The sequence below is a fragment of the Bradyrhizobium rifense genome (assembly GCF_008123425.1).
Taxonomy (GTDB): Bacteria; Pseudomonadota; Alphaproteobacteria; order Rhizobiales; family Xanthobacteraceae; genus Bradyrhizobium; species Bradyrhizobium rifense.
Window position 1 is genome coordinate 56668 of the sequence record NZ_VSSS01000058.1, and the last position, 43968, is coordinate 100635.

Annotated in this window: 42 protein-coding genes (1 of these 42 only partly in view); 22 read left to right on the top strand and 20 right to left on the bottom strand. The window is 63.5% G+C overall.

The features are described 5' to 3' along the window. Nucleotides 1-285 carry the 5' portion of a phasin gene (locus FXB40_RS34470; protein ID WP_092228872.1) on the bottom strand. 57 nt of this gene lie to the left of the window's left edge, so 285 of the gene's 342 nt are visible here — the first part of the coding sequence; the start codon lies at nt 283-285; its stop codon lies off the left edge, out of view. 147 nt (nt 286-432) lie between these two features. Beyond that, complete coding sequence (locus tag FXB40_RS34475; protein ID WP_027531907.1) at nt 433-618, bottom strand: hypothetical protein; 186 nt, start codon at nt 616-618, stop codon at nt 433-435. A 703-nt stretch (nt 619-1321) separates the two neighbouring features. Here FXB40_RS34475 and FXB40_RS34480 point away from each other — a divergent pair. Then, nucleotides 1322-1678 carry a hypothetical protein gene (locus FXB40_RS34480; protein ID WP_148776740.1) on the top strand — a complete coding sequence of 119 codons (357 nt, stop codon included), beginning with the start codon at nt 1322-1324 and terminating at the stop codon, nt 1676-1678. Nucleotides 1679-1725: 47 nt separating this feature from the next. Here the strand turns inward: FXB40_RS34480 and FXB40_RS34485 are convergent, their stop codons facing one another. Together FXB40_RS34485 and FXB40_RS34490 are read right to left on the bottom strand one after the other, a co-directional pair. After that, a complete protein-coding gene (locus tag FXB40_RS34485; RefSeq protein ID WP_148776741.1) occupies nt 1726-2289 on the bottom strand; it encodes a hypothetical protein in 564 nt (187 codons plus the stop codon). 38 nt (nt 2290-2327) lie between these two features. After that, nucleotides 2328-2861 carry a GcrA family cell cycle regulator gene (locus FXB40_RS34490; RefSeq protein ID WP_148776742.1) on the bottom strand — a complete coding sequence of 178 codons (534 nt, stop codon included), beginning with the start codon at nt 2859-2861 and terminating at the stop codon, nt 2328-2330. A 163-nt stretch (nt 2862-3024) separates the two neighbouring features. Between FXB40_RS34490 and FXB40_RS34495 the strand changes: the two genes are divergently transcribed. Both FXB40_RS34495 and FXB40_RS34500 read left to right on the top strand, forming a co-directional pair. After that, complete coding sequence (locus FXB40_RS34495) at nt 3025-3633, top strand: S24 family peptidase (protein ID WP_148776743.1); 609 nt, start codon at nt 3025-3027, stop codon at nt 3631-3633. Nucleotides 3634-3734: 101 nt separating this feature from the next. Continuing rightward, a complete protein-coding gene (locus FXB40_RS34500) occupies nt 3735-4010 on the top strand; it encodes a hypothetical protein (protein WP_148776744.1) in 276 nt (91 codons plus the stop codon). 39 nt (nt 4011-4049) lie between these two features. On the opposite strand, the gene FXB40_RS34505 is transcribed toward FXB40_RS34500, so the two are convergent. Beyond that, nucleotides 4050-5024, bottom strand: a complete 975-nt coding sequence (locus FXB40_RS34505; RefSeq protein ID WP_148776745.1) for a quinone oxidoreductase family protein — start codon at nt 5022-5024, stop codon at nt 4050-4052. A 227-nt stretch (nt 5025-5251) separates the two neighbouring features. On the opposite strand from FXB40_RS34505, the gene FXB40_RS34510 reads away from it, so the two are divergent. The 3 genes from FXB40_RS34510 to FXB40_RS34520 all read left to right on the top strand — a co-directional run bounded on the left by FXB40_RS34510 (nt 5252) and on the right by FXB40_RS34520 (nt 7933). Then, a complete protein-coding gene (locus tag FXB40_RS34510) occupies nt 5252-5452 on the top strand; it encodes a hypothetical protein (RefSeq protein ID WP_057749711.1) in 201 nt (66 codons plus the stop codon). A 147-nt stretch (nt 5453-5599) separates the two neighbouring features. Continuing rightward, a complete protein-coding gene (locus tag FXB40_RS34515; RefSeq protein ID WP_148776746.1) occupies nt 5600-6547 on the top strand; it encodes an AAA family ATPase in 948 nt (315 codons plus the stop codon). Between the two features lie 6 nt (nt 6548-6553). After that, nucleotides 6554-7933 (top strand): vWA domain-containing protein, encoded by a 1380-nt coding sequence (locus FXB40_RS34520; RefSeq protein ID WP_148776747.1) that lies wholly within the window; start codon nt 6554-6556, stop codon nt 7931-7933. Nucleotides 7934-7954: 21 nt separating this feature from the next. Here FXB40_RS34520 and FXB40_RS34525 read toward each other — a convergent pair whose 3' ends face one another. After that, on the bottom strand, nt 7955-8137 hold the full coding sequence (locus FXB40_RS34525) for a hypothetical protein (RefSeq protein ID WP_148776748.1): 183 nt from the start codon (nt 8135-8137) through the stop codon (nt 7955-7957). Nucleotides 8138-8490: 353 nt separating this feature from the next. On the opposite strand from FXB40_RS34525, the gene FXB40_RS34530 reads away from it, so the two are divergent. After that, nucleotides 8491-8712 carry a hypothetical protein gene (locus FXB40_RS34530; RefSeq protein WP_148776749.1) on the top strand — a complete coding sequence of 74 codons (222 nt, stop codon included), beginning with the start codon at nt 8491-8493 and terminating at the stop codon, nt 8710-8712. Between the two features lie 8 nt (nt 8713-8720). On the opposite strand, the gene FXB40_RS34535 is transcribed toward FXB40_RS34530, so the two are convergent. The 3 genes from FXB40_RS34535 to FXB40_RS34545 are packed head-to-tail and all read right to left on the bottom strand — an operon-like array spanning nt 8721 to nt 12668. After that, the gene (locus FXB40_RS34535; RefSeq protein ID WP_148776750.1) at nt 8721-10112 is read right to left on the bottom strand and encodes an NCS2 family permease; all 1392 of its coding nucleotides are present in this window, start codon (nt 10110-10112) and stop codon (nt 8721-8723) included. A gap of 13 nt (nt 10113-10125) precedes the next feature. After that, entirely contained in the window at nt 10126-11991 is a 1866-nt protein-coding gene (locus tag FXB40_RS34540; RefSeq protein WP_187437344.1) for an adenine deaminase, read from the bottom strand. An 8-nt stretch (nt 11992-11999) separates the two neighbouring features. After that, the gene (locus FXB40_RS34545; protein ID WP_148776752.1) at nt 12000-12668 is read right to left on the bottom strand and encodes a TetR/AcrR family transcriptional regulator; all 669 of its coding nucleotides are present in this window, start codon (nt 12666-12668) and stop codon (nt 12000-12002) included. Between the two features lie 233 nt (nt 12669-12901). Here FXB40_RS34545 and FXB40_RS34550 point away from each other — a divergent pair, with 233 nt between their 5' ends. After that, on the top strand, nt 12902-13915 hold the full coding sequence (locus tag FXB40_RS34550) for a formamidase (protein WP_148776753.1): 1014 nt from the start codon (nt 12902-12904) through the stop codon (nt 13913-13915). Between the two features lie 152 nt (nt 13916-14067). After that, entirely contained in the window at nt 14068-15387 is a 1320-nt protein-coding gene (locus FXB40_RS34555; RefSeq protein WP_148776754.1) for a dicarboxylate/amino acid:cation symporter, read from the top strand. An 11-nt stretch (nt 15388-15398) separates the two neighbouring features. On the opposite strand, the gene FXB40_RS34560 is transcribed toward FXB40_RS34555, so the two are convergent. From FXB40_RS34560 to FXB40_RS34580, 5 genes are all read right to left on the bottom strand, one after another. Further along, on the bottom strand, nt 15399-15830 hold the full coding sequence (locus FXB40_RS34560) for a hypothetical protein (protein WP_148776755.1): 432 nt from the start codon (nt 15828-15830) through the stop codon (nt 15399-15401). Then, entirely contained in the window at nt 15827-17386 is a 1560-nt protein-coding gene (locus tag FXB40_RS34565; RefSeq protein WP_148776756.1) for a tetratricopeptide repeat-containing sulfotransferase family protein, read from the bottom strand. Before FXB40_RS34565 ends, FXB40_RS34560 begins: the two co-directional genes overlap by 4 nt. A gap of 96 nt (nt 17387-17482) precedes the next feature. Beyond that, entirely contained in the window at nt 17483-19552 is a 2070-nt protein-coding gene (locus FXB40_RS34570; protein WP_148776757.1) for an alkaline phosphatase family protein, read from the bottom strand. Nucleotides 19553-19820: 268 nt separating this feature from the next. Further along, nucleotides 19821-21194: a hypothetical protein gene (locus FXB40_RS34575; RefSeq protein WP_148776758.1), complete on the bottom strand. Its 1374-nt coding sequence runs from the start codon at nt 21192-21194 to the stop codon at nt 19821-19823. A gap of 95 nt (nt 21195-21289) precedes the next feature. Beyond that, nucleotides 21290-22549, bottom strand: coding sequence for an allantoate amidohydrolase (locus tag FXB40_RS34580; RefSeq protein WP_187437348.1), 1260 nt, complete (start codon nt 22547-22549; stop codon nt 21290-21292). Between the two features lie 404 nt (nt 22550-22953). Between FXB40_RS34580 and FXB40_RS34585 the strand changes: the two genes are divergently transcribed. The 6 genes from FXB40_RS34585 to FXB40_RS34610 are packed head-to-tail and all read left to right on the top strand — an operon-like array spanning nt 22954 to nt 28824. Next, nucleotides 22954-24066: a BMP family ABC transporter substrate-binding protein gene (locus FXB40_RS34585; protein ID WP_148776760.1), complete on the top strand. Its 1113-nt coding sequence runs from the start codon at nt 22954-22956 to the stop codon at nt 24064-24066. Continuing rightward, nucleotides 24063-25175 carry an ABC transporter permease gene (locus FXB40_RS34590; RefSeq protein ID WP_148776761.1) on the top strand — a complete coding sequence of 371 codons (1113 nt, stop codon included), beginning with the start codon at nt 24063-24065 and terminating at the stop codon, nt 25173-25175. The genes FXB40_RS34585 and FXB40_RS34590 overlap by 4 nt, the downstream gene beginning before the upstream one ends. Then, on the top strand, nt 25175-26101 hold the full coding sequence (locus tag FXB40_RS34595) for an ABC transporter permease (protein WP_148776762.1): 927 nt from the start codon (nt 25175-25177) through the stop codon (nt 26099-26101). The genes FXB40_RS34590 and FXB40_RS34595 overlap by 1 nt, the downstream gene beginning before the upstream one ends. 11 nt (nt 26102-26112) lie before the next feature. Next, complete coding sequence (gene biuH, locus FXB40_RS34600; protein ID WP_148776763.1) at nt 26113-26796, top strand: biuret amidohydrolase; 684 nt, start codon at nt 26113-26115, stop codon at nt 26794-26796. Then, on the top strand, nt 26793-28325 hold the full coding sequence (locus FXB40_RS34605) for an ABC transporter ATP-binding protein (protein ID WP_148776764.1): 1533 nt from the start codon (nt 26793-26795) through the stop codon (nt 28323-28325). Before biuH ends, FXB40_RS34605 begins: the two co-directional genes overlap by 4 nt. 13 nt (nt 28326-28338) lie before the next feature. Next, nucleotides 28339-28824, top strand: a complete 486-nt coding sequence (locus tag FXB40_RS34610; protein ID WP_148776765.1) for a nucleoside deaminase — start codon at nt 28339-28341, stop codon at nt 28822-28824. Nucleotides 28825-29022: 198 nt separating this feature from the next. On the opposite strand, the gene FXB40_RS34615 is transcribed toward FXB40_RS34610, so the two are convergent. Continuing rightward, on the bottom strand, nt 29023-30153 hold the full coding sequence (locus FXB40_RS34615; protein WP_148776766.1) for a hypothetical protein: 1131 nt from the start codon (nt 30151-30153) through the stop codon (nt 29023-29025). A 571-nt stretch (nt 30154-30724) separates the two neighbouring features. Here FXB40_RS34615 and FXB40_RS34620 point away from each other — a divergent pair. The 4 genes from FXB40_RS34620 to FXB40_RS34635 all read left to right on the top strand — a co-directional run bounded on the left by FXB40_RS34620 (nt 30725) and on the right by FXB40_RS34635 (nt 35431). Further along, nucleotides 30725-32296, top strand: a complete 1572-nt coding sequence (locus FXB40_RS34620) for an ABC transporter ATP-binding protein (RefSeq protein WP_148776767.1) — start codon at nt 30725-30727, stop codon at nt 32294-32296. Continuing rightward, complete coding sequence (locus FXB40_RS34625) at nt 32280-33371, top strand: ABC transporter permease (RefSeq protein ID WP_148776768.1); 1092 nt, start codon at nt 32280-32282, stop codon at nt 33369-33371. Before FXB40_RS34620 ends, FXB40_RS34625 begins: the two co-directional genes overlap by 17 nt. Then, nucleotides 33358-34275 carry an ABC transporter permease gene (locus FXB40_RS34630; RefSeq protein WP_148776769.1) on the top strand — a complete coding sequence of 306 codons (918 nt, stop codon included), beginning with the start codon at nt 33358-33360 and terminating at the stop codon, nt 34273-34275. The genes FXB40_RS34625 and FXB40_RS34630 overlap by 14 nt, the downstream gene beginning before the upstream one ends. Before the next feature lie 79 nt (nt 34276-34354). Next, nucleotides 34355-35431 carry a BMP family ABC transporter substrate-binding protein gene (locus FXB40_RS34635; RefSeq protein WP_187437345.1) on the top strand — a complete coding sequence of 359 codons (1077 nt, stop codon included), beginning with the start codon at nt 34355-34357 and terminating at the stop codon, nt 35429-35431. Between the two features lie 100 nt (nt 35432-35531). On the opposite strand, the gene FXB40_RS34640 is transcribed toward FXB40_RS34635, so the two are convergent. After that, nucleotides 35532-36881, bottom strand: a complete 1350-nt coding sequence (locus FXB40_RS34640; protein WP_148776771.1) for an 8-oxoguanine deaminase — start codon at nt 36879-36881, stop codon at nt 35532-35534. A 152-nt stretch (nt 36882-37033) separates the two neighbouring features. Between FXB40_RS34640 and FXB40_RS34645 the strand changes: the two genes are divergently transcribed. Further along, the gene (locus tag FXB40_RS34645; RefSeq protein ID WP_148776772.1) at nt 37034-37861 is read left to right on the top strand and encodes an FAD binding domain-containing protein; all 828 of its coding nucleotides are present in this window, start codon (nt 37034-37036) and stop codon (nt 37859-37861) included. After that, complete coding sequence (locus FXB40_RS34650) at nt 37858-40584, top strand: molybdopterin-dependent oxidoreductase (protein ID WP_148776773.1); 2727 nt, start codon at nt 37858-37860, stop codon at nt 40582-40584. Before FXB40_RS34645 ends, FXB40_RS34650 begins: the two co-directional genes overlap by 4 nt. On the opposite strand, the gene uraD is transcribed toward FXB40_RS34650, so the two are convergent. The 4 genes from uraD to FXB40_RS34670 all read right to left on the bottom strand — a co-directional run bounded on the left by uraD (nt 40581) and on the right by FXB40_RS34670 (nt 43194). Then, the gene (gene uraD / locus FXB40_RS34655) at nt 40581-41468 is read right to left on the bottom strand and encodes a 2-oxo-4-hydroxy-4-carboxy-5-ureidoimidazoline decarboxylase (RefSeq protein WP_148776774.1); all 888 of its coding nucleotides are present in this window, start codon (nt 41466-41468) and stop codon (nt 40581-40583) included. The two genes, FXB40_RS34650 and uraD, sit on opposite strands and share 4 nt — an antisense overlap. A gap of 7 nt (nt 41469-41475) precedes the next feature. Next, complete coding sequence (gene puuE, locus FXB40_RS34660) at nt 41476-42405, bottom strand: allantoinase PuuE (protein ID WP_148776775.1); 930 nt, start codon at nt 42403-42405, stop codon at nt 41476-41478. Further along, complete coding sequence (locus FXB40_RS34665) at nt 42406-42819, bottom strand: DUF3830 family protein (protein WP_027531871.1); 414 nt, start codon at nt 42817-42819, stop codon at nt 42406-42408. A gap of 90 nt (nt 42820-42909) precedes the next feature. Next, nucleotides 42910-43194, bottom strand: coding sequence for a hypothetical protein (locus FXB40_RS34670; protein WP_148776776.1), 285 nt, complete (start codon nt 43192-43194; stop codon nt 42910-42912). 245 nt (nt 43195-43439) lie between these two features. Between FXB40_RS34670 and FXB40_RS48290 the strand changes: the two genes are divergently transcribed. After that, the gene (locus tag FXB40_RS48290) at nt 43440-43658 is read left to right on the top strand and encodes a hypothetical protein (RefSeq protein WP_187437346.1); all 219 of its coding nucleotides are present in this window, start codon (nt 43440-43442) and stop codon (nt 43656-43658) included. Nucleotides 43659-43968 lie beyond the last annotated feature (310 nt).

Here is a 43968-nt window from a genome sequence, read left to right on the forward strand (position 1 = left end):
GCCGGCATTGGTGAACTGGCTGCGCAGGAACTCGGACTGGATTCGCATCGCTTCCTGAAGGTCGGTTGCGTGAACCAGCTTGCGAGCGTGTTCGAACGCCGCCTTCATGTTCTGCTCGGTGAAGGCGAGCGCCTGCTTGGACACGTCCGCGCCAGCCCCCGGGACCGACGTCATCGACTTGGTGGCGGCATCAAAAAACATGCCGAATGCCTTCTCAGCCTGGTCGATGGTTTTCTCAGCCAGGTCGCGCAGTTCGGCCGGAACTTCGAGCTTCGGTTCGATCATGGTCGCACTCCTCCCTCTTTTTCCCAACTCATTACCACATTTGTCGCATTGCCTTCCAGCGGCCAAACGCCGGCGACGAACGCCACCTGGCGGTCCGCTTTCCGGTCTGAAAGGTGGACAAAGCGTAATGTCGGCCCGTGGCCGGGCTCAAGACAGCGGGTGTTCGGGGATGGTCTCGTCAGTGACGAGGTCTTCGACGAGCTTGATGACCTCAAAGCGCTGCCGGGGAGCGAGCTTGAGGAAGGCGCGCAGCAGGCGGAGACTTTCGACGGTCCCGTTCGCGGGTGCGCCGAGCTTAAGATGCAGTTCAGCCGCGAAATTGAGGTTCTTCATCTCGCACCTATCACAGGACTCAGCCCCTCGATGTTGGGCGTCGGGAGCCCGGTCGAGAACCGTACGCCTTCACCGAACGCCATGGCGACGACAAACTCTAGGTCGGGGCACCTCAGCAGGTTGGCATGCCGAGCTGCAAATCTGGAGAGACTCGGCCCGACCCGAGAAGTTGCAACTATGGCAAGGAACAACCCGTCGAGCAAGCCAAACCGTAAGACTAGCGATGCTTCGTCGGCATCGTGCCACGGCAATTCCGGATATCAGGAATACGCGCCGCCGTCACCCACCTGCGTCAAGAAGCAGCAACCAGTCACCACACGGCCCCGATCGCTGTCAATTAGACCTGCGTTTCACCGTGTTTCCCGTGTGAACGGAGATTGGCAGCCGCGAATTAACGCTCTTCAGCGCATACACGTAATCGTTGAGTCCGATTTCGGCGGTTGCATCGTCCACGAAATGAACGTCGATCTCGCAGCCGGTCTCCAACGTCCCGATACGGGCCCCATCCGGCGAGTCCCCTTTGATCTCCTGGCTTGGACTCGCCGCCCCACGTCAGGGTTCATTGCTCCCGATATTCCTCGCTCCGTGAACCGTTGTTCAAGATCGTACGACCAAGCGGTTGCGAAACGGCCACGCAGATCACGGGCGCCATGGCTGACGGACTGTTTGATTCGGGCGCGCATCAGCACCAAAGGACGACGGCATGCTTTCTTGCTGCGATCTCATCAAGGGCGCCGCGGTTGCGCTTCTTGCACTCTCGGCACATGGCGCATGGGCGCAGGAGACCAAAATGAACCTCTTCAAGATCGTTACCATCAAGGACGAGATCGTCATCGGGCTATCGCCCGAGGAGCTGCAGGCGCTCGGCGGCAAGGACGCGAGCGCGGTCGCGCACGCACTGGCGCAGAAGGGCGACCTCACCGTCTGGCAGTACAACGTGCATCGCGGACAGAACGGTGAGATGCAGCAGGCGCCAACTGCCAAGATCGGGCTGCTGGCCAACGCCTCGCTCCGCGTCGAGCCCTACACCACGCCCTACCAGATCATGCCGCATCCGTGAGGAGCGACGGAAGAATGCCGGCGGCGGAAAGCCGCCGGCAGCCACATTCAGCGGCGCCGTGCCGACGCGTCGGTGGCAAAGCCGTAGACCAGCGCCAGCCGGTCGAGGCATTCGCGACAACGCCGCGCAAAATAGTCATTCCATCGCTGGGTGCGGACGGCACGTCGCTGCCCGATCTGGTCCATCGTCAAACCAAGCACCAGCACGTCATGCACCAGCGCGGCGCCGTCGGTGCCGAGCTCGCGCTCGACCCGGTTCAGCCGTAATACGGCCTGACGCTGGCTCTCGGTGACAGGCTCGCGGGAGCGCGCGCCGTCGACATATTCGCGGGTCGGATCCATGGCCTGAGGGCCCCGCTCCGCCCGCTCCCAGTCGCTCTGGTAGGCGCGGCCACCCCGATATTGCGCCTCGTCGATCTGGTGGTGCGCGTGCAGCCGGCCGAGCGGATCGTTGCGGATCGACCGCATCGCTACGATCTTCTCGTCCAGATCGAGCGCCAGGGGATTGTCGACCTCGACCTCCGCCAATTCTGCATTCAACGGTAGGTCGCGCGATCGGCGGTCATGAAGTCCGGTCAATTTGTAGGACATGTTGCGTCTGGCACGTGCCACTCGGAAACTCCTTGCAAACTGAATTGAGAAGACACTGGTCAGGCGATGGAGACCAGCCTCAGCATGACGGCACCGGCGGTGCGGCCGGACACTGCCCCGGGACCGCGGGTCAGATGCGCATGCGGCGCGCAATAGCTCGAGCCGGGCTGACGCGGGTGACCGCAGAAGCTGATCTCCTCCCCCTCCCTGTCACCGCCATAGGGATAGCGGCAATCGCCGCGATCGAGCTCACGCAGCGTGATCAGTCGCGGCCGGACACCGATGCAGCGCAATTTGACCGGATTGGCCGGCCTTAATGCCGATGGCGGCGGCAGGTTCAGGCCGGGTATTGCAACACGCCGCGGCGCGAGCGAACCGGGATCGCCCGGCAAGGACGGCACGATCGATGGACTCGTCATCCGGTCGGGCGCGGCAAGCCCGAGCCGCTTGGCGCGACCGACCACCGCATTGCGCGTGTAAGCCGTTCCAAACCTTGCGTTAATCTCCCGTCCGATCTCCGCATATGACAGTCCCTTGAAAAAATAGTCGCGAAGCGCGTCGGAATGCTCCGACGACCAATGGCCCGGTTCCATGCTGCTGTCCTGTGATGCGCCCCGATCGCACGATCCGGAGGCGGAACACACATTCCGTTATTCCGAATACGAAGTCAAGCAATAATTCTGATATTCATAATTGCATCAATTCCGAATTTCGGATTACAAGAGGCAGAGCCTATGGGCAATCGAGGGAATCACCATGTTGGACGCTGCGATGATCGAACGGGGCCTGGAGAAGACGGGCAAGAGCAAGGGCGGGCTGGCCGCGGCGATGGGCGTGCGCCCGGGCGCGGTGTCGGAAATCCTCGGCGGCGAACGCCTTGTGAAGGCCTCCGAAATTATTCCGATCATGCAATATCTCGAGCTGAACCTCGCGCCGATCATGGGCCGGGTCGGCGCTGGCGCCGTGATCGAGCCGGATTTCGAGCAGGTCCCTCCAGAGGGGCTCGGCGATATCGCGCTGCCCTTCCCGATCATGGAAGAGACCGTCGCCTTTGAGATCCTGGGCGATTCGATGCTGCCCAAATACGAAAGCGGCGACGTGATCGTGGTCTACAAGGACCAGCGCCACCCGCTGTCGAGCTTCTACGGCGAAGAAGCCGTGGTCCGGCTCAAGACCGGCGAGCGCTATTTGAAAACCATCGAGCGGGGCAAATCCCCCTCCGTCGTCAATCTCAACAGCTTCAACGCCAAGCCGATCGTCGGCGTCAAGCTCGACTGGGTCGGAGAGATCTGCCTCTCCATGCCCAAGGGCCAACTGGAACGATTGCGCGCCAAATCGGCCCGTCCTCGCAAGAAGGGACGATAAAGTCGCGATTTCCGATTTTTGGAAATCAAACTTGACTTAATTCCGTTTTTCGGAAATACTATGCCGCGCACCCAGCCCTGGGTGCGCGGCAGGATCGTTTCATGCAGTATTTCGTCGTGATGATCGATTACGGGCGGCGCGGCCGCGAGGCGATCGTTGACCCCGAGATCACAAGGCGCGAGGTAATTTCCCGCGTCACCTCCGGCGAATACCAGAACATCTCGTTCATCCACGAAATCGCAGAGAATTCGGTCGAGGACGTGACTGAGGCCATCCTGGCCGAGGCCGCCCTTCCCCAGATCCCGCCCGAAGATGTCGACCTCCAGGCGATCCGCCACGATCACGCCCGCGACCTGCGCAAGCACGAGAAAGCGTGACGCGGGCCTAAGCCGCCTGCACCACGGTCGAGTTGCAGATCACACCGTCAGAACGGTCGATCCTGTGGTCTTGCGCGCGGCGAGGTCGGCATGGGCCTTGGCAGCGTCCTTCAGCGCATAGGTCTGGTGCACTTCGATCTTGACCGCACCGGACTTGACGACGTCGAACAACTCGTTCGCCATCGCGACCAGGCTCTCGCGCTTGGCGGCGTAGGTGAACAGCGTCGGCCGGGTGACGTAGAGCGAACCCTTCTGGGCGAGCAGGCCGAGATTGAGCGGCTCGACCGCACCGGAGGACGCACCGAACAGCGCGGCAACGCCGAGCGGCGCGAGGCAGTCCAGCGACTTCAGGAACGTGTCCTTGCCGACGGAATCATAGACCACCGGCACCTTCTTGCCGCCGGTGATCTCGTCGACGCGCTTCACGAAATCCTCGCGCGTGTAGATGATGACGTGGTCGCAGCCATGCGCCTTGGCGAGTTTTGCCTTCTCGTCGCTGCTGACCGTGCCGATCACGGTCGCGCCGAGATGTTTTGCCCACTGGCTCAGGATCAGGCCGACGCCGCCGGCCGCTGCATGCAGCAGAATGGTGTCGCCGGCCTTCACGCGATAGGTCTGCCGGATCAGGTACTGCGTGGTCAGCCCCTTCAGCATCATTGCAGCCGCGGTCTTGTCGTCGACGCCGTCGGGCAGCTTCAACAGCCGGTCGGCGGGGATCAGCCGCGCCTCGGAATAGGCGCCGAGCGGCGATGCGCCATAGGCGACGCGATCGCCCGGCTTCAGATCGGTGACGCCTGGCCCGACCTCTTCGACAACGCCCGCGGCCTCGCTACCGAGCCCGCTCGGCAATGGCGCGGGATACACGCCGGAGCGATTGTAGATGTCGACGAAGTTGAGACCGACGGCAGTATGTCGGATGCGCGCCTCACCCTGCCCTGGCTTGCCGACATTGACCTCCTCCCAGACCAGGACTTCCGGACCGCCGGTCTTGTGAAAACGAATGGCATGGGTCATGGGCGTTGCTCCCTTATCGTTGCGTTGATGGTCCGAGAAAAAGCGGATCGGCCGGAGAAATAGGCATTTGGTCCGCCCGTTACAGTACAGAGACGTAACAAGAATGTCACAGCGAACGACAAACGCTCGCCGTTCCGTCTCTGTTCGGAAGAGTTGATGATGGCATCGACGCAACCGGCAGTAGCCTTTGCGCGGGGTTTGGTGGTCGCCTGCGAAGGAGAGCCGAGATGCCAGCTTATGTACAGCATCATCAGGATATCGAAATCGCGCCTGTGATTTGCCCGACATGCATGGGGTTCCTGCCGATGTATGTGCGCGAGGTCGAGCCGCACTGGAGCCTTGCCAAGATCGACTTCGTCTACGAATGCGCCGATTGCGGCGCCGAGGTCAGGCAGACCATCCGCAAGCCCGAGCTGCTTCGGCACTGACCGCACGATAAGACGCCCCGTAAGTATTTGCGCTGAACGGAAAAAGCGGCCGTCAGCGCGGATCAGGCCCGTCCCAAACGAGGCTTGTTCTTTGCCGGGAACGCAGGCAGAACAAGCCTCAAGCAAGACCTTTGGGAGCGCCCCTTCGTGGCTGAACAGAAGGCCTCGACCTCGATCGAGGCAGTGGAGAGCGGCCTCGCCGCGCAGGGCTATATCGCGAGCCGGCAGATCGCGACCGCAGTCTATTTGTCGCAACAGATCGAGAAGCCGATCCTGGTCGAGGGCCCCGCAGGCGTCGGCAAGACCGAGCTTGCCAAGGCGATTGCCGCCTGGCGCGGCCTGAAGATGATCCGACTGCAGTGCTACGAAGGCCTCGACGAGGCCAAGGCGCTCTATGAGTGGAAATACGCCAAGCAGCTACTCTACACGCAAATCCTCAAGGATAAGCTCGGCGAAGTCCTGGGCGGCGCGCAGACGCTGCACGCTGCGCTCGAACAGCTTCATGATTTCGGCGACGTGTTCTTCTCCAAGGAATTCGTCGAGCCGCGTCCCCTTCTCCAGGCCCTGGAGCAGCCGGGCGGCTGCGTGCTCCTGATCGACGAGATCGACAAGTCGGATGCCGAATTCGAATCGCTGCTGCTGGAAATCCTCTCGGACTTCCAAGTCACGATCCCCGAGCTCGGCACGGTCTCGGCGATCACGCCACCGACCGTGATCCTCACCTCCAACAGCGAACGCGATCTCGGTGACGCCCTGAAGCGGCGCTGCCTGCATCTGCATATCGGCTTCCCCGAGCAGCGGCTGGAGGAGCGCATCGTCGAGAGCCGTGTCCCCAGCATCTCGCAGACCCTGCGCCGGCAGATGGTTGGCTTCATCCACGAGATCCGCTCGCTGGATTTGAAGAAGCTGCCCTCGGTCAGCGAGACGATCGACTGGGCGCGCGTGCTCGTGCTACTGCAAGCCACGGAGCTCGACACCGAGATCGTCAAGGATACGCTCAACGTGCTCCTGAAATACGAGGCCGACATCGAGGCGGCTCACCCCCAGATCACGACTTTCATTGCCAAGGCAGCACGATCCAACGTCTTCGGTTGACGCCCGATGCGCGAGAACCTCCATCGTTTCTTTCGGGCGGCGCGCGGCGCCGGCGTCCATGTCTCGCCCGCCGAAAGCATCGATGCGATGCGCGCGGTCGCGCAGGTCGGTCTCACCGACCGCGCCATCCTGCGCGACGCGCTGCTTCTGACGCTCGCCAAGTCGCAGGACGAGAAGCTCGCGCTCGGCGACTGCTTTGATCTGTTCTTCAGCCAGCCCGAGCCGCGCCAAGACCAGCCTGGGGCCGAGAACGATGACGGCGCCTCAGACAACTCTGATCAGTCGTCCTCCTCAAGCCCGGCCGGCGAAGCAGGCGAAGGTCAGCCCCCCGAAGGATTGGGCCCGCTTGCGCAGATGCTGCTGTCGCAGGATCGCAATGCAATCTCAGCTGCGATTGCCAGCGCCTCCGGCGCGGCCTCCTTGTCCGACATCCGCTACTCCACCCAGCGCGGCATCGTCTCCAGCCGCATCCTCGACGCCATGGGCCTTCAACGCCTGCGCGACGATCTCGACGAACTCACCACGACCAATCCGTCGCTGGCTGAGCGTCTCCGCGGCGCGCTAGACGCTTTGCGCGAAGCAGTCCGCGACACCGTCTCGCAAGGCCTTGCGCTCTATGCCCGCGAGGAAGCCGAAAACCTCCGCAACGAAATCCTGCGCAATGCGCCGCTGGCCCGCATCGAGCGGCGCCAGGTCGCGGAGATGCGCGCTCTCATCCGCCAGATCGCGCGCCGCCTGCGCGAGCGCTATTCGAAGCCGCGCAAGCGCCAGCGCCGCGGTCATCTCGATGTGCGCCGCACGCTGCGCCGCAACGCTGCCTGGGGCGGCATCCCCTTTCTCACCGCATGGAAGCGCAAGCATCGCGACCGGCCAAGGATCGTGGCGATCTGCGACGTCTCAGGCTCAGTGGCGCAGGTCTCTGACTTCTTCCTGCTCCTGATCCACTCCCTGCATGAGGTCGTGGACGACGTCCACTCCTTCGCATTCTCGTCACATCTGATCGAGGTCAGCGAGATTCTGGAAAAGAAGTCGCCTGAAGAGGCAATGGCCGAGATCATGTCCAAGGTCGGCTTCGGCTCGTCCGACTACGGCTCTTCGCTGGTCGATTTCGAAAAAGACTTCATGAGCACGTTGACGCCGCAGACCACGGTGATCGTGCTCGGCGATGCCCGCAGCAACAATCTCGACCCACGTGCGGACATTCTGCGCCGAATCTCCGAGCGCTCGAAGCGACTGGTCTGGCTCAACCCCGAAGGACGGCTCGCCTGGGGCTTTGGCGATTCCGAGATGCCGCGCTATGCGACCTTTTGCAGCGTCGTGCGACAATGCGCCACTGCGCAGCAGCTCGAGCGCGCGGTCTCCGATATCGTTGCGACTTACCAGTAAGTCCTCAGCTCACGGCCAACGTCAGCTTCGCGCAAGCTCCATGTAAGCGACATTGCACTCACGAAAGTGATAGGCAATTTCGTCGAGCGCGCGCTGTTCCCATTCCTGGGCTTGCGTAAGCCAGAAAACCCGACGCTCAAAATCGAGCGCGGCACGCTCACGGCACAGGGATTCCTGACTGCGAATTTCCACCAGCCTGTTCATGCACTCACACTCCTTGTCGTGTGAAGCCATTTCCCGCGAATCAGCGTAGCAGAATCACGAACCCAGCGTCTCACCATTTCTGTGCATATCGCGACGCAGAATGAGACAGCAACGCTTCCCGTGCACTGCAGCCGTCGCAGCGCAACATCAAGTGAAGATCATCAATTAGTGATCAAATGATCGGGACGATAATCGTGTCCGAACGATCTTAACTATTGTGGCGCAACAGACTGCGGCAATTCGTGAAGAGAAGTTCTAAACATCTTACCGAATTCCCGACTCATTGTCGTCGCATGGTCTTCATGCAGCGCCGCTAACAGGGGCGCGCGAACGTGACTATCGCTTGAGGCAATATGAACGACGATTTCGACTTCGAACTTTCTCCGGATCAATGGGCAGCCCTGCGCACGCTTCGTAACCCCGTGGTGAACAATCGCCTCTCGAAGGCCTATCTCGTCGACAGCCTCGTTAAGCTTGGTCTCGTTGTCATTGATGATGGCGTGCCCGCAATGACTCCCATGGGACGCAAGGTGCTGGTGCGCGGATCGTGCCGATTGCTGGACCTCGCAGCTTAACGTACGCGTCAAAAGATCTGTGCGGTCACGATCGCGTATGCGACGAATACGACCCCAAGTCCCCACACCATCGCCGGAATCTGTGACCGCCGGCCGACTGCCACTTCGAGAGCGATGTAGCTCAGCGTCCCCAGCGCCATTCCGTTGATGAGGTTGTTGGTCAGCACGGTGACCAGCAGCGTCAGCACGATCGGAACCGCGTTGGCGAGATCGGTCATGTCGATGCGGGCCAGTCCTTGCATCATGAGCACGCCGACGAGCACCAGTGCAGGCGCGGTCGCTTGCGCTGGGATGATGACGAAGATCGGCCAGAAGAACAGCGCAAGGAAGAAGAGTCCTGCGACGGTCAACGAGGTCAGGCCAGTGCGACCGCCGGCCTGCACGCCGGTGATGGATTCGATATAGGCCGTCACGACGGAGGTTCCGAGCAGCGGCCCGATGATGGAAGCCGTCGCATCGGTCGCAAATGCGGCAGTGGCATTCGGGATTGAGCCGTCTGGCTTGCGCAAATTGGCGGCCCCCGTCACGCCGATCAGCGTGCCCAGCGTCGAGAAGAATTCGGCGCACAGGAAATAGAACAGCAGCGGCAGCGCGACGACGAAATGGCTGAAGAGATAGCCGATGTCGAGCGCCATGAAGGTGCTGGTCGGCCAGCGCGGCCACGCCATGATGGCTGATGGCACTGATGTTACCATCTTGCCGTTGGCGCCTGGGACGAAGAATCCGATCAGCGTGAGCACCGCGATCGACAGGATCAGCGCCGCCGGCACCCGGCGCACCACCAGCACCGGCGTGAGCAGGAGACCGAACAGCGTCAGCAGCACCGGCGGGCTGCGCAAGGAGCCCATGGCGATATAGGTTGACGGATTCTGGACCACGAATCCGGCGCCCCGTAGCGCAATGAAGACGATGAGGGTACCGACCGCCGCCTGGATGCCGATCTTCAGCGCTTCCGGCACGTCCTTCGCGACTTTCTCGCGCAGCTTCGACAGGCTGAGGATCAGGAACAGCACGCCGGTGAAGGCGACCATGGCGAGTGCGCCCTGCCAGGGCATCCCCATCTGCTTGACGATGACATAGGTGAAGATGACGTTCGAGCCCATCGCTGGCGCCACCGCCAGCGGCAGATTGGCCCACAGCCCCATCATCACCGAGCCGACGATCGCGGCGAGCGCCGTAGCGCTGACGAGATCGGCACGGTCCATCCCGGCGTTGGACATGATCGCAGGGTTGACGGCGATGATATAGGCCATCGCCGCGAACGTCGTCGCGCCAGCCATCACCTCGCGGCCGACGCTCGTGCCACGCTCGGTGAGGCCAAAAGTACGATCAAGCAGCCCCGAGGCTGTGGGTGGTGCCGGCTCGGCGGGCGCGGCTTGCGGCTTCGTCATCTCGTTCATTCCAGTCCTCCCCTTACCAGACCACCGGGTGCGCTTCGCCGGTCTGCACATTGATGAAGCCGAGCGGCGCCTGCTCGCACGGCGCCACCAGCACCCAGCTCCAGGGCGCACAGGTCAGCGTCGCAAACATGAGCCTCTCCGGGAATCCCGGATACCAGCGCGGCCGGAACGTCGGCTCGTACATCCAGTCGACCTTGCGACCTTCCGCATAAAGCGCCTGCATCTCGGCATCGAGCGCCTGCGCCGAACGACAGCTCATCAGCCCGCCGACCTCGAAACGCACGGTGGCAACGAGCTCGCCCTCGCGCACCAGCGCCCAGCCGCCCTGAAGCTCGATCAGCGCGTTGACCGCCTTTGCCATCGCCGCGTCGGAGGAGCCGACCACCCAGATGTTGTGCTTGTCGTGCGCCACCGAGCAGGCAACAGCCGTCTCCGGCGTGCGCGGACCACAGCCGCGCCAAAACATCTTTGCGACGCGGCCATCGCCGGAAAAGCGATCGACGATGGCGAATTTGGTGATGGCCTCGCTCTCGTCGCGCTGCACGGCACCGTCACGCACCGGCAGCTCGAGAGTGTAGAATTCGGGATGCCAATGGAAGGGACGGATCACCGCCGCCTTCATCGTGGTACGGCCAAGCTCGGCCGGCAGTTCGAAATCCTGAGGCGTGATCGAGCGCTTGATGTTGACCGTCTTGGTTGCCCAATCCGGCCACTGGATTTCAGGCACCTGACCAAGATAGCGCTTGCCCTCGGAGACCTGCGCGCCATCGGCCCACACTTCGGCGATCGTGAGCTTGGTGACATCCGAGAGCAGCACGACATCGCCGAAACGCCCTGGAGCCAGACTCCCGACGAACGGCGTGATGCGCATATGCCGCGCCGGGTTGATGGTGAGGCACTGGATTGCGATTTCAGGCGCAAGACCGGCCTCGATCGCGACCCGCGCATTGTGATCACTGGCGCCGAGCTCGAGCGTGTGGCTGGCACTGCGGTCATCCGTCGTGAACGCGATCTGCGACCAGTCCTGTAGCCCCTTCGCGATCAGCCATTTCACGATCTCATCCATCGCGTAGACACGTAGCTCGACGAACAGGCCGCGGGTGAGCTTGTCCCAGGTCTCCTCCGGCGTCTGCACTTCGTGGTCGGAGGCGAGCCCCGCCGCGGCAAAGGCGTTGATGGAGGGCAGATCCCGCAGGCCGGAGGCATGGCCTTCAACGACACCGCGCGCTGCGAACGTCGCCTCGATCATGCCCCAGAGCCGCTTGTAGGAGGGATTGTCGGGATTCCACACCGCCGGCCAATCCATGACCTCGTCGAGCCCGGTGACCATCAGGCTCTCGGCCATGAAACCCGCCTGCTCGTCGTGGCCATACCAGCCGCCACCCCATTCATAGGCCGTCGGCGGCACCGCCGATCCCGGCTGCGGAAAGATCTTGAGCGGCGAGCCGCGGCGGCGCGCCTCGAACCAGAACTCGAGATTGCGGGCTCCGTTGACGTTGGAGAACTCGTGGCTCGCCTCGCAGGTCCAGGTATTGCCATGCGGCAGCACCAGCGCCGCCTCCCATTCCGGCGTCAGATGCGAGCTTTCGATGTGCTTGTGCACCTCGCCGAAGCCGGGGACCGCCGCAAGATCCGGCCGGTGCACCCGCTCGCGGACCTCGCCGGGATAGCTACCGGCCGGCCCGACCCAGGCGATGCGCCGTCCCTTGAAGACGATTTCCTGATCCTCGCTCCAGGTGCGACTGTGCACGTCGAGCAACCTGCCGACCCGCAAGGAGCGATCGGCCGGACGCCGGCCGAGCGCCGTCAGCACCAGGTCCTGGCGGGTGCGGACTTCGTCGGGCGCGTTGATCAGAAGGTCGTCGGGGATCGCATTCATGGCCTGCCTCACTCTACGCCGGTGCTTTCGCGCGCCGTGGTTCGCTTGCGCGGCGATTTGCCAGCCTTGCCGTTGCGCGCCGCAGCGGCATCGCGCTGACGGACATCATTCAAAAGGGTCGTGAGCGCCCACTCGACCGTGTCGGCGATCTCGGCACTGGACATGCCAAAGTCCTCGCGCATCGCGTTCCAGGCCAGCACGTTGTTGAGATAGGACGCAAGCGCTTCGGCCTGGCGGACCTCCTTCGCGGGGAGATGCCGCGCCAACGGCGCCATCGCCTTGCGATGCTGGTCGATCAGGTGGCGCCGGAAGCCGGCGCGCACCCGGCGGCCCGCCCGCGTCATCGCAATGGCACGCGCCAGATGCGGATGACGGTCGAACCGCTTGCACAGCTTGCGGAAAATATCCGGCAGTTCGTCGGGCGAAGTGAAGGGAATGTAGCTGAAGACGTTGTCCTCGATCCACTCGCCGGCCGCCGCAAACAGCTCAGCGCGGGTCTTGAAGTGCCGATAGATGGTTCGCTCGGCCACCTTTGCGCGCTTGGCGACCGCGGCCATGGAAATGTCGTCGGCCGCCTCGTCCTCCAGCGTCTCGACAAAAGCCGTAACGATGCGCTGCCGCGTCATCTCGGCATATTCGTCGCGAAGGTTGGCGATATGTCGCTTTGCTGTACTCATGTCATAAGTCTGACATCAGACAAATTGGAGGGTCAAGCCGAGAGTTGAGGCAGGCCGCGCCGCAACAATGGGCGTCGGCATGATCTAGGGGCCGGCGGCCCATGCGAGCGCGACTATTGCCTGCCGCCTGAAAAATGGACTTTTGTGCGCCGCCAAAATCGGATTTGCTCTGCCGAGAACTGCGCGCAACGGCGTCGCGCGGACGGCAAGGGAGCCGACGGAGGGAGCAGATCATGAACGGGCTTGGCGGGCTGAACAAATCGCCTGAGGGCGTAGTCATCGGACTGGTTCAATTGCAGTTGCCGACCGTCGTGACCAAAGCCGATCTCGCCAGGCAGACCGAACGTATCGTCTGGATGGTCGGCAAGGCGCGCCGCAATCTCTCCACCATGGATCTGGTGGTGTTCCCCGAATACTCGCTGCACGGCCTCTCGATGGACACCAATCCCGAGATCATGTGCCGGCTCGACGGGCCCGAGGTCGCGGCATTCAAGAAGGCCTGCATCGACAACAGTATCTGGGGCTGCTTCTCCATCATGGAGTTCAACCCGCATGGTAACCCCTACAATTCCGGCCTGATCATCGACGACCACGGCGAGATCAAGCTCTATTACCGCAAGCTTCATCCCTGGATTCCGGTCGAGCCGTGGGAGCCGGGCGATATCGGCATTCCCGTGATCGAAGGCCCGAACGGCGCCAAGATTGCGCTGATCATCTGCCATGACGGCATGTTCCCGGAGATGGCGCGCGAATGCGCCTACAAGGGCGCGGAAATCATGATCCGCACCGCCGGCTACACTGCGCCGATCCGCGATTCCTGGCGCTTCACCAACCAGGCCAATTCGTTCCAGAACCTGATGGTCACCGCGAATGTCTGCATGTGCGGCTCGGATGGCTCGTTCGATTCGATGGGCGAAGGCATGATCGTCAATTTCGACGGCACCGTGCTGGCGCACGGCACTACCGGTCGCGCCGATGAGATCATCACCGCCGAGGTTCGGCCCGACCTCGTGCGCGAAGCCCGCATCAACTGGGGCGTCGAGAACAACATCTACCAGCTCTGGCACCGCGGCTATGTCGCGGTGAAGGGCGGTGCGATGGACTGCCCCTACACCTTCATGCAGGACATGGTTGCGGGCACCTACCGGCTGCCATGGGAAGACCAGGTCAAAATCACCGACGGCACCTCCTGCGGTTTCCCAGCACCGAGCCGCATGTTCGGCAGGACCGCGAAGGCGGCGGAGTGAAAGCCTCAGACCCCGGACACGGCGCAATAATCGGCGCCGTATCGGGAATACCAGGCCGGAAGACCAGACGTTTTCCTGGATAATCCGCGACAATCTGGCACGTTAGTTGCTCCTTCTTGGGGCCAAACGTCGTCAGAATCGGGGGATTTGTCATGTCGACCATTGCCGCGGCCCCGGCCGCAGAGCCCAAACCGCTTTACGCCTCGCTGTTCGTCCAGGTCCTGGCGGCGCTGATCCTGGGCATCATCCTCGGCGTAGCCACGCCGGACTTCGCCATCAGCCTCAAGATCCTCAGCGACGCCTTCCTGAAGCTGATCTCGATGATCGTGGCGCCCATCGTGTTCTGCGTCGTCGTGCACGGCATTGCCGGCGCCGGTGACCTCAAGAAGGTCGGTCGGGTCGGCGTCAAGGCGCTGCTCTATTTCGAGGTGATGACCACCGTGGCGCTCGTGGTCGGGCTCATCCTGGCCTACATCTTCGGCCCCGGCCATGGCATGAACATCGATCCCTCCACGCTCGATGCCAAGGCACTCAACACCTACGCCGACAACGCCCACAAGCTGCAAGGCGGCGGCATCGGCTCCTTCCTGCTTAACGTGATTCCCAGCACCTCGTTCGACGCATTGTCGCGCAACGACGTGCTCCAGGTGCTGTTCTTCGCGGTCCTGTTCGGCGTCGGCCTCGCACTGGTCGGCGGCGAGAAGGGCAAGCTCGTCACCTCGATCATCGACGCGGCCTCCACCGTGCTGTTCCGCGTCATGGGACTTATTGTTCGGGTTGCTCCACTTGGCGTGCTCGGCGCGGTCGCCTACACCGTCGGAAAATACGGCGTCGGCTCGCTGAAGCAGCTCGTTTCGCTGGTCATGCTGTTCTACGTCTCGGTCGGCATCTTCGTCCTCGGCGTGCTCGGCAGCGTGATGGCGCTCGCTGGAATCAACATCCTCAAGTTCCTCTCCTACCTGCGCGAAGAGCTGACCATCGTGCTCGCGACCGCGTCCTCCGATGCGGTGCTGCCCCAGATCATGAAGAAGCTGGAGCGAATGGGTGTGAAGGATTCCGTGGTCGGACTTGTCATCCCGACCGGCTATTCCTTCAACCTCGACGCCTTCTCGATCTATCTGACGCTCGCCGTCGTCTTCATCGCGCAGGCCACCAACACGCCGCTGTCCTTCGGCGATCTTCTGCTGGTGCTGGGTGTCTCCCTGATCACGTCAAAGGGCGCGCACGGCGTACCGGGCTCGGCGATCGTGATCCTCGCCGCGACGCTGAACGCGGTGCCGAGCATTCCGGCGATCGGCCTCGTGCTGGTGTTGTCGGTCGACTGGTTCATCGGCATGGCTCGCGCAGTCGGCAACCTCATCGGCAACTGCGTGGCGACAGTCGTCGTGGCCGCCTGGGAAGGCGACCTCGACCGCGCCAAGGCAACCAAGGTGCTCGGCGGCGGCGAGCTGGTGGACGTGACCGAGGGCTAGGCCACCGCGCTCTAGCGCAGGTGCCCACGCTCAAAATGCCTGCGCTCCGCGGCCGTTAGCGGAGGCCTGGCCGCACTTGCCGGCGTCACCGCAGCAACCACGGCGACGCTGGGTTGCTGCGACACTAGCACCAGTACGTCGACGCCGTCGGCTGTGACCTGCATCGCGTAATCATGGCCGCTGAGGAGGCGAGCCACCACGCGCCGCAGTGGTCCATCAAAGACACCCGTCGTCTGCGCGTCGAGCGCATCGATGGTGCGATAACGCAGATTGAAGTGCTCCTGCAGCGCCGCCAGCACGTCATGGAGCGAAGCGTCGTGGACTTCGAGATGCACGGCCTCCGGCCGACCTCCGACCTTCACTTCGGCCGACGCAGCTTGACCGAAGGCCAGGAGAACGGCAGACGCGGTCACGAGAAGCAGCGATGGTCGCAGCATAATCATGCCAGCTCCGCCTCCGGAATCTCGTGCGCCAGGCGTTCGCGCAGCGGTCTCAGCCGATCGGCATGGTGACGCCATTTGCCGACCGAGGACGCGTAGATCGGGCGGCGGACCTGAACGGCGCTGGCGGTTGCCGATGGCACCGGGCTGTCGTGAAAGCGCATCACCCCATCTTCCCAGGGCAGCCCGAGAAAGCGGATGATGTCCCGGCTTGCCGCAGCCTGATCCCGCACGATGTCCTCGTAGTTGATTTCCATGAGCACGTCCGGCGGCAATACCGCGCGCCAGTGCTGTGACAGACGGCGGTACGCCAGATAATAATCCGCAAGCTCGGTCTGGTGATATGAGAACGAGAACTTACCGCGGAAGTGCGCCTTGTAGATCGCCCAGCACGAATCGATCGGATGGCGCTGCACGAGGATGATCTTCGCCGACGGCAGCGCCGCGTGAATGAGGCCGCAATAGAGGTAGTTTTCGAGCGTCTTGTCGATGAACCGAACATTGTCCGGCACGCGAAGCGCTGCCGCCGAATCCAGATAGCGCTTGCCGATGCCTTCGAGGTCGCGGCCGCCCGGACGTTCTGCCATGGCGTGGCGCAACTCGGTTGCGAACGCGCCGGTCTCGCCGACCGAATGCATAGCCGAGTGGCTCGCAATGATTCGCTCCACCAGCGTCGTCCCGGTGCGCGGCAGGCCGGTGACGAAGACAGGCGCGGCGTCGGCGTAGCCGCTCGGCGCAGCTTCGATCCAGCGTCGCGTGTGCGCCTGGATGATGGCATCGATCTCGCCAATTTCGGTGGCCGGGTCGCGAGCAAGCGATCGGCGCTGCAAGTTGCAGCCAGCCTCGACATGGTCGAAGGCCCGCCCCCAGAACTCGACGTCCTCGTATTCCTTGCCGAGCGCAAAACGGAGCATGATTTCGCTCGAGGCGGACAAGCCTCCCTCACCGATCAGCGCTTCCATCTCGTCGATATGGTTGCAATCGGGGCTCTGGATACGCAGGTCCGACCGCAAATAGTGCGCAAGACCGTAATGGCGGTCGCAGGCAATGGCCGCATCACAATGCGCTTCGGCATCGCCGAGTGCGCCGATCATCCGCTCGGCAGCAGCCAGGTTGAAAAGATATTGCGGCACGTCCGGCCGCCCGAGGACTGCGCGACGAAAGAGCTCTCGCGCCCGCTGCTGTAGCCCGAGCAGACCGAACATCGCCCCGACCGCATCGAGCGCATCCGGCGCATCGTCGAGATACTGTGCCGCGACGTCCGTCGCCGCACAGGCCTGACGTGTCTCACCGGTCATGAACAGGCATTTCGCCCGCAACACCAGCGCAATCGGGTTTGTCGGCGCGAGCGCGACGGAGCGATCGGCGCTGACGGCCGCTGCATCCTGCCGGCCTCGCAGCAGCGCGGTTTCTGTCAGCAACGCCCAGGCACGCCACTCGGACGGATCCTGTCCGAGAATGCCAGCGCAGATCTGCTCGGCGGTACCCAGGTCGCCTCCGGCAAACGCTTCACGCGCCGCGTCGATCGAAGCGGCGCTCCCCGGGAGCGTAACATTCACGCGGATTGCTCCAACGCTACGGCGATTGATATGGGAATTGGCCCGACGGCTGGTGAGAGCCGCCGGGTCATGCGAGTGAGGACGATCCGTTTCCGATCAGTCTTCGTCGTGATCGTCGTCGTGACGGTCGGCGAAGTTGAAATTGCCGAAGAGATCGCCGATCGCCGGCCGATTGACGGGAACGTAGGGGTTCTCGTCGGAGGCCACCGGATTGGGCAGCGTGTCGCGTGTCTTGGGCCCAAGCGGCTTGAGATGCCAATTGCGCTCGATGAACTTGGTGATCGAGACGTGATCGCCGTATTCATGCGACATGTGTCCGCCGCGCGAATATTTCGACACGACCAGCAACGGAATCCGCGTGCCGTCGCCGAAGAAGTCGACCGGCTGGATATAGCCGGAATCGTAGTAGCCGCCGCCCTCGTCCATGGTGATGACAATGGCGGTCGACTTCCACAGCTCCTTGTTGGACTTCACCTTGTCGACGATGTTCTTGGTGAAGGCCTCGAAAATATCCACACGGGACGACGACGGATGGCCGTCGTTGAAAGTGCTCGGCTTGACGAAGGACACGGCCGGAAGATTGCCGTCGACGATGGCGTCGTAGAGATCGAGCGTATCCTTCATGTGCGCATTGCGCTGCGCCGCATGGGTCATGACCGAGGAAGAGAACAGGAACGGATTACAGATGTTGCAATAGAGATAGGCGACCGGGTCCAGCGCGCCGAAATTGGTGCCTTCTCCGGGCGCGGTCTTGAAGTCATTCCAGCGTTCGCCGAAATACGCCCAGGAAACATCGGCCTGGGTCAGCGCGTCGCCGATATGCCGTTGCTTGATGACAGGCGGCAAGGTGAACGGACCGTTGTTGATCGGATCGGTGGCGCCGCTGCCGATATAGGCCGGAACGTAGTTGTTCAGGAGATAATAGGCGTTCGGCGCACAACGCGGCGACACATGGATGGCGTTGAGGTAGGTGACGACCGGGCCGACGCCCGGCTGGCTCGGATCGGAGCAGTTCGAATAGCTGCCACCGCCGTAGCCGTCATTGAGATACCAGTTGTTCGTGCCAGGCGCCGGATTCGGGTTCTCGACCTCGTTGACATATTGCGGCGGATTGGAACCGGGGACCAGCACGTGGTCGGGCTTCGCGGGATCGCCCTTGTCGTCGGCATAATAGAGTGCATCGGCGTAGCCGATCATCATGTGATTGGCGAAAGTGCCGCCCATCACGCTCTGATGGAAATTGTCGTTCAGCGTGTACTTGCGCGCAAGCTCGGTCAGATAAGGGGCGTCGCCCTTGGCGACGTTGTAGAAGCCGAGCGCGATAGCACCTTCCTTGAGTGCGTGCGGGGTCGGATTGCCGTTGCTCCCAGAGGAGACGCTCGATTCGACAAAGGTGAAGAGATCGGCCTGGCAGCCGCTCGGATTGTGGTGTGTGGCCTTGGCGACGTCGCAGTCAAGCTCCTGCCACATCTGGTAGAATCGGTGCACCGGGCTGCCGCCATAGGTCTTGTAGAGGCTGGTCGGGGTTTCGCCGGCCTGCGCCAGGGTCACCAGCGGATAGGGACCGTTCGGCAGACTGTCGAAATCAAGGATGCGCGCGTCCGGCGAATTGCCGGGCAGTCCCGTGGCGCCCGTCGTCAGCAGCGGCAGATCCTGCTGGCGGAGGCCGTAATCCCCCTGCGCCGCGAGTTGCAGCGTGGCGAGACACCCGGGCCCATTGAGAGCGGCTTGATCAACGGAGGTGTAGCAGGATTGCGGCGCATAGGAGGTTCCCGGCGCCTGCACCTTGTTGGTCGTGTTGTTGTAGGGGGCCTTCTGGCCCGGGCTGATGGAGTAGGTGTTGTTGACCACGGCGGAGGACTGCGCCGACCTGGCGTAGTTCGGGCCGGGCAAGCCGTCCTTGGTGATGATGCCCTTGGAGAGGAGATTGTCGACGCGTTCGTCCGGGCGGCGCGGTTCATAGGTCGCGAAGACGTGGTCGAAGGTCCGGTTCTCTCCGAGGATGACGATCACATGTTTGATCGGCGATTCGGTTCGATCGCCGTTTCTGTTGCTGCCGCCGAGAGCGTTGGCGTCCATCGCGTGGACGTCATATCCCATCAGCGCCAGAATCGCAGCAGTGACCACGGTGCGATCGCGTAGACGTCTTGTCGTTTTCGAAAGCATTGCGCGCCCCTCCTTATCGTCGCTTGAATGCAGCGAATTGTTTCAGTGCGTGTCAGGCTAAGGGGCGCACTTGTCAGACGTGCTGCGCAGGCGTGTCAGTTCTGTTACGCAATTGTGACGGCGTGCAGAGACCGATTGTCGCAACCTGCGCCGAGCGACGGCGGCACTTGTGAGTTGCGGATCAATGGCTTGAGGGTTCGTCGCCGCCAGATTCAGGCACCTTCGTACGGCTTGGCGTCCAAGCATCGCCCGAAGACGGATCTGTGGGTTAGTCAGTCCAGCGGAGGAGTGGCGTACCGAACGCTCTTCTCCAGACAGACAGAAAGCGAGGAAACCAGGAATGAGCCACTGCGCCCTTGTAGGCCCAGGTGCGATATTTCAGGCCTGATTCCGAGATCAGCTCCTGATATCCGCCATGGACCTCGGTCGCAGTGCGAATGTCCTTCAATATGCCCTGCGCATAGGCGCGATAGGTCTCACTCCCCGCGAATTCATCGTAGTCCAGCATGCGGTCCGCGAACTCGACATTGAACGTCGGCCAGGAGGAACGTCCCTGATAGGCCGGCGCCGCGATCTTGTGGATCATCTTGTTCCGCGGATTATCAGCGGACACCAGGAAGTGGAATGTGCTGGGGATGCGGAAGCGCGGCTCGGCAATGATCAGATCCGTCGTGGCCGCAAACAACGCGCGCTCGCTGGCATCGCTCATATCCCAGAAGCCGCGATGCACGCTGACGAAATCCAGCGCGACCAGGGACGCCGGCGTGCCGGCCGGTCCATCCAGCGAATGCCTGATATAGCCGTCCTTGCCGAACAGACAAAGCAGGTCCTGCTTGTACTGCCCCAGGTCGCGCCCGAGCCGCCGCTTCAGCTCGTTCTCGTCGACCACACCGAGCTGCACGCCCCACACGAAGGTCGTGTAGACGCAGGCATTGGTGACAAAACGCCGGCGCTCGGCGCGGGTATCCGTTGCCGCAGAGCGCGGCCCGCTGGCATCGCACAGCAAATATCTGGCGCCGTCAGCCTCGAACGGCTCGAGCTCGCTTGCGAGCTTCAGGATCGCGCGCTTCAGATCGCCGCCGTATTCGGCCAGCAACAGACGACCGGCATGCGCGCATTGCGACATCGCCAGATAGGACGACGCCCGCTCCTCGGCGGAGAGCATCTGCTGGAGGCCGGCGAGAATGCCGAGCAGCGTATCCGAAGGACGCGAGAAATAGTTCACGCCGAGATACCGGCCGCGTCCTGCGGGAACGATGGTCGTCGTGACGACGTCGGCGCGAACCGCCTCAAGCAACAGGCGTACGCTCTTTTCGAGCAGGCGCGCCCGGCGCACCGCGTCCTGCGCATCCATGATAGTCTCGGGGTCGAGAACGTCGGGATAGAACCAGGCGAAGTCACGCGGGTAATAGGCGGAGGCGTGCGGCGCGCCCGTGACGAGGAACGCCTCGGTCACCGAAAAGGCGCTGTCCATCGAGTGGCGGTAAAGGTCCTCGATAGCCGACAAGGAATGATGCGACTGTCTCAGGAAACGGTCACCGAGGAAATTGACCGCCTGAAGCGCATTCGCGACAAAGGTCGCGGCCCTGCCCTGGTAAAACCGGTTCTCTCGATGGGATGGAAAGGAAATGTCGCTGTTCATCTGTGTCGGTCGGCTGATGTCTGGTGATCCCGGTGCCGGGCCGGCGTTATTTTAGCCCTGCCTGATTCGTATCTCTACCCGGTGACTTGCGGGGCTTAGCCCTCCCGCGGCCTGAAGTTCTCGATGACCCGCAGCAACACCCGCGCGCCGGCGTCGGCGTCCGCCAGCTCGACATGCTCGTCCGGATGATGGCTGATGCCGCCGCGGCAGCGGACGAAGATCATGCCGACGTCGGCAATGTCGATGATCGCCATGCCGTCGTGCCCAGCTCCGCTCGGCAGCTCGAAGACGGAAAAGCCTTCCGCGGCGATTGCGTGCGCGATCTGGTCCTTCAGCCAGGGCGCGCAAGGCGCGGTGCGGTTCTCATGGGTGACGTCGAGCTGAAGCGCCAGTTGCCGTCGCTTTGCGATCGCCTCGATCTGCCTGACGACGTCGGCGACCGCGCGCTTGCGATGCATATCGGTCGGCGCGCGCATGTCGATGGTGAAGGATACTTCGCCCGGAATGACATTGGTCGCGCCGGGCCTCGCCTGGATATAGCCGACGGTGCCAACCAGGCCGCCCTCGTCGGTCCGGCAAAACTGCTCGATCGCGCCAATGCATTCGGCAGCACCACTGAGCGCGTCACGGCGCAGCGCCATCGGCACGGTGCCGGCGTGACCAGCCATGCCGGTGAGCCGCGCCGCCAGCCGCGTCGCGCCCGCAATCGCGGTGACGACGCCGACGGGGAGACCCTGCGCTTCCAGCACCGGTCCCTGCTCGATGTGCAATTCAAGATAGGCCAGCAGCTCGCGCCGCGCGCGCGCCGCCGCGCCGATGTGGTCGGGATCGAGGCCAAATTTGACGAGCGCATCGCGCATCGACACGCCGTCGCGGTCGCGTGTGTTCAAGACGCTCTCGTCGAAAGTGCCGGCGAGGGCGCGGCTGCCAAGCAGGGTCGAGGCGAAGCGCACGCCCTCCTCGTCGGCAAAGCCGACCACCTCGATCGCAAACGGCAGGCGCTTGCCGCGGCGGTTGAGCTCGGCGACGCAGGCGATCGCCGTGATCACGCCGAGTGGTCCGTCCCATTTGCCGGCGTCACGCACCGTGTCGTAATGCGAGCCGAGCATCAGGCAGGGGGCCCCCGGCCGCTCGCCTTCGTAGCGGCCGCAGACATTGCCGATCGCATCGAGATGCGCGCTCATGCCGGCCTCGCGCAGCCAGCCAAGGATGAGGTCCGAGGCGGTGCGCAGTTCCTTGGTGAGATAAATACGGGTGAGCTTGCCGTCTTCTTCCGAGATCGCCGCGAGCTCGTTGATCCGACGCACGATCTCCTCGCCGAGCGATGCATGTTGAGCGGCAGTCACGGCAACCATCTCGGTCAAGCTTTCCATCCTGGAGACCGCGCGGGCGGTCGCAATCCCAATCGATACAAGTTCGGTGCCAGCGAATTCAGGCGGCCGGCGCCGCTCCAAATCAGCGCGTGGTTAGCATGAATGCGGGTGGTCGGCCGACCACCGCAGTCCCATTATGCACACGTGAAAGCGGGTTAAGACTGCTTAACTACCTTGCATACAATCGGACAATACTGCTCATAATTTAATCTGCCGATTTCCTAATCAAGATTCCAACGGTAGATATATTTTATATTTTTCAATAGCTTATTACGAAATGCCCGTTCTACAGCCTCTGGCACGAAGCTTGCGACATCCTATCCCGGCTCCGCCAGACCGGCGCAGCCGCGAGATTAGGGCGGTCCAGCCGCCAAGGGGAGCAAGCAATGGATTTTGGCAGGATTTCACGACGTCATTTGTTGCAGGGCGGTGCCGCCCTCACCCTCGGCGCGGCGGCCGGCGCCCGCCCGGCCTTCGCGGCCGACACGACCATCGGCTTCATCTATGTCGGCTCGCGCGATGACTACGGCTACAACCAGGCACACGCGCAGGGCGCGGCGGCGCTGAAGAAGATTCCCGGACTGAAGGTCGTCGAGGAAGAGAAGGTGCCGGAGACCGACGCGGTCGAGAAGACGATCGAGTCCATGATCAATCTCGACGGTGCCACCCTGCTCTTCCCGACCTCGTTCGGTTACTACAATCCGCACATGATCAAGATGGCCACCAAGTACCCGAAGCTGCGCTTCGAGCACTGCGGCGGCCTCTGGAGCGACAAGGATCCGAAGAATGCCGGCAGCTATTTCGGCTATATCGACGAGGCCCAGTACATCTCGGGCATCGTCGCCGGCCTGACCTCGAAGAGCGGCAAGCTCGGCTTCGTCGCAGCCAAGCCGATCCCTCAAGTGCTGCGCAACATCAACGCCTTCGCGCTTGGCGCCAGGTCCGTCAATCCGAAGGCCACCACGCAGGTGATCTTCACCGGAGACTGGTCGATGCCGGTCAAGGAGGCCGAAGCCACCAACAGCCTGATCGACCAGGGCGTGGACGTGCTCACCTGTCACGTCGATGGCCCCAAGACCATGGTCGAGAACGCCGCGCGGCGCGGGGCCTTCGTCTGCGGTTATCACACCAACCAGTCCGCACTGGCGCCCAAGGCGTACCTCACCGGCGCCGAGTGGAACTGGGAAGCGCTCTATCCGAAGTTCGTCAAGATGATCGCCGCCGGCGAAGGCATCCCGAATTTCTACCGCGGCGGCCTGAAGGAAGAGATCGTCAAGGTCTCGGCCTATGGCGAATCCGTCTCGGCCGAAGCGCGCAAGGCGGCAGACGAGGCCAAGGCCAAATTCCTGTCCTCGGACGGATTTGCCATCTTCAAGGGCGGCCTGGTCGACAACAAGGGCAAGACCGTCATCGCGGCCGGCACTGACCGCGGCCAGAAGGATCCCGAACTCGAGAAGATGGACTATCTCGTGGAGGGCGTGATCGGAGCGACTTCGTGACATCGGAAGCAGCGGATTCTGCCGAGGCGGTCGGGACAGTTGCCCCGGCCGCCGACCCCGGCTTTCTCCAACGCCACGGCGGCACGATCGAATATGTCCTGATCCCGGGCGCGGCGCTCGCCGGCGCGCTCGTGGTGTTCGGCATCTTCGTCATGCTGTTCGGCAAGAACCCGCTCGACCTCTATTTCTACATGTACTACGGCGCCTTCGGCACCTGGTTCTCCTGGCAGAATACGCTGACGCGTGCTGCGCCCCTCATCCTCACTGCGCTCTGTACGGCGCTGCCGGCGCAACTCGGCATGGTCATCATCGGCGGCGAAGGCGCATTGCTGATCGGCGCGCTGTCGGCGACGAGCGCCGCGCTGTTGCTTCAGGGCATGCCGCCGCTCGTCGTACAGATCGCCATGGTCGTCGCCGGCGTCATCGGCGGAGGCTTGTGGATCATGCTGGCAGGCGCATTGCGGCAGTATCGCGGCGTCAACGAGACGATATCGAGCCTGCTGCTCGTCTACATCGCGCTCGCGATCCTCAATCACCTCGTTGAAGGCATGATGCGGGATCCCGCGAGCCTCAACAAGCCGTCGACCCGCGAGATCGGCGCCGCCAACATGATCGGCTCCATCCCCGGCACCGACGTGCATTGGGGCCTCGTCTTCGGCCTGATCGCCGCGATCGCCGCCTACATCCTGATCTATCACACCGTGTTCGGCTTCGCCGCGCGCGTAGCCGGCGGCAACATCCGCGCCGCCAAGATCGTCGGCCTCGGCGTCAGCAAGCTGATCCTGTCCATCTGCTTCCTCGCCGGCGGCGCCGCGGGTCTTGCCGGCATGGTCGAGGTTGCCGCAGTGCAAGGCCGCACCAATGCCAATCTCGCTGCGGGCTATGGCTTCACCGGCATTCTGGTCGCCTTCCTGGCGCGGCAAAATCCGCTTGCGATCATTCCTGTCGCGATCCTGCTCGGCGGCATCAGCGCCAGCGGCGGCCTGCTACAGCGCCGCCTCGGCCTGCCTGACGCATCAGTGCTGGTGCTGCAGGGCATCATCTTCGTCTTCGTGCTCGCCAGCGATGCGCTCTACGGCCGCATCGGCTTCCTGAAAGGCAAGTCCTGATGGCAGACGGATCGATCGGACTCTGGACCGTCCCGCTCGCCGTGCTCGGCGGCGCCATTCGCGTCTCCACGCCCTTCCTGTTCGTGAGCCTGGGCGAATGCATCACCGAGCGGTCCGGCCGCATCAATCTCGGCCTCGAAGGCACGCTGGTGATGGGCGCGATGAGCGCCTACGGCATCTCCTATCTCTCGGGATCGCCGTGGCTGGGCGTGCTCGCCGCCGGCATCACCGGCGCGCTTCTCGGCGCGCTGCACGCCGGTATCTGCTCACTCCCGCGCGTCAATGACGTCGCGGTCGGCATCGCCCTGATGCTGTTCGGCACCGGCCTCGCTTTCTATCTCGGCAAGCCGCTGATCGAGCCCACCGCACCGCGTTTGCCCGCGATCGATTTCGGCTGGTGGAGCGACATCCCGCAGCTCCGCGCGGCGCTGCGCGTCAACGTGTTGTTCCTGATCGGCGTCGCGCTGGCGCCGATCCTTTACTGGGCCTTCCGCACCACGCGCTGGGGCTTGCTCATCCGCACCGCCGGCGAGAGCTCAGACGCTGCGCGCGCGATGGGCCACTCCGTGCTTCTGATCCGCCTGCGTGCGACCATGGTTGGCGGCTTCCTCGCCGGCATCGGCGGCTCGTTCCTGTCGCTGTTCTATCCCGGCAGCTGGAACGAGGGCCTCTCCTCCGGCCAGGGCATCACGGCGGTGGCGCTCGTGATCTTTGCGCGCTGGGATCCTCTGCTCTGCCTGTGGGCCTCGCTCGCCTTCGGCGGCGCGGCGGCGCTCGGACCGGCGCTGCAATCGGTCGGCGTCACCTCCGGCTATCACCTCTTCAACGCCGCGCCCTACATCCTGACGCTGGCGATCATGATTATCACCTGCTCGCCGAAACGCACGCTGACCGGAGCCCCGGCCGAATTGTCGATCACCCGTTAGAGAGCGAAATCATGCCCGAGCGCACTATCAAGTCCGAGCCCTACGCCTGGCCCTACAATGGCGATCTCCGCCCGCAAAACACCGCGCTCATCATCATCGACATGCAGACCGATTTCTGCGGCATCGGCGGCTATGTCGACAAGATGGGCTATGATCTGTCGCTGACACGGGCGCCGATCGAGCCAATCAAGAGACTGCTCGCAGCGATGCGGAGCCAAGGCTTTCACATCATCCACACCCGCGAAGGCCACCGCCCCGATCTTTCCGATCTTCCGGCAAACAAGCGCTGGCGCTCGCGCCAGATTGGCGCCGGCATCGGCGATCCCGGCCCGTGCGGCCGCATCCTGGTGCGCGGTGAGCCCGGTTGGGACATCATCGAGGAGCTTAGCCCCCTGCCGGGCGAGCCGATCATCGACAAGCCCGGCAAGGGCTCGTTCTGCGCCACCGATCTCGAATTGATCCTGCGCGTGCGCGGCATCGAGAACATCGTGCTGACCGGCATCACCACTGATGTCTGCGTCCACACGACCATGCGCGAGGCCAACGACCGCGGCTTCGAATGCGTGCTGCTGCACGATTGCTGTGGCGCGACCGACAAGAGCAACCACGACCATGCGCTGAAGATGATCAAGATGCAGGGCGGGGTGTTCGGCGCCGTCTCGACCTCGGATGCCTTCATCGGAGCGATTTCGTGATCATCGGCGAACCACCTCCGCCCTCCGGCGCCTTCGGCGTCGATGCCATCGCCATGACCATGCGCTTCGGCGATTTCCTGGCGCTGGACAATGTCGAGCTGAAGGTGCGGCCCGGCTCGTTCCATGCGTTGCTCGGCGAGAACGGCGCCGGCAAGTCGACCCTCGTCAAATGCATCATGGGCTATTACCACGCGACCGAAGGCGACATCCTCGTCGGCGGCCGCGAGCAGGCGATCGCCAATCCGAAGGACGCGCATGCGCTCGGTCTCGGCATGGTCTACCAGCATTTTACGCTGGTGCCGGCCATGACAGTTGCCGAAAACCTCGTGCTGGCACGCGATGACGTGCCGGCCGTGGTGAACTGGCCGAAGGAGATGAAGGAGCTCGAAACGTTCCTCGCTCGCATGCCCTTCAAGGTGCCGCTCGGTGCAAAGGTCTCCGACATCTCGGCCGGCGAACGGCAGAAATGCGAGATCCTGAAGCAGCTCTATCTCAAGCGCCACTTCCTGATCCTGGATGAGCCGACCTCGGTGCTGACGCCGGCCGAAGCCGACGAGGTGCTCGGCATGCTCCGCGACATGGTCGTCAAGGGCGAGCTGACGATCCTGATGATCACGCACAAGTTCCGCGAGGTCATGGCCTTCGCCGACGAGGTTACGATCCTGCGCCGCGGCAAGCTCGCCGGTGCCGGCAAGGTCGCCGAGCTGACGCCGGACGCGATGGCACGCACCATGATCGGCGCCGAGGAGTTGACCGTGCAGCCGCCGCGCACCGGCGAAGCCGGACAGGCGCGGTTGGAGCTGGAAAAGATCCGTGCGCTCGACGATGCCGGCGCCATCGCCGTGCATGACGTCTCTCTCACCGTGCGTGCCGGCGAGATCGTCGGCATCGCAGGCGTCTCCGGCAACGGCCAGCGCCAGCTAGTCGAAGTCCTGGCCGGCCAGCGCGAAGCGGAGGATGGCGAAATCCGCGTCGCCGGCGATCCCTATCACGCCAGCCGCGAAGAGATGCGGCGCCACAAAATGTCGCTCCTGCCCGAGGAGCCGCTGAAGAACGCCTGCGTCGGCGGCATGAGCGTCGCCGACAACATCGCTTTCCGCGAGTTCGACCGCGCCCCCTTCGCCAGCGGTGGCTGGTGGCTCAACCGCGGCGCCTTCCGCGACGACGCGAAGAAGAAGATTGGGCAGTACAAGATCAAGACCCGCACCCCGGATACGCCGATCTCGGCGCTCTCGGGCGGTAACGTCCAACGCGCCGTGCTCGCCCGCGAGCTCGGCAGCGAGGTCGAGGTGCTGATCGCGGCCAACCCCTGCTTCGGCCTCGACTTCGCGGCCGTGGCGCAGATCCACGCCGAGATCATGGCCGCGCGCAATCGCGGCGCCGCGGTGCTGCTGGTCAGCGAGGATCTCGACGAATTGCTCGAACTATCCGACCGGCTGGTGGTGATGTTCCACGGCGAATTCGTGTATGAAGCACGGACCAGCGAAGCCGATCTCACCGAGGTCGGCCGGCATATGGCGGGGCACTAAGCGCGGAGGTGCGATGGACGGCGTATCCGAACGCGACAAACACTTTTTGCGCCTGTCCTTCGCGGTCGCCCGCCGCTCCCTCACGCACGGCAACCACCCCTTCGGCTGCATCGTCGTCGATGCCGACGGCAAGGTGCTGATCGAGACCGAGAACGGCTACATGCCGGACCACGACGGCACCGCGCATGCCGAGCGCCTCGCCGCGACGGAAGCGTGCCGCACGCTCAGCCGCGAGGTGCTGGCGACCGCGACACTCTATTCCTCCGCCGAACCCTGCGCGATGTGCGCCGGTGCGATTTACTGGGCCGGCATCGGCCGCGTGGTTTATGGCCTCAGCGAGCACCGCCTGCGCGGCGTCACCGGCAATCATCCGGAGAACCCGACGCTCGACCTGCCCTGCCGCGAGGTGTTTGCGAGCGGCCTACGGCCGACGGAGGTGGTGGGGCCATTGCTCGAAGATGAAGCCGCAGCGCTGCACGACGGCGTGTGGACGAAGTAGGCGCCGCCACAAACTCGGAATCGGTGGGCAAAGGCGCGTCGGCGCCGTGCCCACCATTGCCGGTGTCGTGCACGATGGAATGGTGGGCACGCTCCGCTTTGCCCACCCTAAGGCACCTACGCTTCCGATTCACAAACGCCGATGGCGCCGCGCGGGACATGCGCGGCGCCATCGTTATAGCTTGGAGACCTCAGTCGATCAGAACTTCACGGTGATGCCAGAGTAAAGCGAGGACTCCGTGCAGGCTCCGCTCGGCCGGGTCACACCGCCTACAGTGGCGGAACACGCGATCGACGGGGCGTTGTGATCGAGACCGAACTTGTTCTGCCAGTAACGGTAAGCCACCCACACGTCGACGAAGTGAGAATACTTCGGACCCCAGATCGCCTTGGAAGCATCCATGGTCAAACGGATCGGCTCGGAGTTGAATTCCACCTTGGTGTTGTAAACGTTGTTAGCCGGATTGTACGGCAATCCCTCGGTGTCCGTCCCCTTGCGGCCATACCATGCCATGCGACCGCTGATCGAGAAATATTGCATGTTCTCTGGCAGGAAGCCCAAGTCCATGTAGTAGTTGGTTTCGATTGCCCACGTCGGCTTGTAGCTCGTGTTTCCGTTCGCGAGACAGGTCACGCCTGGATTGTTCGGATCCCATCCGGCGCCGCACTGGCTGAAGGAATTGTGGTTGTAGAACTCCCAGTAGACCAGCGGCGAGACGTTGAAATATCCCTTGTAGGGCAGGTCGAAGGCAAATTCCAAACCGGCGACCACATCGCGCTTAGCCGCACCGAAATATCGGTTCTCGGTATTGGCATCCATACCCGCTTCGAAAGAGATGTTGTGCAGCGGGCCCACACTAAAGGCCTTGGTGTCAAAGAGCTGATTCCAGCCAAGGGTCGACCGGAACAGTCCATAGATTTCGCTCGCGCCCGCGCACTTTGCCGATACCGTAGCAAAGCCATTCAAGGGGTCTTGGATCACTCCCGTTGATGTACACGGCCCCGCCGGATCGTTCTGGTCGGATTTGAACAGCGAAATAGTGAAGAAGTTTGTACCGTAGGCCCACGCATCGAAGTGGGTGAACGAGTAGACCTGCTTTGCAGTCTTGGCGTTCACCGTGCCGTCCGGCTTGAGCGACCACGCTCCAGGCTGGGCCGCCGTGAAGATGTAGGAGAACGACACGCGGTCGTCGATCACCAGGAAGAACGGAAGGTCAGGTGCCTTCTTGGCGGCCTTGACCGGCAGATCCGCAGCCTGAGCCGAGCCACCGGTGGCGAGCGAAGCAAGTGACAGCGCCGCGGCTGCAACTGCTTTGAAACGAAACGACATCCTGAATACCCCCAAGCTTGGACACGTAAAAATGAACGTCCCTTGGTGCGACACTTGCGCCGAAGTCCCGGGGTGAGAAGCCTCAACTTTTTTCAAGGCATGCCGCATGTTTCGGCAGCGCGATGCGCTTTGCTGCGGAATTTTGAGGGCTTTGGTGCCGCACCATCAGCGGCCATCGACAACGCCTTGCCGAACATTCCCGCTTGATTCTGTTTGGCTTTTGCGTCGACGGGACAACCCAAACGCGACCGTCGAAGACGGCCATCGTGGTCGCGGCGAATTGCATACGAGCGATGGCGCGACTTTGCTCAACTTCACGTCAAGCCTGCATAGCGAGTTCCGATTTGGCTTGAACCGTCACAAATTTGCAACAGCGGTCGCGTGCAACGCGCGACCGCAAGAGCCGTGCAAGGGGCCATTGGGGATACCTTGCGTCCGGAAACGGCCGCGACTCGCGCGACCGGCCTCCTGCCGCAGCGTTGAGCAAGGGATGACGCATTTTCAAACCTTACGCGGCGGTTCAAACTAGCTCACTATTGAGGCACTTCATCCCATGCAAGCGTACCAGTGAATGTTAGATCCGACGCCTAACGGCCTGCATTCCGGCGAGTCCCCGTTGCTTCAAACGGTGGGGCTCACCAAACGCTATGGGGATTTCCTCGCCAACGATTCCATCGACATCGACATCTGGCCGAAGGAAATCCACGCCTTGCTCGGCGAGAACGGCGCCGGCAAGTCGACATTGGTGAAGGCGATCTATGGGCTGATCCAGCCCTCTGCCGGCGAGATCCGCTGGCAGGGCGATCGAATCGTACTGTCCGGCCCGTCGGAAGCGCGCAGCCGCGGCATCGGCATGGTGTTCCAGCACTTCTCGCTGTTCGACAATCTCACCGTCGCCGAGAACGTCGCGCTCGGCCTCGACGGCAAGGAATCCTTCAAGGACATGTCGGCGCGGCTAGAGCAGGTGTCGAAGACCTATGGCCTGCCGCTCGATCCCAGGCGCGAGGTCTGGCAGCTGTCCGTCGGCGAACGCCAGCGCATCGAGATCGTCCGCGCGCTGATGCAGGACCCGAAATTCCTGATCCTGGACGAGCCGACCGCGGTGCTGACCCCGCAGGAGGCCGACCAGCTGTTCATTGTGCTGGAGCGGCTCAAGGCCGAAGGCCGTGCCATCCTCTACATCAGCCACAAGCTCGAAGAGGTGAAGCGGCTCTGTGACACTGCCACGATCCTGCGCGGCGGCAAGAAGATCCAGACCTGCAATCCCGGGCTCGAGACCGCCGCCTCGCTCGCACGCATGATGGTTGGCGGCGAGATCAAGGAAGTGAAGGCGGCCGCAGGCCGGCAGACCACGATCCCGCGGCTGGTCGTCAACGATCTCTCGCTCGCGCCTGACGAGGCGCACGGCGTGCGGCTCGAGCACATCTCCTTCGAACTGAAGGGCGGCGAAATCCTCGGCATTGCCGGCGTGGCCGGCAACGGCCAGGACGAGTTGTTCGCAGCACTGTCCGGCGAGCGGCTGTCGAAGGATCCCGGCACGGTGGTGATCGAAGGGATCGCCGCCGGCCACCTCTCGATCACCAAGCGGCGCAAGCTCGGCGCCGCCTTCGTGCCTGAGGAGCGGCTCGGCCACGGCACCGCACCGCGCATGAAGCTGTCGGAGAATGCGCTGCTCACCGGACACGCCGCCAGCGGCATGGTCAATCACGGCTTCATCGACACCGCCGCCACGCTGAAGACCGTGGACAAGGCGACCGAAACTTTCGACGTGCGCAAGGCCAAGCGCGATCCGGAAGCAGCATCCCTCTCCGGCGGCAACCTGCAAAAATTCATCGTCGGCCGCGAGATCCTGCGCAACCCGGCGGTGTTGGTGGTGAGCCAGCCGACCTGGGGCGTCGATGCCGGTGCTGCCGCCGTCATCCGCCAGGCGCTGCTTGATCTGGCCACCGCAGGCGCCGCGGTGCTCGTGACCAGCCAGGATCTCGACGAGCTCGCTGAAATCGCCGACCGTATCGCCGTGATGTTCCACGGCCGCCTGTCGGAGCCGCTCGCCACACGCGACGCAACACGCGAAAAGCTCGGCCTGTTGATGGGCGGCAGCAGCCTGGAGCCGAAGGAGGCCGCGCATGCAGTTGGTGCTTGAGAAGCGCGCCGAGCGCTCCAACACGATCGCGCTGGTCTCGCCGCTGATCGCTATCGGCTTGACGATCGTGACCATGACCATCCTGTTCGCGATCCTCGGCAAGAATCCGCTGCTCGCCCTGCAGGCCTACTTCATCGCGCCCCTGACCGACGGCTATTCGCTCCAGGAGATCGCGGTGAAGGCGACACCGCTGGTGATGATCGCGATCGGGCTGTCGCTCTGCTATCTCGCCAACGCCTGGAACATCGGCGCAGAAGGGCAATTCCTGATCGGCGCTGTCGCCGGAAGCTGGATCGCGGTGAAGACGCAAGGCACCGACGCCGGCGCCTGGGTGCTGCCGGCGATGCTCGTGCTCGCGGCAGCGGCAGGCGCGCTCTATGCGCTGATCCCGGCAATCTGCAAGGTGAAGTTCGGCGCCAGCGAAATCCTCACCAGCCTGATGCTGGTCTATGTCGCCGACCTCCTGCTGGATTATCTCGTCCGCGGTCCCTGGCGCGACCCGAACGGCTTCAACTTCCCGACCACGGCCGAGTTCGATCCCGTGGCAACCGTGCCGCTGCTGATCGAAGGCGGCCGGCTCCATCTCGGCTCGATCATCGCATTGCTCGTCGTTGCGGCAGCTGCGATCCTGCTGGGGCGCACCATCAAGGGCTTCGAGATCCGCGTCGTCGGTGCTGCGCCACGCGCGGCGCGTTTCGGCGGCTTCAACGCCAATCAGCTGATCATCCTGACCTTCGCGGTCTCCGGCGCGCTGGCGGGCCTCGCCGGCATCATCGAGGTCGCCGGTCCCGTCGGACATCTCCAGCCAGGCATTTCGCCCGGCTACGGTTTCACCGCGATCATCGTCGCGTTCCTCGGCCGTTTGAACCAGATTGGAATATTAATTGCAGGCCTTTTTCTCGCACTGACCTTTATCGGCGGCGAGCAGGCGCAGATCGCAATGAAGATCCCGTTGGACGTCACCAAGGTCTTTCAGGGCATCCTGCTGTTCTACGTGCTCGCCTGCGATTCCCTTATTCTTTACCGCTTCAAGCTGGTCTTCCCGAACCGTCAGGTGGCCCGTGGAGCTGGTTGAAGCCATCATCCTGTCGGTGCTCGCCGCCTCGACGCCGCTCCTGATCGCGGCAACCGGCGAGCTCGTCACCGAGCGCGCCGGCGTGCTCAACCTCGGCGTCGAGGGCATGATGATCGTCGGCGCGGCCTGCGGCTTTGGCGGCGCCTGGCTGACGGGTTCGATCTTCATCGGCGCGCTATTCGGCATCGTCGCGGGAACACTGATGTCGCTGATCTTCGCATTGATGGCGCTCGGACTCGCCGTCAATCAGGTTGCGACCGGCCTCGCGCTGACCATTCTCGGCGTCGGCCTGTCCGGCCTGATCGGGGCCGGCTTCGTCGGCGAACGCATCACGCCGGCGACACATCTCCACATTCCCGGCCTCACCGACATCCCGCTGGTTGGCCGCGTGCTGTTCGGCGAAGACGCCTTCGTCTATTTTTCCATCGCACTCATCATCGGCGTCTGGTGGTTCCTGTACCGCACGCGCGCGGGATTGATCCTGCGTGCCTGCGGCGACAACCATGTCTCCGCGCATGCGCTCGGCTATCCCGTGCTGCGCATTCGCACCCTCGCCGTGATGTTCGGGGGCGCCTGCGCCGGACTTGCCGGCGCTTATCTGCCGCTCGCCTACACGCCGTTCTTCATTCCCGGCATGACCGCGGGCCGCGGCTGGATCGCGCTGGCGCTGGTCGTGTTCGCATCCTGGCGTCCGGGCCGGCTGGTGATCGGCGCCTATCTGTTCGGCGCGGTGACGATCCTGCAATTGCACGCGCAAGGCTGGGGCGTCGGCATTCCCTCGCAATTCATGTCGGCACTGCCGTACCTCGCGACCGTCATCGTACTGGTTCTGCTCTCCCGCGCGCGCACCGGCGGCTCGACCGCGCCGGCCACGCTCGGCACCGTGTTCGTGCCTGACCGCTAGTGTTTTCATTTTCGCGGCGTGCGCGATGGGGCGCACACGTCGCGGATCGTAGCTTTCCCCTGATGTTTGGAGATTGATGATGAGGAAATCACTTCTTGCGCTGGCTGCCGGCCTTCTGCTTGCCGGGAGCGTCAGTGCAGCCTCCGCCGCCGACAAGCTGAAAGTCGGCTTCATTTACCTCGGCCCGATCGGCGATCTCGGTTGGACCTATCAGCATGAGCTTGCCCGCCAGGCGCTGGTGAAGGAACTCGGCGACAAGATCGAGACCACCTATCTCGAAAACGTGCCCGAGGGTCCTGACGCCGAGCGCGCCATCGAGCAGCTCGTCCGCGCCGGCAACAAGCTGATCTTCACCACGTCGTTCGGCTACATGGACCCGACGCTGAAGGTCGCCAAGAAATATCCGAACGTGCATTTCGAGCACGCCACCGGCTACAAGCGCGACAAGAACATGTCGACCTATTCGGCCAAATGGTATCAGGGCCGCTACATCCAGGGCCTGATCGCGGCCAAGATGTCGAAGTCCGGCGTGCTCGGCTATATCGGCTCGTTCCCGATTCCCGAGGTCGTCTCCGGTATCAACGCGACGATCCTCGCGGCGCAGACCATCAACCCGAACATCAAGGTCAAGATCATCTGGGCCAACACCTGGTTCGATCCGGGCAAGGAGGCCGACGCCGCCAAGGCGCTGATCGACCAAGGCGCCGACGTCATCATGCAGCACACGGATTCGCCGGCCGCGATGCAGATCGCCAGCGAACGCGGCAAGCTCGCTTTCGGCCAGGACTCCGAGATGATCAAGTTCGGCCCCAAGACCCAGCTGACCTCGATCCTCGACACCTGGGGCTCCTACTACATCGAACGCGTCAAGGCCGAGCTCGACGGCACCTGGAAGTCCGAGGACAGCTGGGGCGGTCTCGACAGCCACATGTTCGCGATGGCGCCGTATACCAATATGCCTGACGACGTGAAGAAGATCGCCGAGGATGCCCAGGCCGCGATCACCGCCGGCAAGCTGCACCCGTTCAAATGCCCGGTGATTGGGCAGGACGGCAAGGAGATCGAGTGCAAGGGCGGCGCCAATCTCGCCGACGGCCAGATCCTCGGCATGAATTTCTACGTCAAGGGCATCGACGACAAGCTGCCCGGCAAGTAGCACGCTTCTTGCATTGACTAGATCACCTGCTCCTCCCGGAGGAGGTTCGGAGGGGGTGGCCAGAAGCACCCGGCACTTGTGGTCGCCCCCTCCTTCTATTCTATCCAGCGTGCATCGCCCGCGCCGCGGAACTGTGGCGTCGGATAAGGTTCGGGACGTCCAGTCCCGGGATCGCGCCGTCAACCACGGCCCAATTTCCCGCCACCATCACCCGATCGGCCCGATGCGCCCCGCACAGCACCAGCGCGGCCAGCGGATCGCCATGGCCGGAAAAGCGCAGCTCGTCCAGCCTGAACAGCGCGAGGTCGGCGGCCTTGCCGACCGCGATCTCGCCGAGCTCCGGACGACCGACACACGCGGCCGAGCCCTTGGTCGCCCAGCGCAGCGCATCCTTGTGGCTGACCTTGGTCACGCCGTAGCGCGCCCGCTGCAGCAGGAAGGCGGCACGCACCTCCTGCATCAGGTTCGATCCGTCGTTGGAGGCCGAGCCGTCCACGCCGAGCCCGATGCCGACACCGGCCTCTTCCATCTCGCACACCGGGCAGCAGCCGGACGCCAGAATCTGGTTGCTGCAGGCGCAGTGACTGATGGTGGTCTTTGCCTTGCCGAGGCGCTTCATCTCGTCGGCATTGAAGAAGATGCCGTGGGCGAGCCAGGTCCGCGCATTGAGCCAGCCGCATTGATCGAGATAGTCGAGCGGACGGCAGCCATACATCTGCTGGCAGAATTTATTCTCATCCTCGGTCTCGGCGAGATGGGTGTGCAGGCGCACGTCGAGCTTGTCGGCAAGATCGGCGGTGGCGCGCATCAGCGAGGTCGTTACCGAGAAGGGCGAGCAGGGCGCCAGCGCAATCTGCACCATCGCATCCGCACCGCGCTGGTGATGCTTCGCCACGACGCGCGCACTGTCGGCGAGGATCGTGTCCTCGTCCTGCACGACGCTATCCGGCGGCAGGCCGCCATCGCGCTGCGACAGGTTCATCGAGCCGCGCGTCAGCAACACGCGCACGCCAAGCCGTTTTGCGACGCCGACCTCGATGTCGACGGACTCTTCGAGTCCCGCCGGAAATACATAGTGATGATCGGTCGTGGTGGTGCAGCCCGAGAGCAGCAGTTCGGACATCGCAACGGTGACGCCGAGCTCGAGCCGCTCTGGCGTCAGCTTCGCCCACACCGGATAGAGCGCCTGCAGCCAGGGAAACAGCTCACGGTCCATCGCCGCTGGCAGCGCCCGCGTCAACGTCTGATAAAAATGATGATGGGTGTTGATGAGGCCCGGCAGCACGACATGCTCGCTCGCATCGAACACCGTAACGTCTGCGGTCGCCGGTGTTCCGCCGGCCGGCACGAGCTCAATGATACGGCCATCCTTAACGACGATGCCGCGCCCGGCGCCGTCGGCGAGGATGGCCAGGGGATCCCTGATCCAGATCGGCTTTGCGTCGCTCATATCCTGTTTCTCCCCGCCTTCGTTAACGAATGGCCTGCAAGGCAGAGGCCATCCCGAAGACGTTATTGCTGCGACTTGTTGTTGCCACTTGGCGCTGGTCTTGCAAGACTTTCCCTTAGGCTAATTCAGCCGGCGCAGGCGTTGTCGCAGCCATGGACTTGAATACCATCACAGTCGTCAGCCATCCGCAAACACGCGCGCAATTGCCCGCTTGGACGCCAGGTGATGCTTGGCTCGCGGGCGGCACGTGGCTGTTCTCGGAGCCGCAAGTCCACCTCACGCGACTTGTCGATCTCACCGATCTGAAATGGCCGGCGCTGACGATCACCGAGAGCCACCTTAGCATCGCTGCCACCTGCACGATCTCGCAACTCGATGCGCTCACCTGCCCCACCGACTGGCTCGCAGCACCACTGATCAGCCAATGCTGCCGCGCTTTTCTCGCCTCCTTCAAGATCTGGAAGACGGCGACGGTGGGCGGCAATCTCTGCATGTCGTTGCCGGCAGGGCCGATGATCTCGCTTACCGCCGCGCTCGACGGCGTCTGTACGATCTGGAAGGTCGGGGGTGGCGAGCAGAGGATTCCCGTCGCCGAATTCGTCACCGGCAACCAGCGCAACCGACTGTCGCCGGGCGACCTGCTGCGGCAGATCGACATTCCACTTGCCGCACTGAAGCGTCGCTCCGCGTTTCGACAGATCTCGCTCGCGCCGGTCGGCCGCTCCGCGGCCCTCCTGATCGGAAGCCTCGATAGCGCCGGTGCGCTGAAGCTGACCGTGACCGCATCGACCGTGCGCCCGATGCTGCTGTCGTTTCCAAAGCCGCCCGATGCGGGCGCGCTTCGCACGGCGATCTCCGAGGAGATCACCGACGATCTCTATCACACCGACATTCATGGCAAGCCGCTCTGGCGCAAGCACATGACGCTGCGGCTCGCCGAGGAGATCCGCGCCGAGCTCCTGGGTGCAACGCCGCCATGAGCTTCGAAGTCAATGGCGCAAATTTTCCGCAAACGCCACGCGCCGGCCAGTGCCTGCGCACGTTTTTGCGGGAGCTCGGCCATTTCGGGGTGAAGAAGGGCTGCGACGCCGGCGACTGCGGCGCCTGCACCGTGCTGCTCGACGGCGAGCCCGTGCATAGCTGCCTCATCCCCGCGTTTCGCGCGGAGGGGCGCGCCATCACCACGATCGAAGGGCTCGGCGACGAACATGGCGCGCACCCGATGCAGCAGGCCTTCCTCGACGCGCAGGGATTCCAGTGCGGCTTCTGCACCGCCGGCATGATCCTCACCTGCGCCTCGCTGAACCAGGCGCAGCGGACCGACCTCGGCGCCGCGCTGAAGGGCAACATCTGCCGCTGCACCGGCTATCGTTCGATCGAGGACGCGATCCAGGGCAAGACCAATGTCGAGGAGCGCGTCGAGGCCGGTGGCGCATTCGGCCGCAGCCTGCCGGCGCCCGCGGGCCCGGACGTCGTTCGCGGTATGGCACGCTACACGTTCGACACCGAAATCGACAATCTGCTGCACATCAAGCTGCTGCGCTCGCCGCATGCGCACGCACGAATCGTCGCGATCGACAGATCGGCAGCGATGGCGGTCCCGGGCGTGCATGCAATCCTGACGCATGAGGATGCGCCCTCGGTGCTGTTCTCGACCGCGCGGCACGAGAAGGACTGGATGGATCCCGAGGACACCCGCATCCTGGACGACGTCGTCCGCTTCATCGGCCAGAAGGTCGCGGCCGTCGTCGCGGAGAGTGAAGGCGCCGCCGAAGAGGCCTGCCGCCGGCTGAAGGTCGACTACGAGATCTTGCCCGCGCTGATCGATCCCGAGCAGGCGATGGCGCCGGGCGCACCGCTCGTTCATCCTGATCGGACCAGCGCGAACCGTGTTGCCGACGCGCAGCGCAATCTCGTCGCCGAAACGCATGGTGAGTTCGGCGATGTCGCCTCCGCACTCGCCGCATCTGCCGTCACTTACGAGGCCACCTTCCACAGTCATCGCGTGCAGCATGCCGCACTGGAGACCCATGGCGGCCTCGCCTGGCTCGATGAGGCAGGCGTGCTCAATGTCCGCACCTCGACACAGGTGCCGTTCCTGACCCGCCGAGCACTCTCGGACATCTTCCAGCTTCCCATGGACAAGGTCCGCGTGTTCTGCGAGCGCGTCGGCGGCGGTTTTGGCGGCAAGCAGGAGATGTTCGTCGAGGATATTTTGGCGCTCGCCGCCTTGAGGACCGGTCGGCCGGTCAAGCTCGAGCTCACGCGCGAGGAACAGTTCATCGCGACCTCGACGCGGCACCCGATGCGGGTCCACATCAAGGCCGGCGCCGATGCCGACGGCAAGCTCACCGCGCTGCAACTCGACGTGCTCTCCAATACGGGTGCTTACGGCAATCACGGCGGCTCCGTGATGTTCCACGCAGTGTCGGAGTCCATCGCCGTCTACAATTGCCCGAACAAGCGGGTCGACGGCTTCGTCGTCTACACCAACACCGTGCCGGCCGGCGCGTTTCGTGGTTATGGCTTGCCGCAGACATTGATCGCGGTGGAGGCTGCCATCGACGAGCTCGCCAGGCAGCTCGGCATCAGCCCTTACGACATGCGCCGACGCAATATCGTCAAGCCCGGCGATCCCATGCTGTCGCCGCCCGAGTCCGACTATCACGACGTGCTCTATGGCTCCTACGGTCTCGACCAATGCATCGACCTCGTCGAGCGCGCGATGCAGGTCGATCAGCCGCAGCCCGAACTGTCGCCGGAATGGCTGACTGGCGACGGCATCGCTCTGACCATGATCGACACCGTGCCGCCCGCCGGCCACATCGCCGACGCGATGATCGCGCTCAACGACGATGGCGGCTTCGATCTCACCGTCGGCACCGCCGAGTTCGGCAATGGCACCAGCACCGTGCACCGACAGATCGCTGCAACGGTACTCGCGACCACCGTCGACAGGATCCGCCTGCGCCAATCTGACACTGCCCATGGCGGCCACGACACTGGCGCCTATGGCAGCACGGGCACGTTCGTTGCCGGCAAGGCGACGCAGGCAGCCGCCATGCAGCTTGCGGCCGAATTGAAGGTAGCTGCCGCCAACGCATGGCTTTGCGATGCCGGGACTTGCACGCTCGAGGGCGAGTTCGTCGTCAGCGGCGTGCGGCGAATTTCCTTTACTGAGCTCGCGAAGCTCGCGCGCGAGTCGGGGCGTCCGCTCGTGGCACACGGCAATTCCGAGGGAACGCCGAGATCCGTCGGCTTCAACGTGCAAGGCTTTCGCATCGCCGTGAACAAGGGCACAGGTGAGATCAGGATTCTCAGGAGCGTGCAGGCGGCGGACGCGGGCGTCGTCGCCAATCCCATGCAGTGCCGCGGCCAGGTCGAGGGCGGCGTGGCGCAGGCCCTCGGTGCGGCGCTCTACGAGGAAATGGTGATTGATGCGAATGGCCGCGTCACCAATCCCAAATTCCGCGATTACCATCTGCCGTCCTTCGCGGACGTGCCGCGCACGGACGTGTTGTTCGCCGAGACGTCCGACACGATCGGGCCCTTAGGGGCGAAGTCGATGAGCGAGAGCCCGTACAACCCGGTCGCCGCCGCGCTCGGCAACGCGATTGCCGACGCCACCGGCATCCGCTTCACCGCACCGCCTTTCAAGCCGGACCGGCTGTTTCCGGCGCTGCACGAGAAGTTCGGCGATTAACTGCCGCGGTACGTCGAATAGCTCCAGGGCGTCACCAGCAGCGGCACATGATAGTGGCTCTCCGGCTCGCTGATCGCGAAGCGCAGCGGGATCTCGTCGAGGAACGGCGGATCTGACAGCGGCACATTGCGCTCGGCGTAATATTTGGCGACGCTGAAGCGAAGCTCGTAACGGCCGATCGGCAGCGGGCGACCGCTGATCAGCGGCTGGTCGGTGCGCCCATCCGCATTGGTGACGGTGCGCGCGATGACGCGGCTCTCGCCGAGCGCGGCGAGCTCGACAAGCGCGACCGGAATGCCGGGCGCGGGCTTGCCGGCGTGATTGTCCAATACATGGGTCGAGAGCCGGCCGTGCACTTTCAGCTTGTCGTCGGCGATGACGAGTTGATCAAGCCGCAGTGCCGAGATGCGACCGATCTCTTCGATCGCGCGGCGCGTCTCGGTCTTGGCGATGTTGCGCAGACGCGTCTCGAAGTCGCGCAGCACGGAATCCTTGGTATGACGCCGCACGCAGACGATATAGGGGATGCCGAATTTTTCGCGATAGGCGTTGTTGGCGCGCTCGAACGCCGAATATTCGGCGCCCGACAGCCGGTCGAGGCCGGCGCTGTTCTGCTCGTCGGTTGATTCCGCCGTCAGGCCCGCTGCGCGCTGCGTCTTGTTGGCGAGATCGGGATGCGCCCGGATCAGTGCCAGCTGCACATCGGGTTCGGCGGCTTGTATCGCCGCCATGAGCGCCGTGTGCAGCTGGTTGATGCCGGCAAACGGCCGCTGCGCCGCGAGCTGCTCGGCGATCCAGGGCGAATATTCCACGACATTGGCAAGCGCCGCGACGAAATCGGCCTGGCTTGCGGCATTGAGATTGGCCAGCGAGATTTGCGTCATCGTGACTTCACCCGATCTCGAAGGCATCGAGATGCGCCTGCTTGTCGTGCCAATGCTGCGCGATCTGCAGCCGCGTCGGCACCCAAACGCGCTCGTGCTTGCCGATATAGTCGAGGAAGCGGATCAGGCCAGCGGCGCGGCCCGGCCGGCCGGCGAGCCGGCAGTGCAGCCCCACCGACATCATCTTCGGGGCGGTCTCGCCTTCGGCATAGAGCACGTCGAACGCATCTTTCAGATAGGTGTAGAACTGCTCACCCTCGGCAAAGCCCTGCGGATTGATGAAGCGCATGTCGTTGGCATCGAGCGTATAGGGAATGATGAGCTGCTTGCCGTTGGGACCCTTGACCCAATAGGGCAGATCGTCGGCATAGGAATCGCAGAGATAGAGGAAGCCGCCCTCCTCCATCAGCAGACGGTTGGTGTTGATCGAGGAGCGACCGGTGTACCAGCCGAGCGGCCGTGAGCCGGTCGCCTCGGTATGGACGCGGATCGACTCGGCGATCTCGGCGCGCTCCTGCGCCTCTGTCATGTCCTTGTGCTCGATCCATTTAAGGCTGTGGCTCGCGATGTCCCAGCCGGACTCCTTCATCGCAGCGACGATTTCCGGATTGCGCTTCAGCGCGGTGGCGACACCGAACACGGTGGTCGGCCACTTCCGCTCGCTGAACATCCGCCACAGCCGCCAGAAGCCGGCGCGCGAACCGTATTCGAACATGGATTCGATATTGGCGTGACGCTGGCCCGGCCAGGGCTGCGCGCCGAGCACGTCGGACAGGAACGCTTCCGAGGCGCGGTCACCGTGCAGAATGTTGTTCTCGCCGCCTTCCTCGAAATTGACGACGAACTGCACCGCGACCCGCGCGTTGCCGGGCCATTGCGGATGCGGCGGATTGCGGCCGTAACCGCGGAGATCGCGCGGGTAGCGGGCGTCAGTCACTCAGACTTCCTCGAAGCGGATCGGCAGCGCGCCCTTCCACAGCACGCTCTTGCCCAGCGTCGCGAGATTCTCCAGGCCCGAGGTCACCGTAATGAAGTGATTGCCGGCGAGCTGGCCCATCTTGCTGGCGAAATGCACGCCGCCATAGGCCATCAGGATCTCGGTCTCGCTGATGCCACCGGGATAGAGGATGATCTGGCCGGGCGCGGGATAGCTGGTGTGGTTCTCATAGCCGACGCCGAAGTCGAGATCGCCGAGCGGCATCCATACGCCTTCGCCGCTCCAGCGCACATGGATGATGTGGCTCTCGAACGGCAACGCCTTGCGGAACGCCGCGACGGTCTTGGGCGCCGCCTGCTCCTCGAAGCGGGCATCGAAGGTGAAATCGCCGGCGCGGATAACGAGTTTGCTCATCTCATCTCTCTGGATCGGGGGCGGTGGCCCCACGGGGAACTTGCAAGCAAAGAGCATTCCAGCGGGCTTCGCGCAAGTGGCGCCGGACCCTCACCTGCGGTCGTAAGACCAGCCGAACAGGCCGCTCCGCCGCACCTCGGGCTCGGGCTCCGCAGCGGCAGCCGGCGGCGATGCCTCCTTCAGTTCCGCCTGCGGCGGGGGCGGCGGAGGCGCCGGCAGGTTCTCGCATTTCATGGAATAGACCAGCTTACCGTCCGCGGTGCGTCCGATCGGCGCGCAGGGGTCAGAGTGCGCCGCCGAGGTTTTCGGTGTCAATTTGACCTGCGCCGCAGCAGGCGAGGCGATCAAGAGCAGAACCAGCAGATATTTCGACATCGTTGTCGGGCCTTAAACCTCGATTAGCCCCATTCAACCGGATTGCGCCGGTCAAGTCCATCGGGCCCGGCTGGGCGATTGCCGAATATTTAGCCGGGACCAAAAAATTTGCTCGCCCCATCGTGAAAGTGGCGCGACCGATCGTGAAGCCGGCGCTGCTGATATTGGGCAAGCCGCATCGCCATGTCAGACGCGACGACGATGATAAGTCTGACAACCGGGACGTCGTCACGGGAGAAACACCAATGCAAAAGACTCTTGCCATTCTCGGCGCCACGCTGGTCACCGCCATCACCATCCAGACCGCAGCAGCGAGCAACCGTCACCATATGCGCAAGGCGCCGCCTGCCCCCATCGCCCAGTCGGTGCGCGACTCCAACGCGGCCATGTGGCCATCGCAGCCGACCGAACCGGACTGGTCACGCTACGCCAACGGCGCGATGTCGGCACCCGCGGGACGGTGAAGTTAGAAGCATAGAGCGCGATTGCTTCAACAGCGTCCTTGCGGGCACAGCGAAGCAATCCAGAATCCCTCCGCGGAAACACTCTGGATTGCTTCGCTGCGCTCGCAATGACGGAGTATGGGGCGGCCCGCACCATCTCGTACCGACGCTGCCGCGTCCCGGCTCTCGATCAGTGACGACGTACGGTCGTCCCTCCAGGTCGAGCCGGGATGGGCGATACATACGCTATTCCGAATTCCGGTAAAGCGGAATGTCTTGAAGGGGGATTGACAGCCCGCCCAACTGTTTCGCCCGTCGAGGCTGGGCAAGT

Coding starts and splice junctions, on each gene's coding strand:
- FXB40_RS34475 (WP_027531907.1), bottom strand. CDS start 618: ATGAAGAACCTCAATTTCGCGGCTGAACTGCATCTTAAGCTCGGCGCA.
- FXB40_RS34480 (WP_148776740.1), top strand. CDS start 1,322: ATGCTTTCTTGCTGCGATCTCATCAAGGGCGCCGCGGTTGCGCTTCTT.
- FXB40_RS34490 (WP_148776742.1), bottom strand. CDS start 2,861: ATGGAACCGGGCCATTGGTCGTCGGAGCATTCCGACGCGCTTCGCGAC.
- FXB40_RS34495 (WP_148776743.1), top strand. CDS start 3,025: ATGTTGGACGCTGCGATGATCGAACGGGGCCTGGAGAAGACGGGCAAG.
- FXB40_RS34500 (WP_148776744.1), top strand. CDS start 3,735: ATGCAGTATTTCGTCGTGATGATCGATTACGGGCGGCGCGGCCGCGAG.
- FXB40_RS34505 (WP_148776745.1), bottom strand. CDS start 5,024: ATGACCCATGCCATTCGTTTTCACAAGACCGGCGGTCCGGAAGTCCTG.
- FXB40_RS34510 (WP_057749711.1), top strand. CDS start 5,252: ATGCCAGCTTATGTACAGCATCATCAGGATATCGAAATCGCGCCTGTG.
- FXB40_RS34520 (WP_148776747.1), top strand. CDS start 6,554: ATGCGCGAGAACCTCCATCGTTTCTTTCGGGCGGCGCGCGGCGCCGGC.
- FXB40_RS34525 (WP_148776748.1), bottom strand. CDS start 8,137: ATGAACAGGCTGGTGGAAATTCGCAGTCAGGAATCCCTGTGCCGTGAG.
- FXB40_RS34530 (WP_148776749.1), top strand. CDS start 8,491: ATGAACGACGATTTCGACTTCGAACTTTCTCCGGATCAATGGGCAGCC.
- FXB40_RS34535 (WP_148776750.1), bottom strand. CDS start 10,112: ATGAACGAGATGACGAAGCCGCAAGCCGCGCCCGCCGAGCCGGCACCA.
- FXB40_RS34540 (WP_187437344.1), bottom strand. CDS start 11,991: ATGAATGCGATCCCCGACGACCTTCTGATCAACGCGCCCGACGAAGTC.
- FXB40_RS34545 (WP_148776752.1), bottom strand. CDS start 12,668: ATGAGTACAGCAAAGCGACATATCGCCAACCTTCGCGACGAATATGCC.
- FXB40_RS34550 (WP_148776753.1), top strand. CDS start 12,902: ATGAACGGGCTTGGCGGGCTGAACAAATCGCCTGAGGGCGTAGTCATC.
- FXB40_RS34555 (WP_148776754.1), top strand. CDS start 14,068: ATGTCGACCATTGCCGCGGCCCCGGCCGCAGAGCCCAAACCGCTTTAC.
- FXB40_RS34560 (WP_148776755.1), bottom strand. CDS start 15,830: ATGATTATGCTGCGACCATCGCTGCTTCTCGTGACCGCGTCTGCCGTT.
- FXB40_RS34570 (WP_148776757.1), bottom strand. CDS start 19,552: ATGCTTTCGAAAACGACAAGACGTCTACGCGATCGCACCGTGGTCACT.
- FXB40_RS34575 (WP_148776758.1), bottom strand. CDS start 21,194: ATGAACAGCGACATTTCCTTTCCATCCCATCGAGAGAACCGGTTTTAC.
- FXB40_RS34580 (WP_187437348.1), bottom strand. CDS start 22,549: ATGGTTGCCGTGACTGCCGCTCAACATGCATCGCTCGGCGAGGAGATC.
- FXB40_RS34585 (WP_148776760.1), top strand. CDS start 22,954: ATGGATTTTGGCAGGATTTCACGACGTCATTTGTTGCAGGGCGGTGCC.
- FXB40_RS34595 (WP_148776762.1), top strand. CDS start 25,175: ATGGCAGACGGATCGATCGGACTCTGGACCGTCCCGCTCGCCGTGCTC.
- biuH (WP_148776763.1), top strand. CDS start 26,113: ATGCCCGAGCGCACTATCAAGTCCGAGCCCTACGCCTGGCCCTACAAT.
- FXB40_RS34610 (WP_148776765.1), top strand. CDS start 28,339: ATGGACGGCGTATCCGAACGCGACAAACACTTTTTGCGCCTGTCCTTC.
- FXB40_RS34615 (WP_148776766.1), bottom strand. CDS start 30,153: ATGTCGTTTCGTTTCAAAGCAGTTGCAGCCGCGGCGCTGTCACTTGCT.
- FXB40_RS34620 (WP_148776767.1), top strand. CDS start 30,725: ATGTTAGATCCGACGCCTAACGGCCTGCATTCCGGCGAGTCCCCGTTG.
- FXB40_RS34625 (WP_148776768.1), top strand. CDS start 32,280: ATGCAGTTGGTGCTTGAGAAGCGCGCCGAGCGCTCCAACACGATCGCG.
- FXB40_RS34635 (WP_187437345.1), top strand. CDS start 34,355: ATGAGGAAATCACTTCTTGCGCTGGCTGCCGGCCTTCTGCTTGCCGGG.
- FXB40_RS34640 (WP_148776771.1), bottom strand. CDS start 36,881: ATGAGCGACGCAAAGCCGATCTGGATCAGGGATCCCCTGGCCATCCTC.
- FXB40_RS34645 (WP_148776772.1), top strand. CDS start 37,034: ATGGACTTGAATACCATCACAGTCGTCAGCCATCCGCAAACACGCGCG.
- FXB40_RS34650 (WP_148776773.1), top strand. CDS start 37,858: ATGAGCTTCGAAGTCAATGGCGCAAATTTTCCGCAAACGCCACGCGCC.
- uraD (WP_148776774.1), bottom strand. CDS start 41,468: ATGACGCAAATCTCGCTGGCCAATCTCAATGCCGCAAGCCAGGCCGAT.
- FXB40_RS34665 (WP_027531871.1), bottom strand. CDS start 42,819: ATGAGCAAACTCGTTATCCGCGCCGGCGATTTCACCTTCGATGCCCGC.
- FXB40_RS34670 (WP_148776776.1), bottom strand. CDS start 43,194: ATGTCGAAATATCTGCTGGTTCTGCTCTTGATCGCCTCGCCTGCTGCG.
- FXB40_RS48290 (WP_187437346.1), top strand. CDS start 43,440: ATGCAAAAGACTCTTGCCATTCTCGGCGCCACGCTGGTCACCGCCATC.